Consider the following 57,671-nt stretch of genomic DNA (forward strand, 5'->3'; position numbering starts at 1 on the left):
GACGTGGTTGAAACCGGCATCGATGGCTTCCTTGCAGAGACGACGCAACTTGTCGTCGTCATAACCCAGCCATCCGGCAGAGGTCGTGTAGCAGGGATAACCTTCATTTTTCAGCGTCTCAACACGGGCCGCTTTACCGGCTTCCGCCTTCTTGAGGATAGCCAGCGCATCTTCACGCGACAAAACGTCGGTCAGGTAACGATAGTCAACGATATCAGCGATTTCTTCTGCGCTCATATCGGCAACAAGCTGCCACACCGGCTTGCCAGCCTGCTTGGCCAAGAGATCCCAGACGGCATTGACGACGGCACCGGTGGCCAGATGCATGGCACCCTTGTCTGGACCGATCCAGCGCAGCTGGCTGTCGCTGGTCAGGTGACGCCAGTATTGACCCGGATTTTCCAAGACCTTTGCGAGGTCGGTACCGATGACGAGGTGGCTCATCGCCTTGATCGCCATGCAGCAAATGTCATTGCCGCGGCCGATGGTGAAGGTCAGGCCGTGGCCTTCCAGACCATCCGTGTCGGTTTTCAACACCACATAGGCTGCCGAATAGTCTGGATCGGGGTTCATGGCGTCCGAACCGTCGAGGCTCTGGGAGGTCGGGAAACGCAGGTCGTATACTTTAAGGTCGGTAATCTTGGTCATGGCCGGTTACTCGCGGTCAGGGAAAATAAAGGTTCTCAGTCGTGGTGGAATGTTTCTTCCATCATAGCCCACCACTCTCCATCCTTGCGGCTTTCAAGCGGTTGCTGACAGGGAATGGTGAAAGACCACCATTCCTGATTTTTGGGGTCGGCAGCGATACGGGCCATATCGGCTTCATAATCCGTGCCGTGATATTCCCAGTATCCGAAAAGCAGGTTCTCCGGCTCGCGCAGGAAGATCGTGTAGTTGCGGATATTGCTTTTGCTGATCAGTTCCAGAACTTCCGGCCATACCGCAGCATGAAGCCGCTTGTATTCCGCAATCATGTCCGGCTTGACGCCAATGACCATGCCCATGCGCTGCATTGATAACTCCTGTTACTGCTTTATGGTCGCCATTGCAGCGCGAAGACGCGTCTGCGGCAGATTGAGGCCGAGCTTTTCAGCCCATGCGATAACCGGTGCGATACGGCGGCGTTTTTTCTCGTCGTGATTGCCGGCAATGTCGGCAAGTCGGTGAGCGAGGTACGGGTTGAGAAAACGCTCGCGAACATCGTCCACATAGGCCTTTGCCTCAGTTCCCAAACCTTCAGCGGCAAACAGCGGCAGAACCTCTTCATGCCAGACGGCTTCAAGATCGGCACGTAAGTCCAAATCTGCCATGGCTTCACGCACGGTCTCGTCCTTGGCACGCGCATCTGCCAACCAGCGTTCGGCCAGATAGCTGTGGCCGAAATTGAGAAGGTAGAGCTTCAGGTTTTCGTAATGATCGAGATCATCAGTCAAAACGAGATGAGGGTGCACACAGGGCAATGTCAGCCCGGCCTGATTTTCAACAGCCCAGATGGCGTAGGGTTCTGCAACCGCACCAACCGGCTCGATTGGCTCCGAAACAATCCGGTCAACGAGGCTGTTGGCAAAACGACACTTTTCCGTCAGGTAAAACGTGAAACCCGCAGGCAGTTGCCAACTGTCGGCAAGTCCACGTATGATGTCCTTCAACCGGTCGCCATTACGCGGGATCAGTTCGCAAGGGAAAATCGAGATTTCACTTTCCGGGTGGAGCTGCCAGCGCTCCAGCAGCAACAAGCACAGCTTGGCCGGAAAGCTTTTTGGAACCCGGGTAAAATCATCAGCCAATTCGACGGTATCGTCCGAATCCAGCTCATAACCCTTGTCGCCGGTGTTTGAGATAATCACCTTCGCAACAGAGGCAATCTCGCGAACGGTCTGCCAATCCTGGTTCGCACTCAGGCCAAACGCCACAGCCATGCCGCGACGCTCCTCATCAACAGCAACGCCGTTTTTCAGACCACGAATACGCACCGGATAGCCATCGGGGTTACCCAGTGCAGCGATACGTGCCGCACTCTGTGCGTTGCCTGTTGTCTGGACAATGGCAATCTTACCAAGCGCTTTGCCGGCTTCTAGCGCTTCCGACACGAAGAGGTCGGCATGCGCCAGGAGAAAACGACTTGTCCCGAACTGCAGGATGGGAGTGGCTTCGCTCATTGAACCTCAACCATGCCTTTCACAACGCCAGCAGCCGGATCGAGCAGATCAGAAAACTTCTCCGGAACCTCTGTGAGTGTCATACGGTGTGTGATCAAGGCATCCGGCACGCCACCGCTGCGCTGTGCAGCAATGACCCGTTCAAAATCCTCATTGGTCGCGTTTCGGCTGCCGAGCAGTGTGGTTTCCCGCTTGTGGAACTCCGGATCATTAAAGGTGATGTCGCTGCTGACGATCGAGACCAGCACGTAAGTGCCGCCGTGACCGACAAAGGAAAAACCACGCTCCATGGCCTTCGAATTGCCTGTTGCATCAAAAACAGCATCAAAGAAATCGCCACCGGTAATCTCCGAGAGCCTGTCCTTGTCGCCATCGCCGAGCTGAACGGTCTCATCGACACCAAGGTGTTTCTTGCAGAAATCCAGACGGTCTGTGCGTCCGTCAATGACAGTGACGCGTCCGCCATCAAGCTTTGCAAAGACAGCAACGGCCATGCCGATGGGACCACCGCCAACGATCAAAACATTCTGGCCTTTTTCGACTTTGGCGCGGCGCACGGCATGCGCACCGATGGCCAGAAATTCGGTCATCGCGGCCTGATCAAGGCTCAAGCCTTCGGCCTTGAGAACGAATTGCTGTGGCACGCTGAGATATTCCGCCATGCCGCCGTCGCGATGCACGCCCAGAACGCCAATATTGCGGCAGCAATTGCTCTTGCCTTTGAGGCAAGCGCTGCAGTGACCGCAGGAGATGTAAGGAATGATCGTGACAACATCTCCCCTTGCAAAGGCGCTTCCCTGCGGTGCCTCTTCTACAGTACCGGACAACTCATGTCCCATGATGCGCGGATAGGACAGATAAGGCTGATTGCCCGTGAAGATGTGCAGATCGGTACCGCACACACCAATGCGTCGTACACGCACCAGTACTTCGCCATCGCCACGTGACGGCATGTCTTTGTCAACGGCTGTCAGTGTTCCGGGAGAATCGCAGCTTATTGCAAGCATCACATCACCTGTTTTCAGAAGACGACCGGCGGTCGGTCAGATTGTAGAAAGAAACGGCGTTTCCACCGAAGACGGCATCGTGATGCTGTTGCGGCACGATATCGCGGCACATCTCCAGCCAGCCAGCGTAATCGCCAGCAAGCCGCAGCACAGGCCAGTCACTGCCCCAGATCACGCGCGAAGGACCGAAAAGCTCAAGGATCGTTTCCGCGTAAGGACGGACAGCCTGAGGTTTCTGATCACCGGCCTCGGTCAGCAGACCCGACAATTTGCAGGATACATTGGGTAGGCCTGCCAATGCCGCCATGTTCTGACGCCATTCGCTGTAATGGCCGGTCGCTATCCAAGGTTTGCCACCATGGTCGATAACCACCGGAAGATCAGGGTGACGTGAGACAAATTTGAAAAGTGCAGGCAGATGTCGAGGCAAAACCAACGCATCGAACACGAGACTACACGCAATCATCGCGCCGATTGCCGGGTCCAGCGCGGGATCATCGATCCAATTGTCGTCTTCCAGACCCTGCAACATGGGCCGAAAACCCTTGAGCACCGGATTGGCGGACAATGCCTTGATGGCCTCTACAGCCACCGGGGCCTTCAGATCCGTCCAGCCAACCACACCTTTGATAAAGCTGTTATTGGCCGCCAGATCGAGCATATAGGCGGTGTCCGCCTCGCTCTCCATCGTCTGGACCAGAACGGTGCCGTCAATGGACTGCGCGTCCAGCAAAGGCTTCAGATCCTGAGGGGAAAAATCCCGGTAGATTGCCTCCAAGGACGGCGGAGGCCATTGGCCCTGCCGGTCCTTCATAAGCCAGAAATGCTGATGGGCATCGATCCGCATGTCGATCAAGCCTTGCCGCCAGGAACCGGTGCACCCTCGGCAATCAGGCCACGCTTGCGCAGCTCGGCCCAGAATTCGGCCGGCACGTCTTCCTCGAACCACTCGATGTTTGAGGTCAGCTGGCTTGCGTTGCGCGCACCCGAAACCACCGTGACGGAGGCCGGATGGGCGAGAGGAAATTGCAAGGCGGCTGCCTGTAACTTGACGCCTGTGTCAGCGCAAACAGCTTCCAGTGCTTCAACGCTTTTGACGATATCAGCTGGCGCATCGGCATAGTTGAACTTCTTGTTGCCTGCCAGAATGCCGGAGTTGAACGCGCCGGCGATGACGATCGCGGTGCCAGCCTTGGCGCAATTGTCCATGAAGGCAAGGCTCTGCTGTTCCAGCAGCGTATAGCGACCGGCCAGCATGGCGACATCAACGTCGAAAACCTGCATGGCATCACGAATGACTTCCCACTCGTTGACGCCAAGGCCAACAGCCTTGACCGACCCTTCTTCACGCAGCTTTGCAAGCGCCTTGAAACCGCCGCCAGAGGTCAACTGCTCCCAGTAATGCGGGTGCTTTTCACCATGCGTCGCAGAGCCGATGTCGTGGATGTAGAGAATATCAGGTCTCAGAATTCCAAGACGCTGCTGGCTGGCGTCAAACGAACGCAAAATGCCATCATAGGAATAATCATAATTCGGGCGGAACGGCAGCGGAGCGACATAGGCATCCTCCTCCGGACCAACCGTATCGTCAGGAACCATTACGCGACCAACCTTGGTGCTGACGGTGTAATCCTTGCGATCATGTTCGGTCAGCATCGTGCCGAGACGACGCTCCGAACGAGTGTAACCGTAAAACGGTGCGGTATCGAAATAACGAATGCCGCTTTCCCATGCCTTTTCGAAAGCACCCTTCGATTCCTCGTAAGGCGTAACACGGTAAAGATTGCCCATCTGGGCGCAGCCAAGCCCCATAAGGGTAACGTCAACGGAGCGGCGGGGCAGCTTGCGCGTATCGGATACTTTCATCGTCTGGCACTTTCAATCAGGCGTTTGCAGGAGAAGCCGGCGCGCCGCCTGTCGCGACGCGCCCTGTCTGGCAGATTAGTAAAGAACGTTCTTTGCTTCTGGCTTTTCGATGTTGTCCTTGGTGACAACAACCACACCGGTATCAACGAACTTCTCGACCTTTTCCTTGTTGAGGATTTTGCCAATTGTCTGCACGCCAAGTTCACCCATCTGGTAGGAGCCCTGAACGGCAATACCGGCAAGTGTACCATCCTTGACGAATTCCTGCAGGTCCTGGTTACCGTCAAAGCCGATACCAACAACCTTGCCAGCCTTGCCAGACTGAACGAGCGCACGGCCAACACCGATTGCTGTTGGCTCATTGGCACCGAAGATGCCCTTGAGGTCTGCATTGGCAGCAAGAACGTCAGTCGTCTGGTTCAATGCAGTTGCCATCTGCGACTGCGAATAGAATGGACCAACGATTTCCAGCTTGGAGTTTGCCTTGACGTAGTCAGTGAAACCACCAACGCGGCCAATTTCCGAACCGGCACCGGCAACGTAGGACATGACGGCAATCTTGCCCTCAGTGCCAACCTTTTCGATCAGCGCCTGCGCTGCAAGTTCACCGGCCTTCTTGTTGTCGGTAGCAAGGAAAGACTGGTAGTACTGCTCGGAACCCTCAGCAAGCTGGGAGTCGATCAGCACGACAGGAATACGGGCTTCCCATGCCTTCTTGACGGCTGGAACCAGTGCGTCTGGATCAGACGGAGCGAGAACGATGCCGTCAACCTTACGGTTTACTGCGTTTTCAACCATGTTCACCTGGTCAGCAATCGCAGATTCCGAAGCCGGGCCCTGGAATGTGATCGTGTGACCGTTCAGGTCCTTGATCGCAGCGTCTGCGCCCTTCTGGACGTTCTGCCAGAAGGTGGAGTTTACCGTCTTGACGATAACTGAAATTTCACCGGCCTGAACGGTGGAAACGCTCCACAGTGCGATGACAGATGTGAGAAGGGCAGTCGAAAGTTTCTTCATCTCTTCCTCCAATTATGGCCACTCTGGCCTCTTCGGGAGAACTCCTCGTCCCCCTTGTTGTTTACGGAAAGGGTCCGCGCCCTTCTCAGCGGCGGTTACGCAACTGGTCGATCCACACGGTCACCAGAATGACGAGGCCGATGATAATTTGCTGCGTGAATGCCGAAACACCGTTCATGTTAAGACCATTGCGCAGAATACCGATGACAAAGGCACCAATGCCTGTACCGGAAATTGTACCAACGCCACCGATCAGCGACGTACCGCCGATCACCGCGCTGGCAATCGCGTCCAGTTCGTACATCACGCCTTCATTCGGCTGTGCGGTCACAAGACGAGACATCAGAACGCAGCCTGTCAGGCCGGCAAGCGTACCTGAAAGAATGTAGGTAAAGTTGGTGACCCGGCTGACATTGACGCCGGACAGGCGCGCAGCTTCCGCGTTGGAGCCAACAGCATAGATATGGCGGCCAAGTACTGAGCGGTTGAGCATCAGAGATACGGCAATACCGATGACGACCATCAGAATGACCGGGTAGGGAATGCCCGGGAATACAACATTCGGGAAGCCGTCTTCGCCGATGTTGACGACACGGAACAGCGCGCCGTTACCCAGAACGCCAAAGGATTCACCGAGGCCGGACACTGCGCGGGCACCGGTAATCTGCAGGGCTACGCCACGTGCAATCAACATCATGCCAAGCGTTGCAATGAACGGCGGCAGCTTGAAGCGTGTGACCAGAAGGCCGTTGATGTAACCACAGATCGAACCGGTCAAAATGCCGAGAAGCATCGCAAACGGCACGGGGATACCAAGTTCCTTCACCGCAAGCGCGGCAACAACACCGGCAAGCGCCAAAACCGAGCCAACCGAAAGGTCGATACCGCCGGTGATGATGACGCAGGTTGCACCAATACCGAGAAGAGCGATCGACGTGACCTGCAAGGCGATGGTCATGGCATTGCTAACGGTGAAGAAAGCACTGCTGGTGAGCGAAAACACGATGGTCAACGCAACAAGGCTGCCCAGCGCCGCAAACTTCTGGATGATATCCTTCTGGCGGTCACTCAAAGACATGTTCTTTTGTTCAGGATTATTGCTGCTCATTGCATTCCTCACTGCGCCGCCGGTACATAGCCGGATGCGTATCGCATGATTTCTTCCTGGTTCGTTTCGGCCGTCTTCAAGACACCGGTGATCTTGCCTTCATGGAAGACGGCAATACGATCGGTCAGACCCAGCACTTCCGGCAATTCGGAACTGATGAGAATGACGCCAATGCCCTGTGCGGCCAATTCGTCCATGATTTTGTAGATGGCAAATTTCGCACCCACATCGATACCGCGGGTCGGTTCATCGAAGAACAGGATGCGGGATTCGCGGAACAACCATTTGCCGATGATGATTTTCTGCTGGTTACCACCGGATAGCAGACGAACGGTCTGCTCGATCGACGGCGTCTTGACGTTGAGAAGATCGACATATTTGCGGGCAATCTCATTATGCTTGGCAAAATCAATCACGCCAAACTTGCTGGAAACTGCTTCCATGTTGGCAAGCGTTGTATTGGCTGCCACCGACATCTTCACCGCAAGACCATCACTTTTGCGGTCTTCGGAGAGATAGGCGATCCCTTCGCGGATAGCATCCTGTGGGGAGCGAATATCAAGAACGCGGCTTTCAAAGGTGATCTCGCCGGAATCTAGCGGATCAGCACCAAAAATCGCACGCGCGACTTCGGTACGACCGGCGCCCATCAGCCCGGCAAAGCCGAGAATTTCACCACGCTTCAACTCAAAACTGACATCCTCGAATACGCCCTTGCGGGTCAGCCCCTTGACGGCAAAGATAACCTCGTCGGTCGGCGTGGATGTGCGCTCAGGGAATTTTTCCTCCAGTGACCGGCCAACCATCTGGGCAACGATATTATCAACCGTTGTTTCAGCAAATTTGGCAGTGGAGATATAACGACCGTCACGCAAGATGGTGACGCGGTCAACGATCTGCGCCATCTCGTCCAGACGGTGAGAAATATAAACGATGCCGACACCGGACTGTTTAAGGTCATGAATGACCTTGAACAGCAGGGTGGTTTCCTGCTCGGTCAGCGACGAGGTAGGCTCGTCCATGATCAGCACTTCGGCATCCAGAGACAGGGCCTTGGCAATTTCCACCATCTGGCACTGCGCAACGGAAAGGCCACGCACCGTCTGGTCGGGATCAATATCGACACCCAGACGATCAAGACAGCGCTTGGCATCGGCGCGCAGTTTTTTGCGATCGACCCAGAACCCACGGCGCGGCTCGCGTGCCAGATAGATGTTTTCCGCCACACTGAGATGCGGAATGAGGTTCAGTTCCTGATGGATGATGGCAATGCCGGCCGCTTCGGATTCGAGCGGCGAGGAATACTGAACCTTGTTGCCCTTGTGAATGATTGTACCTTCAGTCGGCTGATAAACGCCGCTGACAATTTTCATCAATGTTGATTTTCCGGCACCGTTTTCACCACAGACCGCATGCACTTCACCGCGCACGAGATCAAAATGTACGCCCGACAAGGCCCGAACACCGGGGAATTCCTTGGTGATATTTTCGAGGCGCAGTAGGGTTTCGGCAGCACCGGCAAAGCTATCGCCAGGCGTATTTGCGCCTACGATATTGAGTTCGCCTTGTGACATTTGAGATCCTCCATGCGCAACCACGCTCCACCCGGTTGCCTTCAATCGGAGGCAATGGTTAGGCCGCATTTTTTTATTGGTCAAGCCAATTATCGCAAAACTTCGAAACCGGCCTTATAGCATAAAATTATGAACCGCAATAAATCTATATAATTCAATATTTTAAACTTATTCTTGCCTATTGTCACACTTATAGATACGGTAAGGCCAAATTTCGCAAACTTAAAATGCTCATACTCAACGAGATAATTGGCCTGACCAAACACATGGAAACACGCCGCCTTTACCAGCAGATTGCCGATCAAATCCGTGAGTTGATCGATCAGGGCGAATTTCAGCCCGGATCGCGCCTGCCAGCGGAGCGGGAACTGGCCCAGAAACTGGGTGTTTCACGGCCATCCCTACGCGAAGCACTGATTGCACTTGAAATCGACGGCAGCGTTGAAATTCGTATGGGGTCTGGCGTCTATGTGTCTGCGGAGCCCGCGACCACCACATGGCAGACCAAGTCGATGGGCGACAGCCCGACCGAGCTGATGCAGGCGCGTGCCGCCATTGAGGGTGCAACCATCGTTTTGGCCGCAAGCCGTATTACGCAGGAAGCACTCGTTACGCTTCGCCAGTTACTGGACAGCATGAAAAAGGAAATCGATCTCGGCAAAAAGCCGCTCGATCAGGATCGACTGTTTCACATTACCATTGCTGAACAATCGCAAAACAGTGTGTTGGCCCGTATGGTGGCTGAGCTTTTTGACGAACGCCACAGTCCTATTTCAGCCCAGTTTCGCGTCCGTTTTGAGGACCGTGAAACATGGACACGCGCCCTGAATGAGCATGAAGCCATTCTGGCCGCCCTTGAAATGCGCGATCCACTGCTTGCGCAAGCTGCGATGCATAGCCATCTCGAAAGCTCAAAGCAGCGCTGGATCGAGAATTGAGTAGCGCTTTTGCGCAGACATAGACCGGGAGGAGGAAAATCCCCGTGACAGTGCATGATAAAGCATTAAATTCTGAGCCAACCATCCTGCTGAACATCAACGATAACGTTGCTGTGGCCCGCAGATCCATTCCTGCAGGAAACCCGACCGGCAGGGGAGATCTTGTCGCACTTGACCTGATCGGCCGCGGACACAAGGTTGCGCTGAAGACCATCAAGTCTGGCGAAGAAGTCCGTAAATACGGTCAGGTGATCGGTATTGCCACCCAGGACATTGAGCCCGGTCGTCATGTCCACCTGCACAACCTTGCCATGGTACCCTCCGAGCATGCGCACCAGTTCAGCGTCGATATCGAGGAAACCGGCATGCTGCCGGAAGCCGAACGCCGTACATTCATGGGCTACGATCGTGGCCTTGGTGGCGCTGGTACCCGCAATTACATCGGCGTCATCGCGTCCGTGAACTGTTCCGCCACCGTCTCCCGCTACATTGCCGACTACTTCAACAAGCAGGGCGGCCTAGACGGTTTTGACAATGTCGACGGTGTCGTTGCGCTGACCCATGGTGGGGGGTGTGCTCTCAACACCAAGTCGGAAGGGTACCGACTGCTGATCCGCACCATTCAAGGTTATGCACGTCATCCCAATTTTGGCGGCATTCTGCTGATCGGCCTCGGCTGTGAAACAAACCAGATTGCACCCATTCTCGAACACTACCGGATGGAGGAGGGTGAGCGTCTGCGCACCATGACCATCCAGCAGCATGGCGGCACCCGCAAGACCATTGAGGCAGCGATTGCCCAGATCAAGGACATGCTGCCACTCGTGAATCAGGCCAAACGCACCCCGCAGCCACTGTCCAAACTGAAACTGGCACTGGAATGTGGTGGTTCGGACGGTTATTCCGGCATTTCTGCAAATCCGGCACTTGGTTACGCATCCGACCTGATCGTGCGCAATGGTGGCACCACGGTGCTTTCGGAAACGCCGGAAATCTATGGTGCCGAACATCTTCTGACACGCCGTGCCGTAACGCCAGCGGTTGCCGAAAAGCTTCTTGAGCGCATTGACTGGTGGCGCGACTATACCGCGCGTAACGGAGACGAACTGAATAACAACCCGTCGCACGGCAACAAGCTCGGCGGCTTGACCACCATTCTTGAGAAATCTCTGGGTGCCGTGGCCAAGGGTGGTTCGATGCCGCTGAAGGCGGTGTATGAATTTGCAGAAACCGTTACCGAACCAGGTTTCGTGTTTATGGACACACCCGGCTATGACCCCGTTGCTGTAACCGGCCAGGTTGCCGGCGGCTGCAACGTCATCTGTTTCACGACAGGACGTGGATCCGTATCCGGCTTCAAGCCCTCACCTTGCATTAAAATCGCGACCAACACTGAAATGTTCGAACACATGCAGGAAGACATGGATCTGAACTGCGGTGAAATCGTCACCGGTGTCGAAAGCATTGAGGAAGCAGGGGAACGGATTTTCGAGCGGATTCTTGCTGTTGCCTCTGGCGACAAGACAGTCAGCGAAATCTACGACTATGGTGATAACGAGTTTGTGCCGTGGCAGGTCGGCGCTGTGACCTGATAGGCGTGAAACATTGAAATCGCCACGAAATGGAAAAAGGCCCGGATATCTCCGGGCCTTTTGATTATTGCTGTGCTGGGACATCTCCCAATAAAGGCAGGGAGAAGCCGCGCTATGCTTAGTGACGGAAGTGGCGCATGCCAGTGAAGACCATCGCAACGTTATGTTCGTTGGCAGCGTCGATCACTTCCTGGTCACGCATAGAACCACCCGGCTGGATGACGGCTGTTGCGCCGGCAGCAATCGCGGCCAGCAAACCATCTGCGAACGGGTAAAATGCCTCAGAAGCAACCGCAGAGCCTTTTGTCAGCGGTTCGGCAAGGCCAAGCGCCTTGGCCGCATCTTCAGCCTTCAGGGCTGCAATACGTGCGGAATCCACGCGGCTCATCTGGCCTGCGCCAATACCCGCTGTCTGACCATCCTTGGCGTAGATAACGGCGTTGGATTTAACATGTTTTGCGACCTTGAACGCAAACTTCATGTCTTCCAACTCTTGGGCAGTCGGCGCACGTTTTGTCACAACCTTGAGGTCGAGGTCTTCGACCATGCCATTGTCGCGGCTCTGAACCAGAAGGCCACCGGAGACGGTCTTGGCTGCGAGGCCACGCGAACGCGGATCTGGCAGACCACCGGCCGACAGCAGGCGCAGGTTTGGCTTGCGCGCGACGATGGCCTTTGCTTCTTCCGTAACGTCAGGAGCAATGATCACTTCCGTGAACAGCTTGACGATTTCTTCGGCCGTCTGCGCATCCAGCGTCTGGTTAAGCGCGATCACACCACCAAATGCCGATACAGAATCGCAGGCGAGGGCCTTTTTATAGGCCTCAAGCATGGTTTCACCGGTTGCAACGCCACATGGATTGGCGTGCTTGATAATGGCACAGGCCGGACCGTTGGACGCCGGGAACTCACCCACCAGCTCGAAAGCAGCATCCGTGTCATTGATGTTGTTGTAGGAAAGCTGCTTGCCCTGCAACAGCGTTGCCGTGGCAACGCCGGGACGCTTCTCCCCGGTCAGGTAGAAGCCCGCGCTCTGGTGTGGGTTTTCACCATAACGCATCTTTTCTTTCAGGACGCCACCAATTGCGCGGTAATCAGGTGCTTCAATTTCCAGCGCATCCGCGAACCAGTTGGATATCATCGCGTCATAGGCAGCTGTGCGAGCATAGGCCTTGGCAGCAAATTTCTGGCGCAGCGCGTAGGTTGTCTGGCCGTCATCAGCCTTCAGTGCATCCAGCAAAGCGCCGTAGTCGGACGGGTCAGTGATAACTGTGACATAGGCATGGTTCTTGGCTGAAGCGCGGATCATGGCCGGGCCACCAATATCGATATTCTCAACCGTTGTCGGGTAATCACCGCCCTTGGCGCGAACTTCCTCGAACGGGTAGAGATTGATGACGGAAAGATCGATACCTTCGATACCGTGCTTTTCCATGGCAGCGACGTGATCGGCATCATCACGGATCGCCAGAAGACCGCCATGCACATTCGGATGCAGGGTCTTGACGCGGCCATCCATGATTTCCGGAAACTTCGTGACGTCAGAAACGTCGGTAACCGGCAAGCCAGCATCGGCAATAGCCTTCGCGGTTCCACCTGTCGACAGCAGTTTCACACCCATTGAAGCCAGTGTGGTGGCGAGTTCGATGATGCCGGTCTTGTCCGATACGGACAAAAGTGCGGTGCGAATTTTGACTTTATCCGGGGCGGGGATTTTCTTGGAAACAACAGCCATCGGCTTACTCCGTATAGGCAGGAAAATCAGCCGGAAGCAGAGACCGGCGGTTGGGGTCGCGTTAGCACACCTTCCCACGGGAATAAACACGAATCAGGCAGTCATTCAGGCCTTACGGTCTAAAAACCAGCGTATTTCGCGTACTTCGGGAACGTCGAAAGCCACTTCAATCTGTTGCGACCGGCGTAGGCCGGACACATTTGCCATGAAGATATCATCGGTAATGGCAAGGGCTCGGCCGGGAACTGAGAACTGCCAGCGGGTACCATCAGGTGCAGTCAGCACTACAGTTTCTTCATTGAGCAGGCTAAGTTCGATGATGGGATGAACATGGAAGCGCGCAACAGCCATCAGGCTTTCAGGAATATGTTTGTTGTTCTTGCCAGCCACAGAGACGATGTCACGACCCCGGATACGCGTTCCGGCCTCATTCATATCCACTTCGCGCTCATGCAGATAACCAAAATCGGCAACATAACCGTCATGCGTAGCGGAAACGATGTCGTTTCGATTGGGTCCGGTCGTACGGTTGACCGTCACCTCGCGGGCACCTTGCACCAAGATTGGTCCAAGAAATGCTGAGCGGGAAAACCGGCATGAAGACGTATCGGCCAAGGTCACAGTTGAATGGGCGGCCGTGGAGCGCGCCAATTCTTTCAGTTCGGCACTGCCATTTTCCGGAGAACCGGAATTGACGATAAAGCGATACCGTCCTGCAGACATTTCAAAAGACAGACAACCGGCATGGGCGGTTGATGACAGCTCAACAGACAAAGCCCGACCAGTGTCAATCAGCACAGTTGTGTCTCCGGCTACCAAGCGCTGATAGGCCATATCAGGCAGTTCACGCGTCGTTAGCCCAGCGGTGTCGTCATACCGCAGTACAGCCGCCAGTTCGTTGGCCAACGTGCTCGTGGCGCCGTTAAACAGACCTAGATCACCATCTTGATGCCTGAAAAACCGCAATGCCGGAAATATTCGGTCAATTGCGGAAACAAGCCCGGACGGAACAGTGTGTCCGAGATTAATGTAGCTGTGACGCAGCGGCAGTAAATCCAGCAAAAGATCGAGAAGAACCCGCGGATTGCGTGAAACATGGCCACCATCCGGCAGGACCTGACGTTCCATTTCACGACTTAATTTTCTGGCCTGACGCGACACCCAGGATTGTTTGCCAGACATACAGATTGAGGCGACAGCCAGTGCAATATGTATTCGCAGGCGAGTTTCACCATCGGGCGCAAAGCGGGCGATCATGCCGAGATAACGCACGTGAAAACCCAGTGTCTTCATGAAGCGGCGATAGAAACCACTCTCGGCGTCATTCAGTACAACAGGAGAATGCGACAGGAGCGCAATCAACCGTCTGGCTGCAATGTCCGGCTCCCACGCCAGACCACGCGCTTTTCGCCCGTGCAGCGCCATCCATTCCGCCACCAGTTGGCGGGCCTTTGCGCAGCATTCATTTGTACGGTGAGCACGAATATGACGCAACCATTCAAAGGAATAGAGGCTCTCCGCAAATGCCAGACTTGGCAATTCATCCGCAAAAACCGAAACACCATCCAGCTCGTAGACCCGGCCAGCCAAAACGATACGACCATTCAGCAATTCTTCCGCAACGAACGGATCAACGGCATGTAAATCTGTCGGTGCTGCAACCAGCCCATCAGGCGCAGACACCCCGGGTATCAGGACCATACGCAAGCCGGCAACCCGTATACGCGCACGACGGTATAGGGTTTTCATAAAAAACCCTGCACTTCCGTAACCGTTGGAGTTAGACCCTGCCAAACCGTTTTTCCCGTCTATACGGTCTCATGCCTGATTTTAAGGAATTGCACACGAAACAAATAATTTAGCAATCAATCACATGATTCGTGATTGATTGCATAATCTTTTTAAGGCACGGAATTTCAAGAAAAAAATCCGACATCAGTTTTTCAGACGTGGAAATCCGTCGGGCTTTGCTTATTTTCTACGCAGCACGGTGGCAAAAAATCCATCGGTTCCGCCAAGCATATCAGGCGTTGTGCGCAAATCGCCGTCGCCGTTGACGGCAGCTTCCAAACCTGGCCAATTTTTTTTGTCCACAGGCACACGTTCCACATCGGTGCTGTCTTGCAGCACGCGGGAAATCATGTGCTCACCCTCAAGAGGGTCAAGCGAGCAGTTGGAAAACACCAGAATGCCACCTGGCTTCACCAGTGAAATGGCGTGGCGCAGCATTCTCTCCTGGAGTCCGGCGAGCTTTTCAATGTCTTCCGGTCCCTTTGTCCACGGAACATCAGGATGTTTACGCAGGGTTCCTGTTGAAGAGCAGGGCGCGTCAAGCAGCACCACATCAAAAGGTTCATCTGTGGTGAACGTCAACAGGTTGCTTTCAACCGTGTTGGCTGCAAAACCGAGACGCTCCAGATTGCCGCGAAGTCGCTTCAAACGGTTGCCCGATTGATCAAGGGCCGTCACATCAGCTCCAGCCAAAACAAGCTGTGCTGTCTTGCCACCAGGAGCCGCACACAGGTCAACCACCCGTTTGCCCTTGATGTCTCCCATCAATCTGACTGGAAGGCTGGCAGCTGCGTCCTGCACCCACCACTCGCCCTGCGTGAAACCCTCAAGATCAGGGATCTGCCCTTCAAAGGCGCCTAGACGTACAGATCCCGTAGCCAGTACCTGACCGCCAAATTTCTCTGCCCAAACTTCTGGATTAGATTTCACCGTAACGTCTATGGTCGAAGGCCAAAGTTGCGCCTCCGCAATCCGTTCGGCTTTTTCTCGACCATAGGCAGAGACCAACCGGTCAAAGAACCATTCAGGCAGCACCGGCACATTGGAGATTCTTTCCTTGATCTCCTCCTTTTCCCGGCCGAGACGACGCAAAAGGGCGTTGACCAATTTTACGAAACGCCGATTACGAGGATCGCGATGAGCTTGCTCTACGGCAAGATCGACAGCAGAATGGTCGGGCACATCAAGGTAGAGCATCTGCGTCACACCAACCACCAGAACGTGATGCAGCGACCGCGCGCCTGATGGCAAGGGATTATCCAGTAACATGGATATCGCCGCATCGATACGCGGCAGGTGACGAAGGGCTGTGTTGATGATGGCGCGCACCAAGCCACGGTCAGCCGCATTTAGCGCCCTATAGGCCGGATTGCCTGTTTCAGCATCCAGCATACCATCAAGCGATGTTTTCTTATCGATGACAGCAGACAGGATTTTGACAGCAGCATTGCGGGTTTCTAGACCCGGCTTGTTGTCAAACTGCTGTCCATCGTCCTGATCGCTACCTGCTCTTGGATTGTCACGCCGTTTGTTGCGGTGAGGTGTTTTTTTGGCGTGTTCTGCCGTCAAGACCATGGTCCTTTGCGTTCATTGTTTCCGCCCCGTCCCCAGCCGGTGGAGGGTACAGAACGTGTCTTACGCTCGGCATTAGCATTTGTGGCGGGTGGCGTCGATGGCTGGGAAAATTCGTTTGCCATTGCCTGCAGCGCAGCGACACGATTTTCCGTATTCGGGTGCGTGGAAAACAGGTTGTCCATTCTCTCACCGGATAGCGGGTTGATGATGAACATATGCGCAGTCGCCGGGTTACGTTCGGCATCCTCATTGTGCAGACGCTGTGCAGCGCCAGAGATTTTCTGAAGCGCTGAGGCCAACCATAGTGGATTACCACAAATCTCGGCACCACGACGGTCAGCGGAATATTCGCGCGTCCGGCTGATCGCCATCTGAACAAGCATGGCCGCCAGCGGCGCAACAATCATGGCAACCAGCACGCCAATGAAACCGAGCGGATTGTTGTTGTTGCGATTGCCACCAAACAGAAACGCAAAGTTTCCAAGCATCGAAATAGCACCGGCAAGGGTTGCCGTAATCGTCATGGTCAAGGTGTCACGGTTTTGGATATGGGCAAGCTCATGGGCCATGACCCCTGCAACCTCTTGCGGACTCAATCTTTGCAGAAGGCCCGTAGAGGCGGCCACAGCTGCGTTTTCAGGATTGCGGCCCGTAGCGAAGGCGTTTGGTTGCTCGCTCTCGTAGATATAGACCTTCGGCATTGGCAGGCCGGCATTCTGCGATAGATCGCGGATCATCGTAAAAAACTCTGGCGCGTTGCGCTCATCAACCTCCTGGGCGTGATAAGCCGACAACACCATCTTGTCCGAGTTCCAGTAAGAAAACAGGTTCATACCCGCCGCGATGACAAGTGCGATCATCATGCCGCCCTGTCCGCCAATCAGAAAGCCGACCCCCATGAACAAGGCTGTCATGAAGGCAAGAAGCATGGCAGTGCGCGCAAGATTCATCCGTTGTCTCCATTTTACGATGTGTTCGATACGGCCATTTGCCGTTCGATTGTTCCTCGTGTAATTTGGTTATGATAATCCGCTTTTCAATATCAGACTGCCAAAGGCGCGAAACCATGCAGAATGCAGATAACGACAACTTGTTCGACGAGAACGAAAAGAACCTCGCAACACGTAAATTGTCGCCAGCCGCCAAACGAGCCCTGCAGGAAGCAGAAGAGCGCAGAAAAGCGCAACAGGAACTGGAGCTGCCGGCGGAGACCGGCGGGCGAGGCGGCGCTGAGCCCGTGCGATTTGGCGATTATGAAATCAACGGCCGTGCAATTGATTTTTAATTCGGCGTTTCACGTCGATCAAAATAGCGTGAAAACAAAGACTTAAACGACTCTCGCTACGTAGCACATCTCATTAAGACGTCATTAACCATATAAAACCCGCACCAACGTCGATGCGGGTTTGCAATGAAATCATTTCATTTTCGAAACAATATCAGGCGCGTTCCAGAAGCTTGCAGACAGCCTCAAGCTGCTCCAACGTTTTATAGCTGATACGGATCTGGCCGCCAGACGCTTTGTGATTGATCTTTACATCCAACCCAAGTGCATCCGTCAGTGAACGCTCCAAAGCCAGAGTATCTGAATCCTTGGTTTCCGGTACGGACTGCCGCTGAGGTTCACTCTGTCCCTTGATGTCATTTTGCGCCAAACGCTCAGCGTCACGAACGGACAAACCCTTTGACACGATAGTTTTTGCCAGGCCCGATGGATCAGAGGTCGAAACCAACGCACGTGCGTGACCGGCAGACAGGGAACCCTGTGCCAACATGTCACGAACAGGATCTGGCAGTTTCAACAAGCGCAGGCTGTTGGCAACATGGCTTCGGCTTTTACCGATAATTTCGCCAAGATCGTTTTGTGTATAACCATGCTCAGCAATAAGCTGATCGTAACCTAAAGCTTCTTCAAGCGGATTAAGGTCTGAGCGCTGGACGTTTTCAACAATCGCCAATTCAAGCGCTGTTCGATCGTCCACGTCACGAATAATAACTGGGATTTCTGTAAAGCCCGCTAGCTGCGCAGCACGCCAGCGACGTTCACCAGCGATGATCTCATAACGGCTGGGTTCAACGGTACGCACCACAACCGGCTGCACGATGCCATGTTGACGAATAGAAGCAGCCAAATCCTGCAGTTCGCTTTCATCGAAATGCCGGCGCGGGTTACGCGCGCTGCGGGCTATGAATTCGATGGGAACATTTCGATCGGGATTGACCGTACGCTGCGTATCTCCCGAGGGCAGGGGCTGATCCATCTCACCGATCAGGGCTGCCAAACCGCGGCCAAGCCGACGTTTTGAAATATCGTCACTCATGCATGTCACTCCGTACTATAAACTTGTCCGTCACGCCGCCTTACGCAACCGCTCGCGCTGGATAACTTCCGACGCAAGCTGAAGATAGGCCTGACTACCCGCGCATTTCAGATCGTAGAGAATTGCAGGCTTACCATGAGATGGCGCTTCCGAAACCCGAACATTGCGAGGAATAAGCGTATGATAGACTTTTTCCCCAAGGTGGGTACGCACATCGTTAACAACCTGCTGGGCCAGATTGTTTCTCGCATCAAACATCGTCAATACGATACCCTGGATATCGAGAGTAGGATTGACAGTCTGCCGAACCTGATTGACGGTATCGAGCAACTGACTCAACCCTTCCAACGCAAAGAACTCGCACTGAAGTGGCACCAATACCGAATGTGCGGCGGCCATAGCATTCATGGTCAGTAGATTGAAGGATGGCGGGCAGTCCAATAGAATATAGGAATAGGTTTTCGCCTGTTCGCTCGACAGGGCGGCCTTCAATCGAAAAGCACGGTTGGGCAGATTCGCAGCTTCCATTTCGAAGCCCAGCAAGTCCATTGTGGATGGCACAATATCAAGATTGGGAACAGCTGTTGGGACGACAGTCTCACCAATCGTATTGCTACCAATCAGCAAGTCATAAGACGAAAGTTTGCGGTCGCGGCGATCGATACCCAAGCCAGTACTGGCATTACCCTGCGGATCGAGGTCAACAATAAGAACACGTTCCCCAATTGCCGCGAGTGCCGTTGCAAGATTGATGGCTGTCGTTGTTTTACCAACGCCGCCTTTCTGATTTGCAATGGTGATAATTCGGTTTTTTTCAAACATAATGCCGCACACCCAGAGAATACATCATTATTGAGATGTAAGACGGCTGATTTCCAGAACAACGGAATCTGCCTCAACAACACTGGAATGTTTTATCAGATCAAACTGCCAACGACCACGGGCTTTCGTGATCTCACTTTGGTAATCCCGGCCTTTATTAAAAAAAGCCCTCACTTTTTCGGAATCTTTGGCCCAAGGATGCATATATTCGAGCAAAAGATCGAGGTCAGCGAGCGCGCGTGCTGAAATCACATCGCAATGCGGAATGATTTCAGGCGCTTTCTCGATGCGAATGGGGTGAACACTGCCCCTTGCACCGGTCTCAGCCAGAGCAACACGCAAGAAAGCCGCTTTCTTATTGTTGCTTTCAACCAGATGAACCCAGCCATCATTGAGTTCAGCCAGGAAAATCGCTGTGACAACGCCAGGAAGTCCGCCGCCACTGCCCAAATCAACCCACGTCTGCGGTTGTGGGCTTAGCTGAAAAATCTGCGCGCTATCGGCAATGTGCCGACTCCAGATTTCCGATATGGTGGACGGCGCTGCGAGATTTGTTGTTTTATTCCACTTTTTAAACAGCTCAACATAATGTGTGAGTCGTTCATGTGTTTCACGTGAAACACTTTGGCCGTTTATCTGCATATAAAGACTCGCTATGAGTGCGATTTTACCTGCGGTTGAATCGCTACGTTGTGCTTTTTTACCAACGCCAGAATAAGCGATACAGCGGCCGGTGTCATGCCATCGACACGGGATGCCTGTGCGATATTCAGAGGTTTTGCAGCAATAAGTTTCTGCTTCAACTCATTCGACAGGCCGGAAAGCAAGCTGTAGTCAAAATCAGCCGGTATCTTACGATCCTCGTCACGACGAATTTCGATAATATCAGCGCTCTGACGCTGCATATATACAGCATAGCCAGCTTCAATCTCCAGCACTTCGCCAACCTTATTGTTGATCACGCTCAACTCGCTCCAATGTCCACGGAGCTGATCGAGCGAAATATCAGGATAGGACAGCAACTCATAGGCAGAACGGCGCTGCCCATCCTGATTCAACTTCAAGCCAATTTTTGCCCCTTCGTTGGGGCTGATCTGAATTGACTGCAGCAGAGCACGACCGTCTTCGATCGCATCCGTGAATTCAGAAAAGCGCCCAGCGCGGGCCGAACCAATAATTCCCGCTTTCAAACCAATAGGGGTCAGACGCAAATCGGCATTATCAACTCGTAGAGAAAGCCGATATTCGGCACGTGATGTAAACATGCGGTACGGTTCACTGACGCCCTTCGACGTCAGATCGTCAATCATCACACCGATATAGGATTCAGTGCGGCTGAAATGCAGGGCGTTAGCACCGGAAGCATAAAGCGATGCATTAAGACCGGCGACCAGGCCTTGAGCGCCCGCTTCTTCGTAACCAGTCGTGCCATTGATTTGTCCTGCAAGAAACAGACCTTGCACCTTCTTGACCTGCAAAGAAGGGTAGAGCTCGCGAGGATCTACGTAATCATATTCAATTGCATAACCTGGTTGGAAAATTTCAACTTTTTCCAACCCGGGAATACTATGAATGAAAGCTTCCTGAACGGACGCCGGTAACGACGTCGAAATACCGTTCGGGTAAATCGTGTCGTCATCCAGTCCCTCGGGCTCCAGGAATATCTGGTGGCCGTCACGGTCTCCAAAACGAACGATCTTGTCTTCGATGGAAGGGCAGTAACGTGGCCCAACACCTTCAATCTGTCCGGAATACATCGCGGAGAGATGGATATTGTCGCGGATGATCTTGTGACTGTATTCGGTGGTACGGGTCACACCACAATCAATTTGCGGATTAACAATCGCGTCCGTCATGAAAGAGAAGGGGACCGGGTCTTCGTCTGCGGACTGGCGCTCCACCGAATCCCAATCAATTGTTTTGCCATTCAAACGGGCTGGTGTGCCAGTTTTCAAACGACCCAGTTTCAACCCCAACCGCGCCAGTGTATCCGACAGTCCAACAGATGGCTTTTCACCAACACGCCCTGCAGGAATCTTTTCGGAACCGATATGAATGAGGCCTCGGAGAAAGGTGCCGCTGGTCAGAACAACTGATGCGCAAGGAAACACACGCCCATCCGCCATGACAACTTTTTTGACGATTTTATCTTCAATTTCAATATCATAGGCATCACCTTCGATAACTGTAAGATTATCGATTGTGGCAATTTCCTTAGCCATAGCGAGACGATAAAGCTTGCGGTCAGCCTGCGTACGAGGACCGCGGACAGCCGGCCCTTTTTTACGATTGAGCATACGGAACTGAATTCCGCCCGCATCGGCAACACGGCCCATCAAACCATCGAGAGCGTCAATCTCGCGAACAAGGTGACCTTTTCCCAAACCACCAATCGCAGGATTACAGGACATGACGCCAATGGTGTCAGCTTTGTGGGTAATCAAAGCTGTCTTTGCGCCATGACGTGCCGCTGCCGCCGCGGCTTCGCAGCCCGCATGTCCACCACCGATAACAATTACATCGTAGTGCATCTTTATGCCCTTGTATTACTCTGCGGAAACGGAGAGGCACTCATTAGCCCGAATGTTTCACGTGAATCATTTGCCAATGCAGAATTCGGAGAAAATCACACCCAATAAATCTTCGACATCTACTCGTCCGGTTATTCTACCAAGAGAACTTGCAGCGAGACGAAGATATTCCGATCGTATGGCCAAATCCTGACCTTCGGATTGCAGCGCATCACTAACATAATTTCGTGTCTCTTCAAGACGTTTCTGATGTCTCTGTCGCGCGGGCGCCAACATCGATGCAGAACCAAGGCGGTTCTCTATATAGTCTCGAATAAATGATTTGAGTTTTTCCAAACCCTGTCCGCTTTCGACGGACAGTTCCAGTGCAAATTCACATGGCAAAGGTGAGGGACCGCGCTTGTCGCTTTTGCTGCGCACGAGGACGTGGTTACCGTTATTGATAGTAGGGCTAGTTTGTTTCGGAATCGAATCGGTATCAACAAGATGCAAAACCAAGTCGGCCGTTTCGGCTTTTGCAACCGCTCTTTTAACGCCTTCCTGCTCGACGGCATCAGCCGTCTCTCTTATGCCGGCGGTATCGGAGACGGTGACGAGATAACCACCAAGGTTAAGATCGACGTTCAGGACATCCCTGGTCGTGCCAGCAATATCGGTAACGATCGCCACGTCACGACCGCTGAGAGCGTTCAGCAGGCTGGACTTGCCGACGTTAGGTTCGCCAACCAGCGCAATCTTGAGGCCGTCTCGGATGATTTCTGCTGACGATGCGGCGGTAAGATGATTGTTAATTTCATCCAGCAGCGCCTTCATCTGTATCCAAACCTGATTGGCGACAGAGTCAGGTACATCTTCTTCATCGGCAAAATCGAGTTCGGCCTCGATAAACGCACGCGCTCGCGTCAACCTGTCGGCCCAGCCATCGTAAAGAGCAGAGAGTTTGCCAGAACTTTGCTCAACGGCAAGACGACGCTGCATCTCCGTTTCCGCATGTAATAGATCTGCGAGACCTTCAACCTCGACAAGATCCATCTTCCCATTCTCAAAAGCACGTTGGGAGAATTCGCCAGCTTCCGCCGGCCTTCCCCCTTCATGCCCTGCCAATTCCTCAAATATAGCATTTACCACAGCCCGGCTGCCGTGGATCTGCAATTCCACGCAATCTTCACCGGTAAAGGAGTGTGGAGCTGGAAATGGAAGTACCAGCGCCTGGTCAATCACTAGACCATTACGGTTACGAATCGTTCTTAAGCTTGCTTTTCTGGAATCCGGCAAAGGACCTTTGATCAGACCTTGCAACATAGGAAATGCCTGTGGTCCGCTGAGTCTGATGACCGCGACACCAGCAGGCAGCGCGCCGCTGGACAATGCGTAAATCGTGTCTGAGGTTTTTGTCATCGCTGTCACTTGGTCCTGTTTAGGCCCGAACATACAATTATTATCTTCAATAAAAAATGGCCGTGCTGGCATTACACCACACGGCCACTTTATTACTGAATTCGGCTAACCGTCAGGTATTCATCGAATCGAAGAAATCACCGTTGTTCTTGGTTTGCTTCAATTTGTCGATTAGGAATTCGATGGCGTCCATCGTTCCCATCGGAGCAAGGATACGGCGTAGAACAAAGATCTTCTGAAGATCTTGGCGTGGCACAAGCAGGTCTTCCTTACGTGTGCCGGACTTGAGAATATCCAGAGCAGGGAAGATACGCTTGTCAGCAACCTTGCGGTCAAGCACGATTTCCGAGTTACCGGTACCCTTGAATTCTTCAAAGATAACTTCGTCCATGCGGCTGCCTGTATCGATCAGCGCCGTTGCGATGATTGTCAATGAGCCGCCTTCTTCGATGTTACGGGCAGCACCGAAGAAACGCTTAGGACGCTGCAGGGCGTTGGCATCGACACCACCGGTCAGAACCTTACCAGAAGAAGGAACAACGGTGTTGTAAGCACGGCCGAGGCGGGTGATCGAATCGAGCAGGATAACAACGTCGCGACCATGCTCGACAAGGCGCTTCGCCTTCTCAATGACCATTTCAGCGACCTGAACGTGGCGAACTGCTGGCTCGTCGAAGGTAGAGGAAACAACTTCACCCTTCACAGAACGCTGCATGTCCGTCACTTCTTCAGGACGCTCATCGATCAGTAGAACGATGAGATAGCATTCCGGATGGTTGGCAGTGATCGAATGTGCGATATTCTGCAGCAGAACCGTTTTACCGGTACGTGGCGGTGCAACGATCAGACCACGCTGGCCTTTGCCGAGTGGGGCAACCAGATCGATAACACGAGACGACAAATCCTTCGAGGTTGGAACATCAAGTTCCATCTTGAAACGCTCATTCGGATAGAGCGGTGTCAGGTTATCGAAGTGAACCTTGTGGCGAATCTTTTCAGGATCGTCGAAGTTGATCGAGTTGACCTTCAGAAGCGCAAAATACCGTTCGCCTTCCTTCGGCCCACGGATTGGTCCTTCAACCGTATCGCCAGTCTTCAGCGAGAAGCGGCGGATCTGCGAGGGAGATATGTAGATATCATCAGGACCAGGCAGATAGTTGGCATTGGCGGAACGCAGAAAGCCGAAACCGTCCTGCAGAACTTCCACCACACCTTCACCGATAATCTCGATATCCTGGCTGGCGAGAACCTTGAGGATAGCAAACATCAGCTCCTGCTTGCGCATGGTGCTGGCGTTTTCGACCTCGAGCGATTCCGCAAATGTCAGCAAATCGGTTGGAGATTTGCTTTTTAGTTCTTGAAGCTTCATTTCAGCCATGAAGAGAAGACCGTTTCAGATATTAAGAAATGATAGGGGAGGGGCGTGCTGAAAAATTCGGTACTGGGTGAATGACCCGCATACGACTGAACAAGACACATGCCGCGAAGATGAGTAGCGGGAAAATAGCGACTGAATTGGCAGCCTGCAAGAGAAAAGCAACAATTCCGCGAAATTTATAAAAATATGAACCGATCAAAACGGTTTCACAACCACAAGTATGACGATGATGATCATCAAGACGGTTGGAACCTCGTTTAACAACCGCCAGTGTCGGGCGCTGTGTTTGTTTTCATCACGCGCAAAAACCCGAACTGCACGGCTGAAATACATATGCGCACCGGTTAGAAACACCACTGCGAGAATTTTGGCATGGAGCCATCCACCCGAAAAGCCATAAACGCTCCAGGCGAGGTAAAGCCCCAGTACCCATGAAATCATCATGGCTGGGTTCATGATCAGCTTGAGAAGACGCCGTTCCATCACCTTGAAGGTTTCGGATTGCACGGAACCGACCGGTGCATCTGTGTGGTAGATGAACAGCCGCGGCATATAAAGCAGCCCCGCCATCCACGAAATCACAGCAATGATATGCAGCGCCTTTACCCAGAGATAGGCCTGATCAGGACCTATACAGTAGAGCAGGCCACCGAAGCAAACAAATGCGCTGAGCGCCACAGCTACGCGCAGCCGGGTTTTCCGTCCAGCAGATTCCGAAGTCTGCAGCTCATCACTCATCGTTTAAAACCACGCACGCGGTTCACCAGTTTCGTTACATTCTCAGGATCGGCCTGTGGCGTGATACCATGGCCAAGATTGAAAATCAGTGGACCGTTGCCCAGTGCCTGCAGAATGGCATCGATGCCCTCATCCAGTGCCTTGCCACCGGCGACCATACGCATAGGGTCCAGATTGCCCTGTACGGGGCCGTCCTTCTGCAACTCCTGTGCAAAGGAAAGCGGAACAGACCAATCGAGCCCAATGGCATCTGCGCCGGTCTTTTGACGGTAATCCTTCAACAGAAGTCCCGCACCTTTGGCAAAAGCGATGATCTTGGCACCGGGGCGACGGCTACGAACGGACGCAATGATGCGCTGAACCGGCTTCACCGCAAATTTTTCAAACTCACTCTCACCAAGCACGCCAGCCCAGGAGTCGAAAATCTGAACGGCATCTGCGCCGGCGTCAATCTGCGCCACGAGATAATCAGCGGATATGTCAGCGAGAGTAGCCAGCAGTTCTTCCATTGCTTGAGGATGATTATAACCGAACAGACGCGCGGGTGCCTGATCGGGTGTTCCGTGGCCGGCAATCATATAGGTCGCAACTGTCCAGGGCGCCCCACAGAAGCCAAGCAGCGTCGTTTCCTGAGGCAGTTCCGCGCGCAACCGCTTTACGGTTTCAAACACGGGACAGAGATGGGGAAGAACATCGACTTTGGAAAAGGATGCAATGTCTGAAACCTCAATTGGATCCATAGCCGGACCCTTGCCCTCGCTGAAGGTAACATTGCGCTTCAAAGCATCTGGAATAACCAGTATGTCTGAGAACAGGATTGCAGCATCCAGACCAAAGCGGCGAATAGGCTGCAAGGTCACTTCGGTGGCCAATTCCGGATTATAACAGAGGTCCAGGAAACTTCCGGCTTGCTGACGCGTTTGTCTATATTCTGGAAGGTAACGACCAGCCTGTCTCATAAGCCAGATTGGTGGAGGAGTGAGTGTTTCTCCATCAAGCACTTTTAGCAGACGGCGTACAGCCATGAATTCACACCTTTCCAAAATATAAAAATAGAGATTCTTAGAATCTTCTTATTCTTAGAGTCAGTGAGTATCAGGAATTAAAAACACCTCAAGCCTCACCCACAAAAACATGACAGACAGCAATTGGGGGGACACAGCTTCAGCCAAACAGCTTGGTACTGTGAATAATTCAAAAAATAGCGAAAAATCATTGACTTGAACGCTAAAAAATTTCTCTCAAATTGTGGATAACTGTTGCATGGATTTGGACTGCGGCATTTTTTCCCACCTATCCACAAGCTCCTCTCAACGAAGTCCGCTGAAGTGCTTTTTGTGGAAAACTCGACACTTTTCCCGTTCCCGGATCTGTCTCTCGCCAGTAGGATGAAGTCATCCCCACTTATCAACAGGCAGGCAAAAACAACGTGGAGAACCAGAAAAGTTTCTTTCATCTGCATCTGATTTCTGACTCAACAGGAGAGACTCTCAGATCTGCAGGCCGTGCTGCCTCCGCGCAGTTTCATGCCGCAACACCAATTGTGCATGTCTATCCAATGGTCAGAAACCAGAAGCAGCTTGGCCAGATCCTCGATGCAATCGATAACGAACCCGGCATTCTCCTTTACACAATGGTGGACGAGAACCTTTGCGAGTTCCTGTCGCAACGTTGCCAGGCTATGGATATCCCTTGCGTGAATGTGCTCGAACCGATCTTGACGACCTTTCAGACCTATCTCGGAAAAAAATCAAAACAGCAGGTCGGTGCACAATATGCTCTGAACGCCGACTATTTTGGCCGCATTGAAGCATTGACCTTTGCCATGGATCATGACGATGGCCAGATGTCGGAGAACTATGATGAGGCTGATGTGGTTATCGTCGGCATCAGCCGTACCTCCAAAACTCCCACCAGCATCTATCTCGCTAACAGAGGTATAAAGGCTGCCAATATACCTGTTGTTCCCGGTGTTCCCTTGCCGGACAGTCTTTATGCAGCCACCAAACCTTTGATCGTCGGATTGATCGCCACATCAGATCGCATTTCGCAAATTCGGGAGAATCGCGAACTCGGTTCAACAAGCGGTTTTGACCCTGGCGGATACACTGACAGGGCGACAATTATGGAAGAGCTTAAATATGCGCGTTCGTTGTGTGCCCATAACAATTGGCCGGTGATAGATGTGACGCGCAGATCGATTGAAGAAACGGCCGCTGCGATCATTGCCCTGCGTCCACAGCTACGCTAAGCCGCGACACGCTGCTTAACCGCCGCTGATATAAGTGTTGGAGAGAGATATGAAACCGGCCTTGATTCTGGCTTCTTCCAGTTCATCCCGCCAGGCCTTGATGAGAAATGCCGGCCTGGAGTTTACTGCGCAAGCCGCTGATATCGACGAGCGTTTGATTGAAGAGCCGTTGCAGGCGGCCGGTAGCACGCCGGATGAAACAGCGCTTGAACTTGCCAAGGCGAAAGCACTGGCTGTTTCCGCCCTTCATCCTCAGACCATTATTATTGGCTGTGACCAGACAATGTCGCTGGGTTCAAGAATCTACCACAAACCGAAGGATATGGCTGAGGCGCATCAGCATCTGATGTCGCTCTCGGGGCAGACACATCGATTGAACTCGGCCGCGGTCATGGTGCGTGACGGTAAGGTGCTCTGGCAGACGGTAACCCATGCCGATATGACTGTTCGGAAATTGAGTGAAGTTTTCGTCGACGGACACCTGCGGAAGGTCGGCGAAAAAGCCTTGACCAGCGTCGGAGCCTATCAACTTGAAGGAGAGGGAATCCAGCTATTTACTTCAATTGAAGGCGATTATTTTACCGTGCTTGGCCTGCCGCTACTGCCGCTTTTGGAAGCGTTAAGAAAATTGGGGGTCATAAATGCGTGATTCACGTGAAACATTAACCATCAATGCTTTCGTTGCCGGCTATCCAATCAAGCATTCGCGATCACCGCTGATCCACGGTCACTGGTTGAAACAGTTTGGAATTGATGGTTCCTATAATGCCGTTGAGGTGCATCCCGATAGTTTCAGAGAATTTCTGAGCAAGGTCAAATCGGGTGAGGGCAGATTTGCCGGTGGCAATGTGACAATCCCTCATAAGGAAATCGCTTTTCAATGCGCCGACAAACCTGATGAATTGGCCACTGAACTTGGTGCCGCCAACACGATCTGGGTTGAGGAAGGAAAACTCTGCGCCAGCAACACAGACGGCCATGGTTTCATTGCCAATCTCGATCAACGTCATCCCGGATGGGATAAAGCTGGCAAGGCTGTTGTTCTTGGAGCAGGGGGGGCAAGCCGGGCCATTATCCAGGCGCTGCGCAATCGCGGCCTGAGCGAAATCCATGTTCTCAACAGAACGGTAGAACGCGCTCAGGAACTTTCAGATCGCTTTGGTGAGAAAGTGCATGCGCATGCAATAGACGCTTTGCAGGAAACCATGTCGGGCGCTGGGCTTTTTGTGAACACTACGTCGCTTGGAATGGATGGAAGTGAAATACCGGATTTCGACTTCTCGCCATTGGTAACCGACGCAGTGGTAACTGACATCGTGTATGTGCCGCTGAAAACGCCGATCCTGAAAATTGCCGAGCGACAGGGCTTTGCGATTGTTGACGGTCTTGGCATGTTACTGCATCAGGCAGCACCAGGTTTTGAGAAATGGTTTGGGGTTCGCCCGAAGGTCGATGAGACATTGCGGTCTCTGATCATCGCCGACATGGAGAAACATGCATGATTGTGATCGGGCTGACCGGGTCGATAGGCATGGGCAAGTCGACGACAGCCGCCATGTTTGCCGATGCTGGAATCCCGGTCAATGACTCTGATCGGCATGTGCATAGTCTCTATTCGGGTAAAGCAGTTTCTACCATTGAAGAGGCCTTTCCTGGCGTCACGTCCAATGGAACAGTCGATCGTCAAAAACTGTCGCAAGAACTCAAGAAGAATCCGGCTAATTTTAAAATGCTGGAAGGCATTGTTCATCCGCTTGTGCGCGAAATGGAAAAGGATTTTTTGGCAAACCAGAAAGCCTTGGGGCAAGACATCGTCATTCTCGATATACCTTTGCTGTTTGAAACGGGAGCTGACAAAAGGGTCGACAAGATAGTTGTCGTCACTTGTGATCCTGAAATTCAGAAAGAACGGGTTTTGAAACGCCCTGACATGACGGCAGAAAAATTTGCAATGATCCTGTCACGGCAGACACCGGATGCGGTAAAACGGGCGAGGGCGGATTTTATAATTGATACCGGAAACGGTATGGAGGCGGCCAGACAACAGGTTGATGAGATCATTCACAATCTGCGTGGGCAGATGAATAAGGATAATGCAGATGCGTGAGATTATTTTCGATACGGAAACGACCGGACTTGAATCAAAGAATGATCGCATCATCGAAATTGGCGGCATTGAGCTTATCAATCATTTTCCTACGGGTCGTACGATCCATTTGTATATCAATCCGCAGGGTCGCAAAGTTCATCCAGACGCTTTGGCGGTGCATGGCATTACCGACGAATCTTTGGTCGATAAGCCAAAATTCTCTGAGGTCGTTGACCAGATACGGGAGTTCTTTGAAGGCGCGAAGTGGGTCGCTCATAACGCGACCTTCGATATGGGCTTCATCAATGCGGAATTTGCGCGTCTGGGTATAGAGCCCGTGGCACCTGATATGGTGCTGGATACCCTGGCGATGGCTCGCCGCAAACATCCGATGGGGCCAAACTCTCTCGATGCTCTTTGCCGTCGTTATGGCATCGACAACTCCCGCCGCGAAAAACACGGCGCGCTTCTCGACTCCGAACTTTTGGCTGAAGTCTATATCGAGATGATTGGCGGACGCCAGACAGCGCTTGGTTTCGGATCGGCGCAGAAGGTGGCAGAACAGATAGATGTCGGCGATGACAGCCAGGTCGACGAGCCATTGTCGCGACCACACGCATTGCCTTCACGATTGTCCCAACTTGAAGCTGAATCACATGCGAAGCTGGTTGCCTCAATGGGCGAAAAAGCGATTTGGGGACGTTACAACTAAATCAGCTGTCGGTGGTCTCCGAGACGAGACCTCAGATAAAAGAGAAAGATTTTTCTTCGAACAAACAAAAAGCCCGCTGCGGGGTATTCGCTGCGGGCTTTTTAGTTTCATAAAAGCGAACCAACTATCAGTTGGTAACCTGAACCTTGGAGCGGGCCTGCTCTTCAGCAACGCGCTGTGCAAACATCTGCGCAAAGTCGATCGGGTCGATCATCAGTGGCGGGAAGCCACCATTGCGCGTCACGTCAGCAATGATCTGGCGTGCAAACGGGAACAGAAGGCGTGGGCACTCGATGAAGAGAACCGGCAGCATATGTTCCTGTGGGAAACCAGTGATGCGGAAAACACCGCCGTAAACCAGTTCCGCTGCAAACAGAACCTTGTCGCCATCCTTGGCTTCAGCGTTCAGCGTCAGAACAACGTCGAAGTCAGAACCGGTGATCGGGTTCGCATTGACGTTGACATTGATGTTGATCGAGGGAGCACCCTCACGCGCCTGCAAGGAACGGGGAGCGCCGGGATTTTCGAACGACAGATCCTTGATGTACTGGGTCAGAATATTCAGGGAGGGGCTGGCTCCGCCCTGCGCGCCATTTTCGGTGGTCATGCTTTTTCCTCGCGGATTGAATGTGTTTGGCCATCTATCATTTCAAAACAGGGCTTACAAGCCTTCAGCCACGGGGACCGTTGTTTCCGGGTCCGTCAAGATGGTCGATATCAGGTCCTTTTCGCCAAGGACTTTGTTCATTCGGGTCTTGCCGGTGAAAGTCAGTGTCATCGAGATCAACGACATCAGGGCGCGAAGACTGGCTTCGGGCACCACCACTCCACTGGCGACTTTGGCTGAAATTGCTGGCCACAACAATATTGGCTGCGAATTTCGACCAGATCGCTTTGCGTACAAAAGGCAGTAACAGCAGTAGACCGATCACATCGGTAATGAAGCCGGGTAGGAACAGGAGGACACCGGCTAGGCCAAGCATAACGCCCTGGACGATCTCTTCGGCAGGCGCCACGCCGCTTTGACGGCTGGCCGAAAGTTTGCGGAACATGCCAAGTCCTATCGCTCGCAAAATTATCAGACCTGCGAAAGCGCTGAGAATGACAAGTGCCAGCGTTGCCCAAACACCTATTGCCTTGCCCACAACAATGAAGCCAGCAATTTCCAAGATCGGCATCAGTATGACGAAGAAGGATAGGAGTGGAAAACGCATTATTCTCGCCTTGCGTGTGAGTTATCTCGTTGCCAACGGTATGACGCCCATACCGGCGATTGCATCTGTCTATTTGAATGAGTGACAGTTCAGACTATATGATGTTTCATGATGTGGATTTAAATGGTGGTTTTGGCTAAACATGGGTTCAAGCGATTTCATAACATTATTCTTTCTTGTTGCGGCTGTACTGATTTTTCTTCAGTTGCGCAGCGTCCTTGGTCGCCGCACAGGAAATGAAAAACCGCCCTTTGATCCCTATAGCGCAAAGGACGCTGCGAGGGGTCCCGGTAGTGATGACGGCAAGGTTGTTACCCTGCCCAAACGCGATGGAAGGGATGAGGATGAGCGTTTTGCTGAAATCGATTCTTTTGCAAAACCAGGCACAGAACTGAACGAATCACTTCGTGAACTCCTCAAGAGTGATCCGTCTTTCCGGCCCAAGGAATTCCTCAACGGTGCCCGTATGGCCTACGAAATGATCGTCATGGCCTTTGCTGATGGCGATCGCAAGACCCTCAAAAACCTGTTGTCACGAGAAGTTTATGATGGCTTCAATTCAGCCATTACGGAACGTGAGGCACAGGGCGAAGTCGTGAAGTCCACTTTTGTCGGTATCGAAAAGGCGGATATTCTTCAGGCCAGCATTCGTGATGAAGAAGAACAGATCACAGTGCGCATAGCCAGCCAGCTGATTTCGGCCACCTATAACAAGGATGGTGAACTGGTAGACGGCGATGCCGAGGGTGTTTCCGAGGTCAACGATATCTGGACCTTTGCCCGCGACGTGCGGTCAAAAGATCCAAACTGGAAACTGGTTGCTACAGAATCCGAACAATGAGCGCCGAAGGCCAGAATTTCTCGTTACGAGAACTGAAATTTTTGGATCTACCGGGCTGGCGTGGGGATGACCCACGCCCGTTGTTGCATGCTATGCAGGCCTGTCTTCGGCATCTGCGCTCCATAAAACCCTATCGGACCGGTTCCCTTGGACTGTCGAGTGATGATTTGCTGCCGCTTCTTGAAGCGGCAGAAACATTTCAGCCATCCAGTGCAGCAGATGCCCGCGAGTTTTTTGAACAACACTGTTCGCCATTTGCCATTCTTCCTCAGGAAACAGCGCAAGGTTTCGTAACAGGCTTTTATGAACCAGAAGTCGAAGTATCTGCCGTCCCTGACGATGTCTGGAAATATCCCTTCTACAATCGCCCAACTGATTTGATTGATCTGGACGCGCAAAATCGCCCAGTTCATATCGATGCATCCTATGCATTTGGACTTTCTGGCGACAACGGTGTCGATTTCTATCCGGACCGCAAAGTGATTGATCAGGGTTATCTCCAGGGTAGGAATCTGGAAATTGCCTGGGCCAAATCAAAGATTGATGTGTTCTTCGCTCATGTTCAGGGTGCCGCAAGGCTGAAATTTGCCGATGGAAGCGTGACCCGCATCACCTATGCGGCAAAAGCTGGTCATCCATTTTCAGGCATCGGTCGGTTGCTGATTGATCGTGGCTGCATCGATCCGGCCACTGTTTCCATGCAGTCCATTCGTAAATGGCTCGGTGAAAATCCTGCCTTGGTGGACGAAGTGCTGTGGCACAATCCGTCTTATATCTTTTTCAAGGTCGCGGATGTTTCGGATGAAACTCTGGGGCCGGTGGCGGCTGCAAAGGTTCCACTGATCGCCGGCCGCTCGCTGGCTGTCGATCGTTCTGTTCACACATTTGGCTACCCATTTTTTATTCACGCTGCGGAGCTGACACCTCTCGACGAGGGAAAACCTTTTGCCAGATTGATGCTGGCGCTTGATACCGGTTCGGCGATTATCGGTCCGGCACGCGGTGATATTTTCACGGGCTCCGGTTATCTGGCTGGAGAGCAGGCAGGCACGATCCGCAACAACGCTGATTTTTACATTCTGCTACCCAACCATGCCGCCCAAAGGTACCGGCCATGAAGGGTGGTCGAAAGCTGAATCGGGACGAACGCATTTTGTGGGGCAAGGTCGCCAGAACGACACGGCCTGTGTCCGGTCGTCTTGAAGACCTGGAGTTTGAAGATGTAACGGAAGCAGCGCCCGTTGCCGCAGAACCGGAGAAGCCCAAAGCGCAATTCCCGAAAATGATTGTTGAGGAAGTGCCGCTTGATCCCGGTATTAAGACTAAGGCTGGTCGCATTCACCATCCGCTTGAGAAACCGGTCAAACGAAAACTGACCCGCGGCCATCTGCCACTTGAAGGCCGTATTGATTTGCACGGCATGGTCCAGAGCGAAGCGCATTCTATTCTGCTGGATTTTTTGATCCGCGCCCATGAACGGGGTATGCGGCATGTATTGGTCATCACCGGCAAAGGCAGGTCGCTCGGCAGCGATGGTGCCCTGAAACGAGCAGTGCCAATGTGGTTTTCCAAACCGGAGTTCCGTTACCTGATATCGTCTTATGAAGATGCTTCGCGTAATCACGGTGGTGATGGCGCGCTTTATGTCAGGCTGTCGCGGGCGAGGGGAGATCGATCATGACACCCTTTGCAGAAGCTGTGCGTCTGTTGAGAGAACGTAAGGGCGTGACGCAAAAGCAAATGGCCTATGCCATCGGTGTGTCGCCCGCCTACCTCTCAGCGCTGGAGCATGGAAAGCGTGGCAAACCCAGCTTCGATTTTCTCCAGCGGGTTGCCGGATATTTCAATATTATCTGGGACGAGGCAGAGGAGCTGTTTTCTCTCGCCGGTGTATCCGATCCAAGGGTGGTTATTGACACGTCTGGTATGGCGCCGGAATACACCGCCTTTGCCAACGCGCTTGCGAAGGATATTCGCCATTTGCCATCATCCGTGCTAAATGAACTGTCAGATGTTCTGCAACGCAGCCGGACGACCGGATAAATGCCTCTATCCCCTGAATTATGGGGGTTAGAACAGTTCCCGGACTTTGGATGTTGCCCTAAAATTTCTATAGTCGCGGGTCAGGAATCTGGTGATTCGCAGAGACCCCTTCTGCCACCGACAAATTTGGAAAGACAATTCATGACCGAAACACCGTCTGGCGAAGTTGGCGCAACCCCTGAATATGGCGCCGATTCGATCAAGGTTCTCAAGGGTCTCGATGCGGTACGCAAGCGCCCTGGCATGTATATTGGCGATACGGATGATGGCTCCGGCCTGCACCACATGGTGTACGAAGTTGTCGATAACGCAATCGACGAAGCGCTGGCCGGCCACGCCGATATTGTAACTGTTACGCTCAATGCTGATGGCTCGGTCACTGTGACCGACAACGGCCGTGGTATTCCAACAGACATCCACACCGGTGAGGGTGTTTCTGCCGCTGAAGTTATCATGACCCAGCTGCACGCAGGTGGTAAGTTTGACCAGAACTCCTACAAGGTATCTGGTGGTCTGCACGGCGTGGGTGTGTCGGTGGTGAACGCGCTGTCCGTTTGGCTTAAGCTGCGTATCCGCCGCAATGGTAAGCTGCATGAAATCGCTTTCACCCACGGCGTGGCTGATGCGCCGCTGAAAGTAATTGGTGATTATGAAGGTCGTTCCGGCACGGAAGTTACCTTCCAGCCAAGCACGGAAACCTTCACTCATATCGAATTTGATTACGGCACGCTGGAACACCGTCTGCGGGAGCTCGCTTTCCTTAACTCGGGTGTGCGCATTCTGTTAACTGACAAGCGTCGCCCGGAAATCAAGCAGGAAGAGATGCTTTATGAGGGCGGTCTGGAAGCCTATGTGCGCTACCTTGACCGTTCCAAGAAATCTCTGGTCGACAAGCCGATCTTTATCAAAAGCGAAAAAGACGGGATCACCGTTGAAGTGTCCATGTGGTGGAACGACAGCTACCATGAAAATGTTCTTTGCTTCACAAACAACATTCCACAGCGCGATGGCGGCACGCATATGGCCGGTTTCCGTGGTGCGCTGACACGTCAGATCACCTCCTATGCGGACACGTCAGGTATCACCAAGAAGGAGAAGGTCAGCCTGACCGGTGACGATTGCCGTGAAGGTCTGACTGCAGTTCTGTCTGTTAAGGTTCCTGATCCAAAGTTCTCGTCGCAGACCAAGGATAAGCTGGTTTCGTCGGAAGTGCGGCCAGTTGTTGAAGGTTTGGTCAACGAAGCCCTTTCGACCTGGTTGGAAGAACATCCGACAGAAGCCAAGGTTCTGGTTGGCAAAGTGGTTGAAGCTGCGGTTGCCCGTGAAGCTGCGCGCAAGGCTCGCGAACTGACCCGTCGTAAGGGCGCACTGGATATCGCGTCTCTACCTGGCAAGCTTGCTGACTGCTCTGAACGTGATCCTGCCAAGTCTGAACTTTTCCTCGTCGAGGGTGACTCGGCTGGTGGTTCTGCCAAGCAGGGTCGTTCACGTGAATCACAGGCCATTTTGCCGCTGCGCGGTAAAATCCTCAACGTAGAGCGCGCCCGCTTCGACAAGATGTTGTCCAGCCAGGAAATCGGTACGTTGATTACCGCGCTTGGTACGTCGATCGGTAAGGACGAGTTTAATCCAGATAAACTGCGCTACCACAAGATCATCATCATGACCGATGCTGACGTGGACGGGGCACATATTCGTACACTGCTGCTGACATTCTTCTTCCGTCAGATGCCGGAACTGATCGAACGCGGTCATCTCTATATCGCGCAGCCGCCGCTTTATAAGGTGACGCGTGGCAAGTCCGTTCAATATCTGAAGGATGAAAAGGCGCTGGAAGATTATCTGGTGACCATGGGTCTCGAAGACGCGACATTGACATTGGGTTCAGGCGAAGTACGCGCCGGCCAGGATTTGCGTGAGATAATTGTTGACACGTCCAAGCTGCGTTCGCTGATTGATGGTCTCCATTCGCGTTATAATCGCGGTGTTGTCGAGCAGGCGGCAATTGCTGGCCTTCTTAATGTCGAGCTTGCTGCTGACAAGAGCCGTGGCGAAGAAATCGCCGCCGAAGTGGCACGGCGCCTGGATATGATTGCTGAAGAAACCGAACGCGGTTGGAGTGGTCACGTGACGGACGAGGGTGGTTTCCGTTTCGAACGTATGGTGCGTGGCGTCAAGGAAGTGGCGTGGCTCGATATGAACCTGATCGGTTCGGCTGATGCACGTTACATTGACCAGTTGTCCGTTCGCTTGGCAGACATCTACCGTGTTCCGCCGGTCTTGACCCGCAAGGAAGGCAACATCACCCTTTCCGGCCCGCGTGAATTGCTGGATGCGATCTTTGCATCCGGCCGCAAGGGTCTGTCCATGCAGCGTTATAAAGGTCTTGGCGAAATGAATGCCGAGCAGCTTTGGGAAACCACGCTGGATCCAAACGTTCGCTCGCTGCTGCAGGTCAAGGTCAATGATGCGACCGATGCGGATGGCTTGTTCTCGCGCCTGATGGGCGATGAAGTTGAGCCGCGCCGTGACTTTATCCAGGAAAACGCCTTGAGCGTTGCCAACCTCGATATCTGATCAGGCACCGTCCCAGACGGTGAATGGTTGAGGATTCACGTGAAACTTTTAATCCCCGAGCTAAACCTCGGGGATTTTTATTTTGTGCTGTTGCGCCAATTAAAGATGTCTTTGCGGCAAGACAGCCCGTTGGTGCCAGACTGCCGAAAGCGGAAACTGCCCTTAATCAATCTTGCCGGTAAATTTGCCTTCGAAGGCAACGTCTGCCAGTGGCAGTCTGCCGCTTGGCACTTCACGTTCTCTCAGATCATCGGGCAGGGTGTCCTTGTCGGCTATCTTGCCGATCGCTACTGCTGCCTCAACCTGATACCCCTCGGGGATATCCAAAGCCTCAAGTACCTTGTCACGGTAAATGCCACCCATGCCATGGGCATGGTAACCGAGCAACTGCGACTGCATGGCCATTGAAAACCAAGCAGCACCAGCATCGAAGGAATGAGTCGCCGATGGCTTTTTCTCGCCTTCGCGTGAAACATTGTAGGTGCGAGATACCACAAACAGCAGTACAGACGCTTTGTCGACCCAACGTTTGTTACCGTCCATCAGCAAATCGAAAAGTGTCTGCCACTGTTCGCTGCCATTATGGGCGTAGATAAAACGCCATGGCTGGAAATTTGAAGCAGATGGTGCCCAGTGGGCTGCATCCAGAATAGTCAGAAGATCATCCGCCGGCATTGCCTCACCGGTGAAGGCTCGCGGTGACCAGCGTTCCAGAAACAACGGATCAACGGGATATTCAGATTGGCGGGAATTGGCTTTGGTCATCTTTGCGCCTTTCATTGGTAAAAAGATGTCAGCATTCCGCATGCTATTTTTCAGGTCCATATGCGGTCAAGGGGTGACAAGGATAAATAGATCGTTCATATATGATCTATCTTGTCTGACAACCGGGAGGATCCCTATGAAATTGATGCGTGTTGGCCCAGCGGGTCAGGAAAAACCAGCCATTCTTGACAACGACGGTAAGGTCCGTGATCTTTCCGCTCATGTAAGGGATATTGGCGGCGAGGCGATTTCGCCTGAAGGCCTCAAAAAGATTGCTGCACTGGACCTGTCCAGCCTGCCAGTTCTCGATGACAGCCGTATTGGCGCCTGCGTTGCCGGCACCGGCAAATTCATCTGCATCGGCCTGAACTTCTCGGACCACGCTGCTGAAACCGGCGCAGCCGTTCCTCCTGAGCCAGTTATCTTCATGAAGGCAACATCTGCTATCGTTGGTCCTAACGACAATGTCGTTATTCCACGCGGCTCTGAAAAGACCGACTGGGAAGTTGAGCTGGGTGTGGTTATCGGCAAGACAGCGAAATACGTTTCCGAAGCCGACGCACTGGACTATGTTGCAGGTTACTGCGTAAGCCATGACGTATCCGAGCGTGCGTTCCAGACCGAGCGTCAGGGACAGTGGACGAAGGGCAAGTCCTGCGACACCTTCGGCCCGATCGGCCCGTGGCTGGTGACGAAGGAAGAGATCACTGATCCACAGAACCTTGGAATGTGGTTGAAGGTCAACGGCGAAACTGTACAGAACGGCTCCAGCAAGACCATGGTTTATGGCGTTGCCAATGTTGTTTCCTACCTCAGCCAGTTCATGTCTCTGCACCCGGGCGATGTTATCTCCACCGGCACACCTCCAGGCGTTGGCCTCGGCATGAAGCCACCACGCTTCCTCAAGGCAGGTGACGTTGTTGAGCTCGGCATCGAAGGCCTTGGCACGCAGAAGCAGACTTTCGTCGCTGACGTCTAAGATTTGAATTGACGGTGCGTTCTGCGATGTTTTTATCGCAAGACATGCTGGAAGTTACACAAAAGCCCGAAGGTACCTTCGGGCTTTTGTTTGTTTCATAGTCCGCGACATACCCGCAGGATTGACAGGATGCAGTTTTCCTTGGCGTGAATGGCCTCGAATCGGTTATGAAACAGCATGTTTTCCTTACTGAGAAAATCTCGAACACCAGCAAAACCCAAAGCCCCGCTTCAGCGTGTGCATGAAGTGGCTGGCAGAAGCTTGCCGTTGGTTATCAAGGAAAACCTGCGCGCCACCCGTATTACCCTGCGTATCGAACCAGGCGGAAAGGGTCTGAAACTCACCATTCCCTATGGTCTACACCATCGCGAGGTCGATGATTTTCTTGATCGGCATCACGGCTGGCTGAAAAACAGGCTCGAAAAACTTGGCCCGGAGCAACATCTGCGCCATGGCGGTACCATCAGCATTCGCGGTATTTCCCACCGTATCGAACATACCGGAACGTTGCGCGGGGTGACGCAGGTTCTGCGTACTCCGGAAGGGGAGGCGATCTTGCGGGTCAGTGGCCTGCCGGAACATACCGGTCGACGCATTTCAACGTACCTTAAAAAGGAAGCCCGTGCTGATCTAGAGCGGCTGGTGGCCATGCATGCAAAAACCGTGGGCCGGCCGGTGCGCTCCCTCACCATGAAAGATACGCGCAGCCGTTGGGGATCATGCTCCTACGAAGGCAATCTCAGTTTTTCATGGCGTATCGTTATGGCCCCGGACAGTGTCATTGATTATCTGGCCGCTCATGAGGTGGCGCATTTGCGTGAAATGAACCACGGACCAAAATTCTGGGCACTGTGCAAAGCACTGTGCCCACATATGGAAGAATCCAAGGCCTGGCTGAAGCGGCATGGTTCACAGCTGCATGCATTGGATTTCAGCTAGACGTCATTGGCATAAAATGATGGCCACTCTGTTATGTTTTCCATCATTTGGCCCATTTTGTCGCGCGTATAACAGGTAACACTACAACTTGGATTCACGTGAAACATATTCTCTCATCGGGAGGTCGCGTTTTGGCTCGACTCTTGGATAAAATCATGTCACGTCGCGGCTATGAAACCTGATATCAAGATCTGCGGATTGAAGACCTCGGAAGCGGTGGAAAAAGCCGTTGCCCGTGGTGCAAGCCATATTGGCTTCATTTTCTTTGAAAAAAGCCCCCGCAATATTGAACCTGATATTGCTGGAAAACTGGCGGATGCGGTGCGGGGACGGGCAAAAATCGTTGCTGTCACCGTCAATGCCGACAATGATGATCTGGACGAGATCATTGCGCTTCTCAAACCGGATATTCTGCAGCTTCATGGCACGGAAACCCCTGAACGGGTTTTGAACGTCAAGGCGATCTACGGATTGCCAGTCATGAAGGCACTTTCCATCCGTGAAGCTGATGATCTTATCAGGGTAGAACCCTATATAGGAATAGCAGATCGTTTCCTGTTCGATGCCAAGCCTCCAAAGGGTTCGGATCTGCCGGGTGGCAATGGTGTAAGCTTTGACTGGTCGTTGTTGGCTGGCCTTGACGCAGATATCGATTACATGCTTTCCGGTGGATTGAACAAAGATAATGTCGCAGAGGCGCTGTCACGCACCGGGGCGAGGGGAATAGATTTATCGTCGGGCGTGGAAAGTGCGCCGGGCGTGAAGGATCTCGGACTGATCGATGCACTTTTTGATGCCATCGAGACAGCCGGAAACAAACCGCAGGGAGTTTGAAAGTGAACGAGACGCCAAAACCGAATTCGTTTCGTGCCGGTCCCGACCAGGATGGGCGCTTCGGCATTTACGGGGGGCGCTTTGTTGCCGAAACCCTGATGCCTCTGATCCTCGATCTTCAGGCGGAATGGGACAAGGCCAAGAATGATCCTGAATTCCAGGCGGAATTGAAGCATCTCGGCGCCCACTATACCGGCCGTCCAAGCCCGCTCTATTTCGCGGAACGCCTGACCGAGGAACTCGGCGGTGCCAAGATCTATTTCAAACGCGAAGAGCTGAACCACACCGGTTCGCACAAGATCAACAATTGCCTTGGCCAGATCTTGCTTGCCAAACGCATGGGCAAGACTCGTATCATCGCTGAAACCGGTGCCGGCCAGCACGGCGTGGCTTCTGCCACCGTGGCCGCACGGTTTGGTCTGCCTTGTGTTGTCTACATGGGTGCAACGGATGTTGAGCGTCAGGCTCCAAACGTGTTCCGCATGAAACTCCTCGGTGCTGAAGTTAAGCCGGTCACGGCTGGCCACGGCACGTTGAAGGACGCCATGAATGAGGCGCTGCGCGACTGGGTTACCAATGTCGACGACACCTACTATTTGATCGGTACCGCTGCCGGACCTCATCCGTATCCGGAGATGGTGCGCGATTTTCAGGCTGTGATTGGTGAAGAAGCCAAACAGCAGATGATGGAGGCCGAAGGCCGTCTGCCGGATATGGTTATTGCAGCTGTTGGCGGCGGTTCCAACGCTATCGGTATTTTCCATCCGTTCCTGGATGATGAAAGTGTGAAGATTGTCGGTGTCGAGGCTGGCGGCAAGGGTCTGTCGGGTGATGAGCACTGCGCATCCATCACGGCCGGTTCTCCAGGTGTTTTGCATGGCAACCGTACCTATCTGCTTCAGGATGAAGATGGCCAGATCAAGGAAGGTCACTCCGTGTCTGCCGGTCTAGACTATCCGGGTATCGGGCCTGAGCATTCCTGGCTGAATGATATTGGTCGCGTTGAATACGTTCCGATCATGGACCATGAAGCTCTGGAAGCATTCCAGACACTGACACGTCTTGAAGGCATCATTCCCGCACTGGAGCCAAGCCATGCTTTGGCCGAAGTTATCAAGCGCGCGCCGACAATGGGCAAGGACGAAATCATTCTCATGAATCTGTCCGGTCGCGGCGACAAGGATATCTTCACTGTGGCGAAACTTCTGGGAATGGGTGCGTAATCATGACTGCTCGTATGGAAAAACGTTTCGCGGATCTGCGTGCAGAAAATCGCCCGGCGCTCATTACATATTTCATGGGTGGCGATCCTGATTTCGAAACATCGCTTGGCATCATGAAGGCGCTGCCGGAAGCCGGTTCAGATGTGATCGAACTCGGCATGCCGTTTTCTGATCCGATGGCCGACGGCCCGGCCATTCAGTTGGCTGGCCAGCGCGCGCTAAAGAACGGCCAGTCGCTAAAAACCACGATTGATCTGGCCCGTGAATTCCGCAAGGTTGATAACGATACGCCAATTGTCCTGATGGGCTACTATAACCCCATCTACATCTATGGGGTCGAAAAGTTCATCGACGATGCATTGGCCTCCGGTATAGACGGCCTGATCATCGTTGATCTGCCGCCGGAAATGGATGACGAACTCTGCATTCCAGCATTGCAGAAAGGTCTCAATTTCATTCGTCTCGCAACACCGACCACGGATGAGAAGCGTCTGCCTGCGGTTCTCAACAACACGTCCGGTTTTGTTTACTACGTTTCGATGAACGGTATCACCGGTTCGGCGCTGCCGGATCCGTCGTTGATCTCCGGGGCCGTCGGGCGTATCAAGGCGCACACGAACCTGCCGGTTTGTGTCGGTTTCGGCGTCAAGACAGCCGAACATGCCAAGGCCATAGGCGCAGTTGCCGATGGTGTGGTGGTCGGTACTGCGATTGTCGCGCAGATTGCCGGAAGTCTGACAAAGGACGGTAAGGCGTCAGCGGACACTGTTCATGCCGTCACGACACTGGTAAAGGGACTTTCCACGGGCGTCAGAGCATCACGCCTTGCTGCTGCCGAGTAGTATTCGGTACGGTCAGCAGAAAAAGTCAGGAGTTTTCAAGTGAACTGGATCACCAATTACGTTCGGCCGCGCATCAATTCCATGCTGGGCCGCCGCGATGTGCCGGAGAACCTCTGGATCAAGTGCCCGGAAACGGGCGAGATGGTTTTCCATAAGGATCTGGAAGACAACAAGTGGGTTATTCCTGCTTCCGGCTATCATATGAAGATGCCGGGCAAGGCCCGACTTGCTGATCTGTTTGATGACGGCGTTTACGAAGCACTGCAGCAGCCAAAGGTCGCGCAGGATCCGCTGAAGTTCCGCGATTCAAAGAAATACACCGATCGCCTGCGTGACAGCCGCATCAAGACCGACCAGGAAGATACCATTCTGGCCGGCGTTGGTTTGCTGAAGGGCCTAAAGATTGTGGCCGTCGTGCATGAATTCCAGTTCATGGGCGGTTCGCTGGGTATTGCGGCCGGTGAGGCCATCGTCAAGGCATTTGAGCGCGCTATTTCCGAACGGTGCCCGCTCGTGATGTTCCCGGCTTCCGGTGGCGCACGTATGCAGGAGGGCATTCTGTCTCTCATGCAGCTGCCGCGCACCACTGTTGCCGTCAACATGCTCAAAGAAGCAGGCATGCCGTATATTGTCGTGCTCACTAACCCGACCACGGGCGGTGTGACCGCGTCTTATGCAATGCTGGGCGATGTTCACATTGCCGAGCCAGGTGCCGAAATCTGCTTTGCTGGCAAGCGCGTTATCGAGCAGACAATTCGCGAAAAGCTGCCGGAAGGCTTCCAGACGGCGGAATACCTGCTGGATCACGGCATGGTCGACATGGTGGTGGATCGCCATGAGATTCCCGATACGCTGGCAAACCTTCTCAAGATCATGACGAAATCGAACATCGCGGCGCCTGAAAAAAAGCAGGTTACCGTGGTTGATGCCGTTTCCGCCTGATTGCGCTTTTTCAAGATCCATGCGCAGCCTGCATTTTCGTCAGGCTGCGCATTTGTATTTTCCGGATGTGTGCGGAACAGGCTTTGTCCTCTAGACACACGCTTTAGACGCCTGAGGGGCGAATGACCGACATGACGCACTTGCCCATGAGTGAAGCCGAACTGGAAATTGAAAAGCTGATGCAGCTTCATCCGAAGGGCTTTGACCTTTCGCTGGAGCGTATTACCGCTCTTCTTGAGAAGCTGGGCAATCCACATCGCCGCCTGCCGCCTGTCATTCATGTGGCCGGCACCAATGGCAAAGGCTCTGTCACGGCGTTCAGCCGCGCGCTTCTCGAAGCAGCCGGTCTTTCTGTTCATGTTCATACCTCGCCGCATCTGGTGCGCTGGCACGAACGATACCGCCTCGGCGTCCCCGGAGGCCGTGGTCGTTTCGTGGAAGATGCCGTATTTGCCAACGCATTGCGCCGCGTGGCTGATGCCAATGGCGGACAAAAAATCACAGTTTTTGAAATTCTGACGGCGGTGACGTTCTTGTTGTTTTCGGAACATCCGGCAGATGTTGCGATTATCGAAGTGGGACTTGGCGGTAGGTTTGATGCCACCAATGTCATCAACAGCCCGGCTGTCTCCGTCATCATGCCGATTTCGCTGGATCACCAGCCTTATCTCGGTGACAGGGTGGAACTGATTGCGGCCGAAAAGGCCGGTATTATGAAAAAGGGCTTTCCGGTCGTCATCGGCCATCAGCAGTTTGATGCGGCTCTTGAGGTTCTGGTCGGAACGGCCGAGCGGCTGTCCTGTCCCACCACTGTCTTTGGACAGGATTACGGTGCCCATGAGGAATTTGGCCGCATGATCTACCAGGACGAATTTGGCCTGTCCGATCTACCAATGCCGCGGCTTCCGGGCCGCCATCAGCTTGCCAATGCCGCTGCTGCCATTCGCGCCGTCAAGGCTGCAGGCTTCGAAGTCAGTGAACGCATGATGGAAAAAGCCATGCAGTCGGTAGAATGGCCGGGTCGTTTGCAGAGACTGATGGATGGCAAACTGTTTCAACTGGCGCCAAAGGGTGCTGAATTGTGGGTCGATGGCGGGCATAATCCCGGTGCAGGTGAAGTGATTGCCGAAGCGATGGCTGGTTTCGAGGAAAAGCAGCCGCGCCCGCTGTTCATCATCGCCGGTATGATCAATACCAAGGATCCGGTTGGCTACTTCAAGGCATTTGCCGATATCGCCGAATATGTCTTTACCGTGCCGATTGGCGGAACCGATGCTGCAATTGATCCTGTCGTTCTGGCACATGCCGCCTTTGACGCCGGATTGACGGCAGAGCCATCCTCGTCAATCGAGGAAGCGCTGCAGGAGATTCACGGCAGGCTGATGCTCGACGCACCGGCTCCACGTATTCTGATTGGTGGATCGCTCTACCTAGCTGGCAACGCGCTTTCTGCCAACGGCACACTTCCAGACTGACATCATTCAGGCTGGCTTTGCGGTCAAACTAGCATTCAGAAGCTGCCGGAATGACTTGCATTGTATATGCGACGGTGCAGGGCACTCGGCGACGTGGCGCAACGTGTCACGCAACGTCGTCAGTTCGCGGATCTGTGCATCGATCTGATCCGCCTTTTGATGGAAAACATCGCGCGATATCTGAGGCAGTCCATTCTGACCAAACATTCCGGCAATGTCCTGCAGTGAAAATCCTGCTGACTTGGCCATCGCAATCAATTTGAGTTGCAGCAGGACCTCGGGCGGAAACTGTCGACGCAAACCTTTGCGTGACACCGAGCCGATCAGCCCGGCTTCTTCGTAATATCGAAGTGCCGACGGTTTGAACCCGCTACGCGCCGAAACTTCGCCGATATCCAGAAATTTCATACTTGACCTCAAGTTGGCTTGAAGTGGCAGCATGCTCCTCGTTCGTTATTCAAACAAGAGGCAAAGATATGCAGCAAACGAAAGTAAGTGAACAACAGCGAATGACGAAAGGGGTAGTTTTTACCCTCTCATTATCGATGTTGCTGGCATCGCTCGGCACCAGCATTGTCAACATTGCCTTGCCAGCACTGGCTGAGGCGTTTTCGGCACCGTTTGCAGAAGTGCAAGCGGTCGTGGTCATCTATCTTGCTGCCATGACAGTATCCGTCGTCATCGCTGGCAGGCTCGGTGACCGGTTCGGTTTAAAGCCCATGTTACAAACTGGCCTTGGCTTATTTTGCCTTGCCTCATTTGCCAGTGCATTTGCGCAAAATCTCTGGTGGCTGATTGCTGCACGAGCACTTCAAGGTATCGGCGCAGCTTTTCTAATGACGCTCTCCATGGCCCTGATGCGCCAAATGGCAAGCCAATCGCGGATTGGACGGGCCATGGGACTGCTCGGAACCGTTTCCGCTGTTGGTACCGCTCTTGGCCCCTCGCTTGGTGGCCTGTTAATCCCGGTGGCGGGATGGCAGGGTATCTTCTGGCTGCAGATCCCTGTCACCGCAATCGCCTTGCTGCTGGCAGTTGTAATCCTGCCTGATGACGTCGCGAGAAAACAAACAGTAGCTGCTAGCATGCGATCGGTGTTCAACGCCGCCTTGGTCGCCAGTCTTGTCATCAATCTTCTGGTCGCCGCAGTGATGATGACGACATTGGTTGTCGGCCCATTTTATCTCGGCCTCAGGCTGGAGTTGCAGATTAATCAGATCGGCTTTGTCATGGCGATTGGGCCGCTCCTGTCGATCATCAGCGGTGTGCCATCGGGTCGACTTGTTGATGTCTGGGGAAGCAGGAGAGTGTTGTCCCTCGGGCTGATCTTGTTGGCTGCCGGCGCTTTTCTTCTGGCTTTTCTGCCTAACACGATTGGGCTGGTTGGATATATTGCGTCCATCATTCTGCTGACGCCGGGATATCAATTGTTCCAGGCGGCCAATAACACCGCAGCTTTGGCAGATGTGCCGAGAGAACAGCGCGGTACAGCATCCGGTGTCCTGACCATGTCACGCAATATCGGCTTGATTACCGGTGCATCGATTATGGGAGTTGTTTTCAGCGCCGGTGTCGGCACCGAAAATTTAGCAGATGCCACAAGTGAGGCCATAGGGCAGGGCATGCAGCTGGTTTTTCTATTCTCCGGCGCCATGATGATTGCTGCAATCGCTGCGAATATCGCGGCAGGCAGGCGTAGATGGGAAAGTCTGACTCGCGAGCAGCCATAAAAAAAGCCCGGCATGGCCGGGCTTTTAATCTGTATTCTGATTGGAAAATCAGGCTGCGCCAGCAATCCAGGCAGAGAGCGCGCTCTTGGGGGCAGCGCCTACCTTGATGTCAGCCACTTCGCCACCCTTGAAAACGGCAAGTGTCGGGATAGAGCGAACGCCGAACTGAGCAGCAAGCTCAGGGTTTTCATCGATGTTCAGCTTGGCAACCTTGACCTTGCCAGCCAGTTCATTGGAAATCTCTTCAAGGCTTGGTGCAATCATCTTGCACGGGCCGCACCATTCCGCCCAAAAATCAACAACGACAGGTTCGGAGGATTCGAGAACTTCCGACTGGAAGTTGGCGGTATCGACTTTAACGGTAGCCATCGCGGCTCTCCTTTCAGTGAAGCTTGTTGGCAAGCATGTGATGCGGCGGGGGCAGAATTTCAATGCCCTGTGTGCGGTTTTCCCGGTATCTCACTTTGTCTTGATTGCGGCAAGGGCCAGCGCGAGTTCTTTCTCATCCAGCGTCACAAGCTTTGCCGTTTCCGTGTAAACCAACGCGCAGACGAAGGTTTTACCCGGATAGAGCGGCTCAAGAATGCGTTTATAGATAGCGAGCTGCGCCTTATGGGAATGAGGCGTGTCAACATTGCCCTTTGGCGGAACACGGTTGGTTTTGTAATCGATGAGGATAACGTGATCGCCATCCACCGCCAACCTGTCGATACGGCCGGAGACTGCATAGTCGGTTCTGCCGAGGGTGAGCGTTCCCATGATAGAGACTTCCGCACGGCTATTGGCTGAGAAAGCAGCTTTCAACTCCGGATTGGCAAAGACAGAAAGCGTGGTTTCGATCAGATTGTCGCGTTCGCGCTGGGGCCAGAAGCGGGCGGCACGCTCCACGTAACGCAAGGCAGCATCGCGGCGTTCTTCTTCTGTAAAATCTGGCAGCATCTGCATCATGCGGTGAATCAACCGCCCACGTTGCAGTGCTATGCCCGAAGACGATGCTTTTTCCGTCGCAAACAATCGCGATGTTACGATCAGATCATCCGCACCATCATCGATGATTGTACCGGCACCGGAGGGGCTGAGAGGTCGCGGCAGATAGATCTGTGGTGGCAGCGGCTCGCCAAGTGCTGCCGGCAGCATGGGACTGTCATGATGTTGAACCTCTAGCGTGTCTTTTATTTCAGCAGATGCCCCGCCTGTACTTGCCCGCCATAAGAGACCACCCCATTCCTCGGCACCGCTTTTCAGCGTAATCGACTGGCAGCGTGTTTCATCCGAAGCAAGGCTTGCTGAAATCATTGCATGCCAGCAATCCGGATTTTCTTTCGGCCCGCGATATCCGCAGACAATCAAATGATCGGCAGCGCGGGTCATCGCCACATAAAGCAGGCGACGATATTCCTCTTCCGCCGACATTTTCAGCCGCGCTTCGTCGGCTTCGGTCAGCGTATTGCTGAAACCTTTGCCGGGTAGCCAGACCGGGAATGAATTTTCTGCGGCTTCGATAAAACGAAGTTTCGGCAGATGACTGTGGTTGAAAGCCTTTGATGCGCCATCCACCAGGAAAACCACTGGCGCTTCCAGACCTTTGGATGCGTGCACGGTCATGATGCGTACTTCATTACGCTCGTTGTCCTGCTCACGTTTGACTTCCGGGGAGTCGGTTTCCAGCACGGAGATAAAAGATTGCAGACCCGGCAGGCCGGCTCGCTCATGGTCGAGTGCAAAAGACAGGAATTCGTCCAGAACGTCACTCGCCTCATTGCCAAGCCGCGCAAGGAACAGCCTGCGTCCTTCATAGAGCGCAAGAATGGCGGCAAAGAAGTCATGCACCGTTGCGGTTTTGGAAAGCGTTATAAAGCCCTGCAGACGTTCCATTGCTGCTTGATACGGCGAGCGGCTTTCACCGCTGCATAACCGCTGCAGGTGCTGCCAGACGCTTTCATTGTCCTCCCGCTTGGCTGCTAAGGTAAAAATATCGTCTTCCGACAGGTTGAACAGCGGGCTTTTCAGAAGTGCAGACAGGGAAAGGTCATCCTGCGGCAAAAGCACAAAACGCCCCAGCGCCAGTAGATCCTGAATGGCGATGTGGTCGGTCAGCCGCAGGCGGTCGGCACCGGCAACAGGAATGTCGCGTCGTTTTTTCAGTTCGCGGGTCAGGGCGTTAACGAAGGCGTGGCGTTTGCGGACCAGAACGAGAATGTCCCCCGCTTCAATCGGCCGGGTCACGCCTTTCTCGGTAATGGTCTGATTGCCAATCATCTCACCGATCCGTGCGGCAATTCGACGGGCTAGAACGGCAGGCGGTGCACTTTCTGGTAGCGAATCGAACGGTGCCGTCCAATCGTCTTCGGTGTCAGCTTGCTCGGCGGCAATCATCTCCCACACTTCAACAGTACCAGCCTGGCCGATGCGGTTGGAGCGATGTTCGACCGGCTCTCCCGTAAAGCTCAGGCCTTTGGCATTTTCCTCATTGGAAAACACCTGATCGACAGCCGACAACACGTCTTCGGTGGAGCGGAAGGAAAGCGGTAGGCGCACCGGATGGAATACCTGCTCGACCGCCGTCACGCGTCGATGTGTGTCGCGGCGCTCCTGCGCAAATCGCTCAGGCCTGGCTCCCTGGAAGGAGTAGATGGATTGTTTTTCGTCGCCCACGGCAAACATTGTGCGGCGTGTTTCACGCGCCGTGCGACCATTGAAAAAATCGGCTGCCAGAGACTGGATGATGGACCACTGCACCGGGCTGGTGTCCTGCGCCTCATCGACCAGAATGTGGTCAATGCCCTGGTCCAGCTTGTAATGAACCCATGCACCGGCTGTATCGCGGTTGAGAAGTGTTGCAGCACGTTCGATCAGATCTTCAAAGTCCAACTGGCTACGTTGCTTCTTCAGATCCTCAAATTCGGCAATCAGCCTTTCTGCCAGTACAAGTGCAGCGCGGGTTGCAGATAGCATGCGAAGCGTGCGGTAGGTATTGCGGCAGGCCGCCACATGCTCCTTTGCCGCGGCAAAAGCGTCACCCAGTTCCGGTGCTGCTTTCGACATCGCCTTGTTGAACAGGAAGGCATCGGTTTTGGGCGTGCCTTTTTCGGTCAGAATGGCCGCCTCGACAAAATCCATTCGTTTGACTGGGTCGCTTTCCTTGATCGCCAGCCGCAGCTGATAGGCAACCACTTCTGCCCGCGCACCGCCAACCTCGTCGGCAAGCGTCAGATAGGCGTCCAGCAATGCACCACTGAGATAAGGTAGGGGCCAGTACGCGCTCGCGGCATCCTGTTCGCTCATGCCGTCAGGAATAGCAAACTCACGTCGCAGTGCCGTATCAATGCCACCGCTTTTGCGGGCCAGTGCCAGAAAGGCGTGAATAGGGTTGCGGCTGGCGACAATGGCGCTCAACAGACTTTCCAGCCCTGTCTCATCACCAATATCCAGAACGTAAGCCAAAGCCTGTGAAAGCTCGCTGTCGCGATCACTGGAAACACTCGTCAACAGTGTTCGCCTTGCTTCGGCAAGAAGCGTCGAAGCGGCACGATCGTCAAGCACCGAGAAGTGTCCGGCGACATTTGCTTCCAGCGGAAATTGGTGCAGAAGCGCTTCGCAAAAGGCGTGAATGGTCTGAATTTTAAGACCGCCCGGCGTCTCCAGGGCGCGTGCAAACAACCGTCTTGCCTCGGCAAGCTTCAACCGATCCGGCTGCTTTCCCTCAATTGTCGCGATGCGGCGCGCCAGATCCTCATCCGGCAAGGTTGCCCATTCCGCCAGCCGGTCAAACACACGGCTCGACATTTCAGACGCTGCAGCCTTTGTATAAGTCAGACAAAGGATCGCCGATGGGCGGCAGCCAGCCAATAGCAGGCGAATAACGCGTTGTGTCAGAACGTGGGTTTTACCGGAACCGGCATTGGCAGACACCCAGGCAGAACCGAGGGGATCCGACGCACGTGTCTGCTGGCTGACTGTCCAGTCGATCCAGCTTTTCGGATCGTCATTGGCCGGATTATCGATGTCTGTTTCGTAATGCATGGTATCACTCGCCATCGCCGTCTCCCGCCTCTGCGGTAGACCACTCGGAAACCCGGGCCAGATGGTCGTATTCGCCGCCATAGGTCTGCTGCTGCTCGGGAATGAGGCGTGAGGCGAAACCACGTTCGCCGCGTTGCAGAAGTCCTACGAATTTTTCAAGCTGCTCAACCGATTCGATGGCCAGTTCCAGCGCCGACTTCGGCTGCTTTTTGGTCGAGCGGGTCGAGTGTTCGTTGTTGACCTGTTCGGACAGGAAACGTTCGCCGGGTCTCAGGCGCACGTAAACGAGGTTTTCCGGCTCCTGATTGCCAACATTGCGAAACGCGCCGCCTCGCAGTGCAGCGGCTTCCAGCGCCAATTGCGGGTCGAGCAGGGCGCGTGCCTGTTGTACGGAAGGCGACAGTCCGGTCTTGTAGTCGACAATGTCGGCCAAGCCATTTTTTTTCAGATCGATCCGGTCGGCGATGCCGGTGAGGCGAATACCGGCAAGTGGCATTTCCATACCTGCGGGAACCTCGGTGAAAGTACGCCGGATATCATGATGGCGTGCCTTTTCCCATTCGATGAAAGAGTTGGCGACGGCTGCAAACCGCTGCCGCCATACGACATCAATATGTGCAGGTAGATTTTCCGCATCAAAACATGCGTTCAGAATCTGGTGCATGGCCTCATATGAAGCCGGTGTGCCGGGAACATGTTCGGCTGCTGTGTAGCGCTCAATAATGCGGTGATACAACGTACCGCGATCAGCGGCGCCGGGATCTCGGTTAAATTCATCGACTGGATCAAGTCTCAGAATACGGCGTGCGTAAATGGAATAGGGGTCACGCCGTAATTTGCCCACTTCACTGAAAGAATAGCTTTTTGGTTGCAGTTCGGCAGGCGCAATTGGCGAGGGGCGTCTGGCCGGATCTTGCGACAGACCGCTATCCAGCATGGCTGCCCATTGTCGGTAGGGTTCGCCACGCTCTTTCAGTTGTTTTGCGAAATTCGGCCCACCCAGCGCCAGCAGGCGCTGCAGCCAGCGGGAAGCCACAGATGGTGCCGAGCCCTGCCGCAGCGAGCGGGTATAGAATATGTCGCGTGTTCCATTGGCCATGTCGAAATCATGCGCTAATTGACCAATACGGCGCTCCGGTGGTTCCAGCCCAATGGCGGTTTTCATACTGCGTGAAAGGAAAGGATTGTTGGTGGTCTGGCCTGGCCAGACGCCCTCATTCAGGCCCCCAAGGATCATTGTATCCATGGTCTGCAAACGGGCTTCCAGTGCACCGAAAATAAACACGCGAGGATGGCTCATGGCGCGCGGCTTGGTCGATTCTCCCGCCACCAGCGCCATGACAATATCAATCCATTGCGGACCGTCAGCATCCAGAATGTCGCCACTTTCCATCAACTCGCCCAACAGGTTGGCAAGTTTATCACCGGCCTCTCCAGACCACAGGGCGGCCAGATCTCCGTTTTCATCAACGCAGATCGCTTCCAGCACGCGGCCCGTTCTTTCCGCCCATTGTGACAGGGGCAGACGATCCGTCCGCGGCCTGCCATTTTTGCCTTCGGACAGGAAAGTAGAGGTCAATGGTTCTATCGCTGGCAGGATTTTTTCTGCCAGCAGCGCTGCTTCTGTCGCAATCTCCTCCGGCAAAGCGCTGCGCCATTTTGGCGGATGGCGGTCTGTGCTGTGCTGCAGAAGCTGGTCGGCAAGCATGCCGCTGATTGTGGCAATGTCGACTTCCTCGGTACCGCCACGCAAAGCCAGAAGCTCGAGGCCGGTCATGCCCCGATCGTGTTCTTCAACCGTCGCACCGAACCGTGCAAGTGGATGTTTGAGAAGCGAGACTATCGCGACAGGATCACCCGGCCGCAAAATGGCCTCTAGTGCCAGCTGCAGGATGGTTGATTGTGATGTCGCTGTCAGTGGGGTACCGGCGGAATCGTCCGCCTCAATGCCAAATCGCGCAAGTTCGGTTGCCACCCGACGGGCAAGTGCGCGGTCGGGGGTAATGAGTGCTGCCTGAGACTGACCGCCTTGGCGACCGGGTTTTTCCAGTGCAAGACGTAAAGCAATGGCAATTGCCGTGGCTTCTTCGCGCTCATTTGCCGTTTCAATAAGGCAGGCGTTTTCAAACGCCTCTTCGAAAATTGAGTGAGGATTTTCATCCCGCCAACGACCCCAGTCGTCGGTGACCTGCGCAGGTGCCATGGCGGCAGAAAACACGGCGGCCCGTTTTTGAAGTGCTGGCGTTGGCGTTGAAAGGGCTTCCACGTCACGACGCAGCACGCCAAGCTTTTGCAACAGGACGAACAATCCATATTGTGGATGTGTACGGCTGGAAGGATCGTCCGGTTCGGTGGCAATCGCCAGCCAGTTCTCTTCGGGCATGGTGGTGTCAAGACCCGGAAGTACGACAACACCTTGCGGCAGTCGGGACACGGACACGATCAGATCAGCCGCTGCCGGAATAGAGCCTGTGGAACCGGCAACAATAACCGGGCCGCTATCGTTAAGTTTTGAAAGACGCTGTGCCTCAGCTCGCAAAACTGAATTCATGTGCCGTCCAGACGAAGAACGGTTTAGCTCGTTCAGCCGGGCTGGCCAGAACTGACTGGCAATTCTGAGAAAGTCGGCTGTCAGTTGCCACCACTGCGCATGTTCGCTGGTGTCCAGTTCGCCCAGCCGTTCCCAATCCAGTTCCTCGGTGTCCATGGCATCAATCACCTCGGCCAGTGACCGGGCAAGCCAAATAGCGTCGGCAGGGCTGGCGGGTGCGACAAGTGGCGAATCGGAATGCACTGCGCGGATCGCATCAGGCAGGCTGTTTCGCCAGGCTAGGATCAAACGGGCCAGTTCCAGAAGTCTTGCCGTGCCCGAAATTGGTGGAGCAAGATCAAGAAGCGCAGGTGTTTCGGCATCAAAAAAACCGCTATCGTCATCCGTTTCACCCAGTGGGCGAATAACCGGAAGAATGGCTGATTTACCGCCGAGAAGATCAACAAATTCGGAGCGAAGATTACGGGCCGAACGACGGGTCGGCACGTAAATCGTCACCCGTGCCAGTGACAGGGGATCGGTTGGATCGTAACGGTAATCCGGCGTTAGTTGGCCATTGCAGAGTGTTTCCGCAAGCGTCTTCAGAAACGGGCTACCAGCGGCGATAGTAACGATGCGCTGATGATGAGCGGAGCCGCTCATGCCGCAACCTCGCGGTTAAAACGGCGGATCGTCATTTCTGCAGCTTCAATAGCATCCGGCGTACCAACCGTTATCCATTCACCATCTAGCATGGTGCCAAAAAGGCGGCCTGCTGCGATCGCCCGGTCGAAATAGATATTCAGATTAAAGGGTTCGTCAGGCGCATCGGCAAGCAACCGCGAATCCATCGCGATTGCACCGGCGTAGACGACAGGATTGTCATCTCCATCACGGTAACGTGCCAGGCGACCGTCGTCGTTGAGGTTGAAGTCCTTTTTGCCATTGTGGCCCGTTGTATGCTCCAGCGTGACGCAAAGCATGGCCATATCCATCCGATTGCTGTCAAAGAATCCGGCTAATTTTTCGAGCGCCGTCTGTTCGAGGTCAGGGCGTTCGAGCCAGAACAGATCCGCGTTCATCACCATAACCGGGCCGGCTGGCAACAATTTCAATCCTTTGGCCAATCCACCACCTGAATCCATCAACCTGTCGCGTTCATCCGAAATCAGGATATTTGCACGATCATAGCGTGCCAGATGCTGTTCCATTTGCCCGGCATGGTGATGCACATTGATGGCAATGGTATCGATGCCAGCCTGTGTCAGGGCATCCAGGGCATAATCGATCATCGGTTTACCACTGATTGCCACCAGTGGTTTCGGGGTCGTGTCAGTTATAGGACGCAACCGGGTGCCAAGACCTGCTGCCAGAACCATTGCATTGCGAATTGTCATGTTGCCTGTTCGGTTCGAGACGTCATTTGTTCAAGCATGAGATGATCCGCAGACCACTCCACCGTTTTCGGTAGGATGCTTTAGAGAATGCCGATATCAGCCTTGATTAACCAGTCCCGCAAGGGGGAAAGCCGATCATTTTTTAATACGGCTTTAAGGTACTCCATCGTGCGCGGCATGTGGCGCATATATCCCGGTTTGCCATCCCGTTGCATCAAACGTACCCAGATGCCGGCGAGCTTGCAATTACGCTGTGTCGCCATAATGGCAAAGGTGTCGCGGAACTTCGTTTCATCAAACGTCGTGTCCTGCTGACGGCGCAACACAAGGTAACGTTCGAGAAGCGCGTCTGACAGATCAGGACGTATGGTCACACGTGCATCTTGCACCAACGACGCTACGTCATAGGCGGTTGGCCCGATCATCGCGTCCTGAAAATCAATGATACCGACCTTGCCCGCACCGGTTCTGTCATCACGCCAGATAATGTTTGGAGAATGAAAATCGCGTAGCAGCAAGTTTGTCTCGCTGTCGGCAAGCTGGTCGATCAGATCGTCCCAGATTGCAAAATATTCGTCACGCTCATCCTGGGATGCGGCAGACCCACGTTTCCACGGCAGATACCAGTCGATCAAAAGCGACACTTCCACTTTCATGGCGGCGCGATCGAAGCCGGGTATCGAATAGGTTTCGCTGTCATCAACCGGCAAAATGTCGGGTGTTTTCAACGCATGTATTCGGGCAAGACAGGCGACGCTTTCCAGATAACGTTCCGCTATCGGGTTGCCCGCTTCATCGAGAACCCCTTCGCGACCGAGATCTTCCAGCAGCAACAGCCCCTTGCCTATATCGGCGGCGTAAATGGCCGGTGCCGACAATCCATTGCGGGAGAGATAATTGCCTATAGCGATAAAGGCCGGTGGCGTTTGTGCAATATGGGCAATTTCCGCATAGGTCTTACCGTCCTGAATAACAGCACCTTTGGGCGGTGTCGGCCAGTCCATCAGGATTAGGTTAGGTCCGTCTTGAGGCAGAATGGTTTCATAGGCACGAGTAGACGCGTCACCTGTCAGAAAACGGCGTTTAGCCGTTCCATGACCAGCTTTTCCGAGAAAATCCGCGATATCCAAAACACGCTGCAGACGGTCAAGAATACGGGTTGGGCATTCCAGTTGCGCAATACGCCCGGTGCCGGAATGCTCCAGCTGCAACGTAAGCAGGCTGTCGCGCGGTAAATCCTCTGCTGCAATATCCGGCCACTCTATAAGGCAAATGCCATCTTTCAGCATTTCGTCCAGCCCGAGTTCGTCCAGTTCACTGACGTCCGACAGGCGGTAAAGGTCGAGATGGTGGACAGGTATGCGCAGATTGTAGCTTTGTACGATGGTGAAGGTCGGGCTTGGAACTTCAAGCTCTTCGTCTTCTGCCATGGCGCGGATGAATGCCCGCGCCAATGTCGACTTACCGGCTCCGAGATCTCCGACCAGAGCAATACAATCGCCGGGTTTCAAGGTCAGGGCAAGTTGCTCGCCCAGCCGCATCGTGTCCGCTTCTCCTGCCAGTTGGATATGCATGGTCGCGGACACGGGTTTGCTCACTCTGCAGCGATAGAGTGCGGGTTGATGTAGGACGGGATACGGCAGGTCACGACCGTGCCTTCGCCCGGCTTGCTGTCGATATGCACTTCACCCTTATGCAGGCTGACAAAGCTCTCGACGATCGAGAGACCAAGACCGGCACCACTGCGACGGCCGCCATTGCCACGGCTTGAGAAACGATCAAACACCGTCTTCAAAACGTCTTCTGGAATGCCCGGACCCTTGTCGGAAACCGAGAAGACAAAATCGCTGCCATTGCGGTTGCAGCTCAGCAGGATTGTCGAACCTTCCGGGGCAAAATTGGCTGCATTGGTCAGAAGCTTGATCAGGATCTGCTTCAGCCGCTGATGGTCGGCAACCAATGTACCGAGCTTCACCGGTGCGGCAATTTCCAGCTCGACATTGCTTTCATGCAGCTTGTCGGTGATCTGTTCAGCCACGTCGTCCAGCAAAGAGTTCAAGTCATTTTCGCTGTATTGCAGCTGCATGATACCGGCGTCCACGGTCGCCAGATCGAGAATGTCGTTCACGATGGTCAACAGCACGGACGACGATGTCGATATATGATCGATATATTCACCCTGCCGATCGTTCAGCGTGCCGATGCCCGGCGTCTTGAGCAGATCGGTAAAGCCAATAATATTGGTCAGCGGTGAACGAAGTTCGTAGGAGACGTGCTGGACGAAATCGTTCTTGAGTTCATCGGCTTTCAACAGCGCGTCGTTCTTTTCTTTCAAAGCCCGCTCTGCTCTTACGCTGTCAGTCATGTTGACGAAGGTCAGCATGGTCTGTGCGTCTGGCAATGGAATGATTGCATAGTCGAGCACCAGCCCGGAAAGCAGTTCCAGCGTACCCTGTTTGGAGCGCCGTTCATCATCAAAGCTGGTGATAAACTGGCTGAATTCCCGCCAGCCATCTGGCTTTTCATAGGATGCAGAGCAAGCCTTTTCGATGGCCTTGATGTGAGTGCCCGGTTCTGCCTGTTCAGCAGTAACGCCCCATAGCGCACGGAATGCCGGGTTGCACAGGCGGATACGCCCATCCGCACCAAACACCGCAACACCTTCGGCCAGATGGTCGATGGTCTCGCCCTGCACCTTGACCAACGTGTTGTAAC

General features: G+C 53.7%; 52 protein-coding genes (2 of these 52 running past the window's edge). 21 read left to right on the plus strand and 31 right to left on the minus strand.

The features are described from left to right. The 9 genes from ACZ5FM_RS16330 to ACZ5FM_RS16370 form a co-directional block, all read right to left on the minus strand. On the minus strand, nucleotides 1-648 hold the 5' portion of the coding sequence (locus tag ACZ5FM_RS16330) for an L-fuconate dehydratase (protein WP_250984157.1). Its footprint begins 630 nt before the window's first position; the window shows 648 of its 1,278 coding nt (coding positions 1-648); its start codon is at nucleotides 646-648; its stop codon lies beyond the left edge, outside the window. 35 nt (nucleotides 649-683) lie between these two features. Then, the gene (locus ACZ5FM_RS16335; RefSeq protein WP_192490573.1) at nucleotides 684-1,013 is read right to left on the minus strand and encodes an L-rhamnose mutarotase; all 330 of its coding nucleotides are present in this window, start codon (nucleotides 1,011-1,013) and stop codon (nucleotides 684-686) included. 12 nt (nucleotides 1,014-1,025) lie between these two features. Next, on the minus strand, nucleotides 1,026-2,159 hold the full coding sequence (locus ACZ5FM_RS16340) for a mannitol dehydrogenase family protein (RefSeq protein WP_464039246.1): 1,134 nt from the start codon (nucleotides 2,157-2,159) through the stop codon (nucleotides 1,026-1,028). Next, a complete protein-coding gene (locus tag ACZ5FM_RS16345; protein WP_464039247.1) occupies nucleotides 2,156-3,166 on the minus strand; it encodes a zinc-binding alcohol dehydrogenase family protein in 1,011 nt (336 codons plus the stop codon). Before ACZ5FM_RS16345 ends, ACZ5FM_RS16340 begins: the two co-directional genes overlap by 4 nt. 4 nt (nucleotides 3,167-3,170) lie before the next feature. Continuing rightward, a complete protein-coding gene (locus ACZ5FM_RS16350) occupies nucleotides 3,171-4,013 on the minus strand; it encodes an amidohydrolase family protein (protein ID WP_312947396.1) in 843 nt (280 codons plus the stop codon). A gap of 5 nt (nucleotides 4,014-4,018) precedes the next feature. Beyond that, entirely contained in the window at nucleotides 4,019-5,032 is a 1,014-nt protein-coding gene (locus tag ACZ5FM_RS16355) for an aldo/keto reductase (RefSeq protein ID WP_464039248.1), read from the minus strand. Between the two features lie 75 nt (nucleotides 5,033-5,107). After that, entirely contained in the window at nucleotides 5,108-6,049 is a 942-nt protein-coding gene (locus ACZ5FM_RS16360) for a substrate-binding domain-containing protein (protein WP_464039249.1), read from the minus strand. A gap of 85 nt (nucleotides 6,050-6,134) precedes the next feature. Then, complete coding sequence (locus tag ACZ5FM_RS16365) at nucleotides 6,135-7,157, minus strand: ABC transporter permease (protein ID WP_250984152.1); 1,023 nt, start codon at nucleotides 7,155-7,157, stop codon at nucleotides 6,135-6,137. 8 nt (nucleotides 7,158-7,165) lie between these two features. Continuing rightward, nucleotides 7,166-8,731 (minus strand): sugar ABC transporter ATP-binding protein, encoded by a 1,566-nt coding sequence (locus ACZ5FM_RS16370; protein WP_464039250.1) that lies wholly within the window; start codon nucleotides 8,729-8,731, stop codon nucleotides 7,166-7,168. Nucleotides 8,732-8,958: 227 nt separating this feature from the next. Between ACZ5FM_RS16370 and ACZ5FM_RS16375 the strand changes: the two genes are divergently transcribed. Further along, nucleotides 8,959-9,669: a FadR/GntR family transcriptional regulator gene (locus ACZ5FM_RS16375; protein ID WP_464039251.1), complete on the plus strand. Its 711-nt coding sequence runs from the start codon at nucleotides 8,959-8,961 to the stop codon at nucleotides 9,667-9,669. Nucleotides 9,670-9,719: 50 nt separating this feature from the next. Beyond that, a complete protein-coding gene (locus ACZ5FM_RS16380) occupies nucleotides 9,720-11,261 on the plus strand; it encodes a UxaA family hydrolase (RefSeq protein ID WP_192490658.1) in 1,542 nt (513 codons plus the stop codon). A 118-nt stretch (nucleotides 11,262-11,379) separates the two neighbouring features. Here the strand turns inward: ACZ5FM_RS16380 and purH are convergent, their stop codons facing one another. The 4 genes from purH to htpX all read right to left on the minus strand — a co-directional run bounded on the left by purH (nucleotide 11,380) and on the right by htpX (nucleotide 17,312). Then, nucleotides 11,380-12,996 (minus strand): bifunctional phosphoribosylaminoimidazolecarboxamide formyltransferase/IMP cyclohydrolase, encoded by a 1,617-nt coding sequence (gene purH / locus ACZ5FM_RS16385; protein WP_312947267.1) that lies wholly within the window; start codon nucleotides 12,994-12,996, stop codon nucleotides 11,380-11,382. 105 nt (nucleotides 12,997-13,101) lie between these two features. Then, nucleotides 13,102-14,745, minus strand: coding sequence for a heparinase II/III family protein (locus ACZ5FM_RS16390; RefSeq protein ID WP_464039252.1), 1,644 nt, complete (start codon nucleotides 14,743-14,745; stop codon nucleotides 13,102-13,104). Nucleotides 14,746-14,967: 222 nt separating this feature from the next. Beyond that, the gene (locus ACZ5FM_RS16395) at nucleotides 14,968-16,362 is read right to left on the minus strand and encodes an RsmB/NOP family class I SAM-dependent RNA methyltransferase (protein ID WP_464039253.1); all 1,395 of its coding nucleotides are present in this window, start codon (nucleotides 16,360-16,362) and stop codon (nucleotides 14,968-14,970) included. Beyond that, the gene (gene htpX / locus ACZ5FM_RS16400) at nucleotides 16,353-17,312 is read right to left on the minus strand and encodes a zinc metalloprotease HtpX (RefSeq protein WP_312947272.1); all 960 of its coding nucleotides are present in this window, start codon (nucleotides 17,310-17,312) and stop codon (nucleotides 16,353-16,355) included. The genes ACZ5FM_RS16395 and htpX overlap by 10 nt, the downstream gene beginning before the upstream one ends. 116 nt (nucleotides 17,313-17,428) lie before the next feature. Between htpX and ACZ5FM_RS16405 the strand changes: the two genes are divergently transcribed. After that, on the plus strand, nucleotides 17,429-17,647 hold the full coding sequence (locus ACZ5FM_RS16405; protein WP_275643434.1) for a DUF1674 domain-containing protein: 219 nt from the start codon (nucleotides 17,429-17,431) through the stop codon (nucleotides 17,645-17,647). A gap of 154 nt (nucleotides 17,648-17,801) precedes the next feature. Here the strand turns inward: ACZ5FM_RS16405 and ACZ5FM_RS16410 are convergent, their stop codons facing one another. From ACZ5FM_RS16410 to hemE, 8 genes are all read right to left on the minus strand, one after another. Then, nucleotides 17,802-18,683, minus strand: coding sequence for a ParB/RepB/Spo0J family partition protein (locus ACZ5FM_RS16410; protein WP_259148951.1), 882 nt, complete (start codon nucleotides 18,681-18,683; stop codon nucleotides 17,802-17,804). 30 nt (nucleotides 18,684-18,713) lie between these two features. Beyond that, on the minus strand, nucleotides 18,714-19,508 hold the full coding sequence (locus ACZ5FM_RS16415) for a ParA family protein (protein WP_275643473.1): 795 nt from the start codon (nucleotides 19,506-19,508) through the stop codon (nucleotides 18,714-18,716). A gap of 24 nt (nucleotides 19,509-19,532) precedes the next feature. After that, nucleotides 19,533-20,147 carry a 16S rRNA (guanine(527)-N(7))-methyltransferase RsmG gene (rsmG, locus tag ACZ5FM_RS16420; protein WP_275643436.1) on the minus strand — a complete coding sequence of 205 codons (615 nt, stop codon included), beginning with the start codon at nucleotides 20,145-20,147 and terminating at the stop codon, nucleotides 19,533-19,535. 11 nt (nucleotides 20,148-20,158) lie between these two features. Next, nucleotides 20,159-22,036 carry a tRNA uridine-5-carboxymethylaminomethyl(34) synthesis enzyme MnmG gene (gene mnmG, locus ACZ5FM_RS16425; RefSeq protein WP_464039254.1) on the minus strand — a complete coding sequence of 626 codons (1,878 nt, stop codon included), beginning with the start codon at nucleotides 22,034-22,036 and terminating at the stop codon, nucleotides 20,159-20,161. Nucleotides 22,037-22,102: 66 nt separating this feature from the next. Then, entirely contained in the window at nucleotides 22,103-23,434 is a 1,332-nt protein-coding gene (gene mnmE, locus ACZ5FM_RS16430; protein ID WP_464039255.1) for a tRNA uridine-5-carboxymethylaminomethyl(34) synthesis GTPase MnmE, read from the minus strand. 112 nt (nucleotides 23,435-23,546) lie between these two features. Further along, nucleotides 23,547-24,812 (minus strand): transcription termination factor Rho, encoded by a 1,266-nt coding sequence (gene rho, locus ACZ5FM_RS16435; RefSeq protein ID WP_192490589.1) that lies wholly within the window; start codon nucleotides 24,810-24,812, stop codon nucleotides 23,547-23,549. A 195-nt stretch (nucleotides 24,813-25,007) separates the two neighbouring features. Beyond that, on the minus strand, nucleotides 25,008-25,550 hold the full coding sequence (gene hemJ / locus ACZ5FM_RS16440; RefSeq protein WP_464039256.1) for a protoporphyrinogen oxidase HemJ: 543 nt from the start codon (nucleotides 25,548-25,550) through the stop codon (nucleotides 25,008-25,010). Continuing rightward, nucleotides 25,547-26,575 carry a uroporphyrinogen decarboxylase gene (gene hemE / locus ACZ5FM_RS16445; RefSeq protein WP_275643440.1) on the minus strand — a complete coding sequence of 343 codons (1,029 nt, stop codon included), beginning with the start codon at nucleotides 26,573-26,575 and terminating at the stop codon, nucleotides 25,547-25,549. The genes hemJ and hemE overlap by 4 nt, the downstream gene beginning before the upstream one ends. A gap of 404 nt (nucleotides 26,576-26,979) precedes the next feature. Between hemE and ACZ5FM_RS16450 the strand changes: the two genes are divergently transcribed. Genes ACZ5FM_RS16450 through dnaQ form a run of 5 tightly spaced genes read left to right on the plus strand, consistent with a single transcriptional unit; the run spans nucleotide 26,980 to nucleotide 30,602 of the window. Then, nucleotides 26,980-27,801 carry a pyruvate, water dikinase regulatory protein gene (locus ACZ5FM_RS16450; RefSeq protein WP_464039257.1) on the plus strand — a complete coding sequence of 274 codons (822 nt, stop codon included), beginning with the start codon at nucleotides 26,980-26,982 and terminating at the stop codon, nucleotides 27,799-27,801. A gap of 49 nt (nucleotides 27,802-27,850) precedes the next feature. Next, nucleotides 27,851-28,450: a Maf-like protein gene (locus tag ACZ5FM_RS16455; protein WP_464039258.1), complete on the plus strand. Its 600-nt coding sequence runs from the start codon at nucleotides 27,851-27,853 to the stop codon at nucleotides 28,448-28,450. Next, nucleotides 28,443-29,303, plus strand: a complete 861-nt coding sequence (locus ACZ5FM_RS16460; protein ID WP_464039259.1) for a shikimate dehydrogenase — start codon at nucleotides 28,443-28,445, stop codon at nucleotides 29,301-29,303. Before ACZ5FM_RS16455 ends, ACZ5FM_RS16460 begins: the two co-directional genes overlap by 8 nt. After that, nucleotides 29,300-29,908 carry a dephospho-CoA kinase gene (gene coaE, locus ACZ5FM_RS16465; RefSeq protein ID WP_464039260.1) on the plus strand — a complete coding sequence of 203 codons (609 nt, stop codon included), beginning with the start codon at nucleotides 29,300-29,302 and terminating at the stop codon, nucleotides 29,906-29,908. Before ACZ5FM_RS16460 ends, coaE begins: the two co-directional genes overlap by 4 nt. Then, entirely contained in the window at nucleotides 29,901-30,602 is a 702-nt protein-coding gene (dnaQ, locus tag ACZ5FM_RS16470; protein WP_259148941.1) for a DNA polymerase III subunit epsilon, read from the plus strand. Before coaE ends, dnaQ begins: the two co-directional genes overlap by 8 nt. A gap of 127 nt (nucleotides 30,603-30,729) precedes the next feature. On the opposite strand, the gene secB is transcribed toward dnaQ, so the two are convergent. Both secB and ACZ5FM_RS16480 read right to left on the minus strand, forming a co-directional pair. Beyond that, nucleotides 30,730-31,209, minus strand: coding sequence for a protein-export chaperone SecB (gene secB / locus ACZ5FM_RS16475; RefSeq protein ID WP_192490597.1), 480 nt, complete (start codon nucleotides 31,207-31,209; stop codon nucleotides 30,730-30,732). Between the two features lie 64 nt (nucleotides 31,210-31,273). Next, a complete protein-coding gene (locus tag ACZ5FM_RS16480; protein WP_464039261.1) occupies nucleotides 31,274-31,816 on the minus strand; it encodes an FxsA family protein in 543 nt (180 codons plus the stop codon). Between the two features lie 142 nt (nucleotides 31,817-31,958). Here ACZ5FM_RS16480 and ACZ5FM_RS16485 point away from each other — a divergent pair, with 142 nt between their 5' ends. The 5 genes from ACZ5FM_RS16485 (at nucleotide 31,959) to gyrB (ending at nucleotide 37,277) form a co-directional block, all read left to right on the plus strand. Then, nucleotides 31,959-32,657, plus strand: a complete 699-nt coding sequence (locus ACZ5FM_RS16485) for a Tim44/TimA family putative adaptor protein (RefSeq protein WP_192490599.1) — start codon at nucleotides 31,959-31,961, stop codon at nucleotides 32,655-32,657. Next, nucleotides 32,654-33,775 carry a murein transglycosylase A gene (gene mltA, locus ACZ5FM_RS16490; RefSeq protein WP_464039262.1) on the plus strand — a complete coding sequence of 374 codons (1,122 nt, stop codon included), beginning with the start codon at nucleotides 32,654-32,656 and terminating at the stop codon, nucleotides 33,773-33,775. Before ACZ5FM_RS16485 ends, mltA begins: the two co-directional genes overlap by 4 nt. Further along, nucleotides 33,772-34,338: a Smr/MutS family protein gene (locus tag ACZ5FM_RS16495; RefSeq protein WP_259148937.1), complete on the plus strand. Its 567-nt coding sequence runs from the start codon at nucleotides 33,772-33,774 to the stop codon at nucleotides 34,336-34,338. Before mltA ends, ACZ5FM_RS16495 begins: the two co-directional genes overlap by 4 nt. Beyond that, nucleotides 34,335-34,700, plus strand: a complete 366-nt coding sequence (locus ACZ5FM_RS16500) for a helix-turn-helix domain-containing protein (protein ID WP_250984131.1) — start codon at nucleotides 34,335-34,337, stop codon at nucleotides 34,698-34,700. The genes ACZ5FM_RS16495 and ACZ5FM_RS16500 overlap by 4 nt, the downstream gene beginning before the upstream one ends. A gap of 141 nt (nucleotides 34,701-34,841) precedes the next feature. Beyond that, complete coding sequence (gene gyrB / locus ACZ5FM_RS16505; protein ID WP_192490603.1) at nucleotides 34,842-37,277, plus strand: DNA topoisomerase (ATP-hydrolyzing) subunit B; 2,436 nt, start codon at nucleotides 34,842-34,844, stop codon at nucleotides 37,275-37,277. Between the two features lie 162 nt (nucleotides 37,278-37,439). Here the strand turns inward: gyrB and ACZ5FM_RS16510 are convergent, their stop codons facing one another. Further along, on the minus strand, nucleotides 37,440-38,042 hold the full coding sequence (locus ACZ5FM_RS16510; RefSeq protein ID WP_464039263.1) for a nitroreductase family protein: 603 nt from the start codon (nucleotides 38,040-38,042) through the stop codon (nucleotides 37,440-37,442). 136 nt (nucleotides 38,043-38,178) lie between these two features. Between ACZ5FM_RS16510 and ACZ5FM_RS16515 the strand changes: the two genes are divergently transcribed. The 7 genes from ACZ5FM_RS16515 to ACZ5FM_RS16545 all read left to right on the plus strand — a co-directional run bounded on the left by ACZ5FM_RS16515 (nucleotide 38,179) and on the right by ACZ5FM_RS16545 (nucleotide 45,276). Beyond that, nucleotides 38,179-39,021, plus strand: coding sequence for a fumarylacetoacetate hydrolase family protein (locus ACZ5FM_RS16515; RefSeq protein ID WP_464039264.1), 843 nt, complete (start codon nucleotides 38,179-38,181; stop codon nucleotides 39,019-39,021). Between the two features lie 177 nt (nucleotides 39,022-39,198). After that, a complete protein-coding gene (locus tag ACZ5FM_RS16520) occupies nucleotides 39,199-39,960 on the plus strand; it encodes a M48 family metallopeptidase (RefSeq protein WP_275643450.1) in 762 nt (253 codons plus the stop codon). Between the two features lie 171 nt (nucleotides 39,961-40,131). Beyond that, nucleotides 40,132-40,794 (plus strand): phosphoribosylanthranilate isomerase, encoded by a 663-nt coding sequence (locus ACZ5FM_RS16525; protein ID WP_259148930.1) that lies wholly within the window; start codon nucleotides 40,132-40,134, stop codon nucleotides 40,792-40,794. A gap of 2 nt (nucleotides 40,795-40,796) precedes the next feature. Then, entirely contained in the window at nucleotides 40,797-42,017 is a 1,221-nt protein-coding gene (gene trpB, locus ACZ5FM_RS16530) for a tryptophan synthase subunit beta (RefSeq protein WP_250984126.1), read from the plus strand. Nucleotides 42,018-42,019: 2 nt separating this feature from the next. After that, nucleotides 42,020-42,859 (plus strand): tryptophan synthase subunit alpha, encoded by an 840-nt coding sequence (gene trpA, locus ACZ5FM_RS16535; protein WP_192490609.1) that lies wholly within the window; start codon nucleotides 42,020-42,022, stop codon nucleotides 42,857-42,859. Between the two features lie 39 nt (nucleotides 42,860-42,898). After that, nucleotides 42,899-43,801 carry an acetyl-CoA carboxylase, carboxyltransferase subunit beta gene (accD, locus tag ACZ5FM_RS16540; protein ID WP_192490610.1) on the plus strand — a complete coding sequence of 301 codons (903 nt, stop codon included), beginning with the start codon at nucleotides 42,899-42,901 and terminating at the stop codon, nucleotides 43,799-43,801. 122 nt (nucleotides 43,802-43,923) lie between these two features. Then, entirely contained in the window at nucleotides 43,924-45,276 is a 1,353-nt protein-coding gene (locus ACZ5FM_RS16545) for a bifunctional folylpolyglutamate synthase/dihydrofolate synthase (protein ID WP_464039265.1), read from the plus strand. Nucleotides 45,277-45,282: 6 nt separating this feature from the next. Here ACZ5FM_RS16545 and ACZ5FM_RS16550 read toward each other — a convergent pair whose 3' ends face one another. Beyond that, nucleotides 45,283-45,684 carry a helix-turn-helix domain-containing protein gene (locus tag ACZ5FM_RS16550; RefSeq protein WP_464039266.1) on the minus strand — a complete coding sequence of 134 codons (402 nt, stop codon included), beginning with the start codon at nucleotides 45,682-45,684 and terminating at the stop codon, nucleotides 45,283-45,285. A 101-nt stretch (nucleotides 45,685-45,785) separates the two neighbouring features. Between ACZ5FM_RS16550 and ACZ5FM_RS16555 the strand changes: the two genes are divergently transcribed. Then, complete coding sequence (locus ACZ5FM_RS16555; protein WP_464039267.1) at nucleotides 45,786-47,006, plus strand: MFS transporter; 1,221 nt, start codon at nucleotides 45,786-45,788, stop codon at nucleotides 47,004-47,006. A gap of 48 nt (nucleotides 47,007-47,054) precedes the next feature. Here the strand turns inward: ACZ5FM_RS16555 and trxA are convergent, their stop codons facing one another. The 6 genes from trxA to ACZ5FM_RS16585 form a co-directional block, all read right to left on the minus strand. After that, a complete protein-coding gene (trxA, locus tag ACZ5FM_RS16560) occupies nucleotides 47,055-47,375 on the minus strand; it encodes a thioredoxin (RefSeq protein ID WP_192490614.1) in 321 nt (106 codons plus the stop codon). Between the two features lie 90 nt (nucleotides 47,376-47,465). Continuing rightward, nucleotides 47,466-51,044, minus strand: coding sequence for a double-strand break repair helicase AddA (gene addA / locus ACZ5FM_RS16565; protein WP_464039268.1), 3,579 nt, complete (start codon nucleotides 51,042-51,044; stop codon nucleotides 47,466-47,468). Beyond that, nucleotides 51,034-54,222 (minus strand): double-strand break repair protein AddB, encoded by a 3,189-nt coding sequence (gene addB, locus ACZ5FM_RS16570; RefSeq protein ID WP_464039269.1) that lies wholly within the window; start codon nucleotides 54,220-54,222, stop codon nucleotides 51,034-51,036. Before addB ends, addA begins: the two co-directional genes overlap by 11 nt. Continuing rightward, nucleotides 54,219-54,956, minus strand: a complete 738-nt coding sequence (locus ACZ5FM_RS16575) for a nucleotidyltransferase family protein (protein ID WP_464039270.1) — start codon at nucleotides 54,954-54,956, stop codon at nucleotides 54,219-54,221. The genes addB and ACZ5FM_RS16575 overlap by 4 nt, the downstream gene beginning before the upstream one ends. Nucleotides 54,957-55,036: 80 nt before the next feature. Then, nucleotides 55,037-56,530, minus strand: a complete 1,494-nt coding sequence (gene tsaE / locus ACZ5FM_RS16580) for a tRNA (adenosine(37)-N6)-threonylcarbamoyltransferase complex ATPase subunit type 1 TsaE (RefSeq protein WP_464040487.1) — start codon at nucleotides 56,528-56,530, stop codon at nucleotides 55,037-55,039. A gap of 20 nt (nucleotides 56,531-56,550) precedes the next feature. Next, nucleotides 56,551-57,671 carry the 3' portion of a sensor histidine kinase gene (locus ACZ5FM_RS16585; protein WP_464040488.1) on the minus strand. The gene runs 1,453 nt beyond the window's last position, so 1,121 of the gene's 2,574 nt are visible here — the last part of the coding sequence; its start codon lies beyond the right edge, outside the window — the gene reads right to left on this strand; it ends in the stop codon at nucleotides 56,551-56,553.

It is taken from the genome of Agrobacterium sp. 5Ca50 (assembly GCF_055381905.1).

Coding starts and splice junctions, on each gene's coding strand:
- ACZ5FM_RS16335 (WP_192490573.1), bottom strand. CDS start 1,013: ATGCAGCGCATGGGCATGGTCATTGGCGTCAAGCCGGACATGATTGCG.
- ACZ5FM_RS16340 (WP_464039246.1), bottom strand. CDS start 2,159: ATGAGCGAAGCCACTCCCATCCTGCAGTTCGGGACAAGTCGTTTTCTC.
- ACZ5FM_RS16345 (WP_464039247.1), bottom strand. CDS start 3,166: ATGCTTGCAATAAGCTGCGATTCTCCCGGAACACTGACAGCCGTTGAC.
- ACZ5FM_RS16350 (WP_312947396.1), bottom strand. CDS start 4,013: ATGCGGATCGATGCCCATCAGCATTTCTGGCTTATGAAGGACCGGCAG.
- ACZ5FM_RS16355 (WP_464039248.1), bottom strand. CDS start 5,032: ATGAAAGTATCCGATACGCGCAAGCTGCCCCGCCGCTCCGTTGACGTT.
- ACZ5FM_RS16360 (WP_464039249.1), bottom strand. CDS start 6,049: ATGAAGAAACTTTCGACTGCCCTTCTCACATCTGTCATCGCACTGTGG.
- ACZ5FM_RS16365 (WP_250984152.1), bottom strand. CDS start 7,157: ATGAGCAGCAATAATCCTGAACAAAAGAACATGTCTTTGAGTGACCGC.
- ACZ5FM_RS16370 (WP_464039250.1), bottom strand. CDS start 8,731: ATGTCACAAGGCGAACTCAATATCGTAGGCGCAAATACGCCTGGCGAT.
- ACZ5FM_RS16375 (WP_464039251.1), top strand. CDS start 8,959: ATGCTCATACTCAACGAGATAATTGGCCTGACCAAACACATGGAAACA.
- purH (WP_312947267.1), bottom strand. CDS start 12,996: ATGGCTGTTGTTTCCAAGAAAATCCCCGCCCCGGATAAAGTCAAAATT.
- ACZ5FM_RS16390 (WP_464039252.1), bottom strand. CDS start 14,745: ATGAAAACCCTATACCGTCGTGCGCGTATACGGGTTGCCGGCTTGCGT.
- ACZ5FM_RS16395 (WP_464039253.1), bottom strand. CDS start 16,362: ATGGTCTTGACGGCAGAACACGCCAAAAAAACACCTCACCGCAACAAA.
- htpX (WP_312947272.1), bottom strand. CDS start 17,312: ATGAATCTTGCGCGCACTGCCATGCTTCTTGCCTTCATGACAGCCTTG.
- ACZ5FM_RS16405 (WP_275643434.1), top strand. CDS start 17,429: ATGCAGAATGCAGATAACGACAACTTGTTCGACGAGAACGAAAAGAAC.
- ACZ5FM_RS16410 (WP_259148951.1), bottom strand. CDS start 18,683: ATGAGTGACGATATTTCAAAACGTCGGCTTGGCCGCGGTTTGGCAGCC.
- rsmG (WP_275643436.1), bottom strand. CDS start 20,147: ATGCAGATAAACGGCCAAAGTGTTTCACGTGAAACACATGAACGACTC.
- mnmG (WP_464039254.1), bottom strand. CDS start 22,036: ATGCACTACGATGTAATTGTTATCGGTGGTGGACATGCGGGCTGCGAA.
- mnmE (WP_464039255.1), bottom strand. CDS start 23,434: ATGACAAAAACCTCAGACACGATTTACGCATTGTCCAGCGGCGCGCTG.
- rho (WP_192490589.1), bottom strand. CDS start 24,812: ATGGCTGAAATGAAGCTTCAAGAACTAAAAAGCAAATCTCCAACCGAT.
- hemJ (WP_464039256.1), bottom strand. CDS start 25,550: ATGAGTGATGAGCTGCAGACTTCGGAATCTGCTGGACGGAAAACCCGG.
- hemE (WP_275643440.1), bottom strand. CDS start 26,575: ATGGCTGTACGCCGTCTGCTAAAAGTGCTTGATGGAGAAACACTCACT.
- ACZ5FM_RS16455 (WP_464039258.1), top strand. CDS start 27,851: ATGAAACCGGCCTTGATTCTGGCTTCTTCCAGTTCATCCCGCCAGGCC.
- ACZ5FM_RS16460 (WP_464039259.1), top strand. CDS start 28,443: ATGCGTGATTCACGTGAAACATTAACCATCAATGCTTTCGTTGCCGGC.
- coaE (WP_464039260.1), top strand. CDS start 29,300: ATGATTGTGATCGGGCTGACCGGGTCGATAGGCATGGGCAAGTCGACG.
- dnaQ (WP_259148941.1), top strand. CDS start 29,901: ATGCGTGAGATTATTTTCGATACGGAAACGACCGGACTTGAATCAAAG.
- secB (WP_192490597.1), bottom strand. CDS start 31,209: ATGACCACCGAAAATGGCGCGCAGGGCGGAGCCAGCCCCTCCCTGAAT.
- ACZ5FM_RS16480 (WP_464039261.1), bottom strand. CDS start 31,816: ATGCGTTTTCCACTCCTATCCTTCTTCGTCATACTGATGCCGATCTTG.
- ACZ5FM_RS16485 (WP_192490599.1), top strand. CDS start 31,959: ATGGGTTCAAGCGATTTCATAACATTATTCTTTCTTGTTGCGGCTGTA.
- mltA (WP_464039262.1), top strand. CDS start 32,654: ATGAGCGCCGAAGGCCAGAATTTCTCGTTACGAGAACTGAAATTTTTG.
- ACZ5FM_RS16495 (WP_259148937.1), top strand. CDS start 33,772: ATGAAGGGTGGTCGAAAGCTGAATCGGGACGAACGCATTTTGTGGGGC.
- ACZ5FM_RS16500 (WP_250984131.1), top strand. CDS start 34,335: ATGACACCCTTTGCAGAAGCTGTGCGTCTGTTGAGAGAACGTAAGGGC.
- gyrB (WP_192490603.1), top strand. CDS start 34,842: ATGACCGAAACACCGTCTGGCGAAGTTGGCGCAACCCCTGAATATGGC.
- ACZ5FM_RS16510 (WP_464039263.1), bottom strand. CDS start 38,042: ATGACCAAAGCCAATTCCCGCCAATCTGAATATCCCGTTGATCCGTTG.
- ACZ5FM_RS16515 (WP_464039264.1), top strand. CDS start 38,179: ATGAAATTGATGCGTGTTGGCCCAGCGGGTCAGGAAAAACCAGCCATT.
- ACZ5FM_RS16520 (WP_275643450.1), top strand. CDS start 39,199: ATGTTTTCCTTACTGAGAAAATCTCGAACACCAGCAAAACCCAAAGCC.
- ACZ5FM_RS16525 (WP_259148930.1), top strand. CDS start 40,132: ATGAAACCTGATATCAAGATCTGCGGATTGAAGACCTCGGAAGCGGTG.
- trpA (WP_192490609.1), top strand. CDS start 42,020: ATGACTGCTCGTATGGAAAAACGTTTCGCGGATCTGCGTGCAGAAAAT.
- ACZ5FM_RS16545 (WP_464039265.1), top strand. CDS start 43,924: ATGACCGACATGACGCACTTGCCCATGAGTGAAGCCGAACTGGAAATT.
- ACZ5FM_RS16550 (WP_464039266.1), bottom strand. CDS start 45,684: ATGAAATTTCTGGATATCGGCGAAGTTTCGGCGCGTAGCGGGTTCAAA.
- ACZ5FM_RS16555 (WP_464039267.1), top strand. CDS start 45,786: ATGACGAAAGGGGTAGTTTTTACCCTCTCATTATCGATGTTGCTGGCA.
- trxA (WP_192490614.1), bottom strand. CDS start 47,375: ATGGCTACCGTTAAAGTCGATACCGCCAACTTCCAGTCGGAAGTTCTC.
- addA (WP_464039268.1), bottom strand. CDS start 51,044: ATGGCGAGTGATACCATGCATTACGAAACAGACATCGATAATCCGGCC.
- addB (WP_464039269.1), bottom strand. CDS start 54,222: ATGAGCGGCTCCGCTCATCATCAGCGCATCGTTACTATCGCCGCTGGT.
- ACZ5FM_RS16575 (WP_464039270.1), bottom strand. CDS start 54,956: ATGACAATTCGCAATGCAATGGTTCTGGCAGCAGGTCTTGGCACCCGG.
- tsaE (WP_464040487.1), bottom strand. CDS start 56,530: ATGCATATCCAACTGGCAGGAGAAGCGGACACGATGCGGCTGGGCGAG.